The 56991-nt window shown below is 71.4% G+C and carries 53 protein-coding genes (1 of these 53 only partly in view); 14 read left to right on the forward strand and 39 right to left on the reverse strand.

Features of this window, described 5'->3' with window-relative positions; all coding sequences use genetic code 11:
• From ACWC0C_RS34805 to ACWC0C_RS34835, 7 genes are all read right to left on the reverse strand, one after another.
• A partial coding sequence (locus tag ACWC0C_RS34805; RefSeq protein ID WP_450868173.1) for a histidine kinase occupies positions 1-539 on the reverse strand: 539 nt, incomplete at its 3' end.
• A gap of 1 nt (position 540) precedes the next feature.
• The gene (locus ACWC0C_RS34810; RefSeq protein ID WP_449199418.1) at positions 541-1224 is read right to left on the reverse strand and encodes a response regulator; all 684 of its coding nucleotides are present in this window, start codon (positions 1222-1224) and stop codon (positions 541-543) included.
• Between the two features lie 79 nt (positions 1225-1303).
• Positions 1304-1936: a potassium-transporting ATPase subunit C gene (locus tag ACWC0C_RS34815; protein WP_450868175.1), complete on the reverse strand. Its 633-nt coding sequence runs from the start codon at positions 1934-1936 to the stop codon at positions 1304-1306.
• A 5-nt stretch (positions 1937-1941) separates the two neighbouring features.
• On the reverse strand, positions 1942-4059 hold the full coding sequence (gene kdpB / locus ACWC0C_RS34820) for a potassium-transporting ATPase subunit KdpB (protein WP_450868176.1): 2118 nt from the start codon (positions 4057-4059) through the stop codon (positions 1942-1944).
• A complete protein-coding gene (gene kdpA / locus ACWC0C_RS34825; protein WP_450868178.1) occupies positions 4059-5720 on the reverse strand; it encodes a potassium-transporting ATPase subunit KdpA in 1662 nt (553 codons plus the stop codon). The genes kdpB and kdpA overlap by 1 nt, the downstream gene beginning before the upstream one ends.
• A gap of 8 nt (positions 5721-5728) precedes the next feature.
• Positions 5729-5818 carry a K(+)-transporting ATPase subunit F gene (kdpF, locus tag ACWC0C_RS34830; RefSeq protein ID WP_009326374.1) on the reverse strand — a complete coding sequence of 30 codons (90 nt, stop codon included), beginning with the start codon at positions 5816-5818 and terminating at the stop codon, positions 5729-5731.
• Positions 5819-6096: 278 nt separating this feature from the next.
• Entirely contained in the window at positions 6097-7941 is a 1845-nt protein-coding gene (locus ACWC0C_RS34835; RefSeq protein WP_450868180.1) for an APC family permease, read from the reverse strand.
• Between the two features lie 289 nt (positions 7942-8230).
• Here ACWC0C_RS34835 and ACWC0C_RS34840 point away from each other — a divergent pair, with 289 nt between their 5' ends.
• Entirely contained in the window at positions 8231-9805 is a 1575-nt protein-coding gene (locus ACWC0C_RS34840; RefSeq protein ID WP_450868182.1) for a Na+/H+ antiporter, read from the forward strand.
• Between the two features lie 22 nt (positions 9806-9827).
• On the opposite strand, the gene ACWC0C_RS34845 is transcribed toward ACWC0C_RS34840, so the two are convergent.
• Positions 9828-10106 (reverse strand): ribosomal protein L7/L12, encoded by a 279-nt coding sequence (locus ACWC0C_RS34845; RefSeq protein WP_449199424.1) that lies wholly within the window; start codon positions 10104-10106, stop codon positions 9828-9830.
• Positions 10107-10279: 173 nt separating this feature from the next.
• Between ACWC0C_RS34845 and ACWC0C_RS34850 the strand changes: the two genes are divergently transcribed.
• A complete protein-coding gene (locus ACWC0C_RS34850; protein WP_450868184.1) occupies positions 10280-12322 on the forward strand; it encodes an NAD(+) synthase in 2043 nt (680 codons plus the stop codon).
• Here the strand turns inward: ACWC0C_RS34850 and ACWC0C_RS34855 are convergent.
• From ACWC0C_RS34855 to ACWC0C_RS34865, 3 genes are all read right to left on the reverse strand, one after another.
• On the reverse strand, positions 12319-13368 hold the full coding sequence (locus ACWC0C_RS34855) for a hypothetical protein (protein WP_450868185.1): 1050 nt from the start codon (positions 13366-13368) through the stop codon (positions 12319-12321). The genes ACWC0C_RS34850 and ACWC0C_RS34855 overlap by 4 nt on opposite strands.
• A 96-nt stretch (positions 13369-13464) precedes the next feature.
• The gene (locus ACWC0C_RS34860) at positions 13465-14178 is read right to left on the reverse strand and encodes a TIGR03943 family putative permease subunit (RefSeq protein ID WP_450868187.1); all 714 of its coding nucleotides are present in this window, start codon (positions 14176-14178) and stop codon (positions 13465-13467) included.
• The gene (locus ACWC0C_RS34865; protein ID WP_450868189.1) at positions 14175-15185 is read right to left on the reverse strand and encodes a permease; all 1011 of its coding nucleotides are present in this window, start codon (positions 15183-15185) and stop codon (positions 14175-14177) included. Before ACWC0C_RS34865 ends, ACWC0C_RS34860 begins: the two co-directional genes overlap by 4 nt.
• Before the next feature lie 163 nt (positions 15186-15348).
• Here ACWC0C_RS34865 and ACWC0C_RS34870 point away from each other — a divergent pair, with 163 nt between their 5' ends.
• Complete coding sequence (locus ACWC0C_RS34870) at positions 15349-17181, forward strand: NAD-binding protein (RefSeq protein WP_450868190.1); 1833 nt, start codon at positions 15349-15351, stop codon at positions 17179-17181.
• A gap of 44 nt (positions 17182-17225) precedes the next feature.
• Here ACWC0C_RS34870 and ACWC0C_RS34875 read toward each other — a convergent pair whose 3' ends face one another.
• The gene (locus tag ACWC0C_RS34875) at positions 17226-19040 is read right to left on the reverse strand and encodes a prolyl oligopeptidase family serine peptidase (protein ID WP_450868192.1); all 1815 of its coding nucleotides are present in this window, start codon (positions 19038-19040) and stop codon (positions 17226-17228) included.
• A 172-nt stretch (positions 19041-19212) separates the two neighbouring features.
• Here ACWC0C_RS34875 and ACWC0C_RS34880 point away from each other — a divergent pair, with 172 nt between their 5' ends.
• A complete protein-coding gene (locus ACWC0C_RS34880) occupies positions 19213-20004 on the forward strand; it encodes an SURF1 family protein (protein WP_450868194.1) in 792 nt (263 codons plus the stop codon).
• A gap of 91 nt (positions 20005-20095) precedes the next feature.
• Here ACWC0C_RS34880 and ACWC0C_RS34885 read toward each other — a convergent pair whose 3' ends face one another.
• From ACWC0C_RS34885 to ACWC0C_RS34925, 9 genes are all read right to left on the reverse strand, one after another.
• Positions 20096-21169, reverse strand: a complete 1074-nt coding sequence (locus ACWC0C_RS34885; RefSeq protein WP_450868196.1) for a hypothetical protein — start codon at positions 21167-21169, stop codon at positions 20096-20098.
• A gap of 128 nt (positions 21170-21297) precedes the next feature.
• Positions 21298-21981: a SigE family RNA polymerase sigma factor gene (locus ACWC0C_RS34890; protein ID WP_449199432.1), complete on the reverse strand. Its 684-nt coding sequence runs from the start codon at positions 21979-21981 to the stop codon at positions 21298-21300.
• A gap of 364 nt (positions 21982-22345) precedes the next feature.
• Positions 22346-23398 (reverse strand): aspartate-semialdehyde dehydrogenase, encoded by a 1053-nt coding sequence (locus ACWC0C_RS34895; protein ID WP_450868198.1) that lies wholly within the window; start codon positions 23396-23398, stop codon positions 22346-22348.
• Positions 23399-23435: 37 nt separating this feature from the next.
• Entirely contained in the window at positions 23436-24707 is a 1272-nt protein-coding gene (locus ACWC0C_RS34900; protein ID WP_449199434.1) for an aspartate kinase, read from the reverse strand.
• Positions 24708-24885: 178 nt separating this feature from the next.
• Entirely contained in the window at positions 24886-25125 is a 240-nt protein-coding gene (locus ACWC0C_RS34905; protein ID WP_450868200.1) for a DUF397 domain-containing protein, read from the reverse strand.
• Entirely contained in the window at positions 25118-25930 is an 813-nt protein-coding gene (locus ACWC0C_RS34910; protein WP_450868202.1) for a helix-turn-helix domain-containing protein, read from the reverse strand. The genes ACWC0C_RS34905 and ACWC0C_RS34910 overlap by 8 nt, the downstream gene beginning before the upstream one ends.
• 92 nt (positions 25931-26022) lie before the next feature.
• Positions 26023-26685 (reverse strand): DUF5063 domain-containing protein, encoded by a 663-nt coding sequence (locus tag ACWC0C_RS34915; protein WP_449199437.1) that lies wholly within the window; start codon positions 26683-26685, stop codon positions 26023-26025.
• Positions 26678-27277, reverse strand: coding sequence for a recombination mediator RecR (recR, locus tag ACWC0C_RS34920; RefSeq protein WP_031164801.1), 600 nt, complete (start codon positions 27275-27277; stop codon positions 26678-26680). The genes ACWC0C_RS34915 and recR overlap by 8 nt, the downstream gene beginning before the upstream one ends.
• A gap of 51 nt (positions 27278-27328) precedes the next feature.
• Entirely contained in the window at positions 27329-27673 is a 345-nt protein-coding gene (locus ACWC0C_RS34925) for a YbaB/EbfC family nucleoid-associated protein (RefSeq protein WP_055705749.1), read from the reverse strand.
• 267 nt (positions 27674-27940) lie between these two features.
• On the opposite strand from ACWC0C_RS34925, the gene ACWC0C_RS34930 reads away from it, so the two are divergent.
• Positions 27941-28690: an SLATT domain-containing protein gene (locus ACWC0C_RS34930; protein WP_449199438.1), complete on the forward strand. Its 750-nt coding sequence runs from the start codon at positions 27941-27943 to the stop codon at positions 28688-28690.
• Between the two features lie 266 nt (positions 28691-28956).
• Here ACWC0C_RS34930 and ACWC0C_RS34935 read toward each other — a convergent pair whose 3' ends face one another.
• The 3 genes from ACWC0C_RS34935 to ACWC0C_RS34945 all read right to left on the reverse strand — a co-directional run bounded on the left by ACWC0C_RS34935 (position 28957) and on the right by ACWC0C_RS34945 (position 32066).
• On the reverse strand, positions 28957-30915 hold the full coding sequence (locus ACWC0C_RS34935) for a protein kinase domain-containing protein (RefSeq protein ID WP_450868204.1): 1959 nt from the start codon (positions 30913-30915) through the stop codon (positions 28957-28959).
• Between the two features lie 78 nt (positions 30916-30993).
• Positions 30994-31452: a MarR family winged helix-turn-helix transcriptional regulator gene (locus ACWC0C_RS34940; RefSeq protein ID WP_449199440.1), complete on the reverse strand. Its 459-nt coding sequence runs from the start codon at positions 31450-31452 to the stop codon at positions 30994-30996.
• Complete coding sequence (locus tag ACWC0C_RS34945; RefSeq protein ID WP_449199441.1) at positions 31449-32066, reverse strand: type 1 glutamine amidotransferase family protein; 618 nt, start codon at positions 32064-32066, stop codon at positions 31449-31451. The genes ACWC0C_RS34940 and ACWC0C_RS34945 overlap by 4 nt, the downstream gene beginning before the upstream one ends.
• Positions 32067-32198: 132 nt before the next feature.
• Here ACWC0C_RS34945 and ACWC0C_RS34950 point away from each other — a divergent pair, with 132 nt between their 5' ends.
• The 5 genes from ACWC0C_RS34950 to ACWC0C_RS34970 all read left to right on the forward strand — a co-directional run bounded on the left by ACWC0C_RS34950 (position 32199) and on the right by ACWC0C_RS34970 (position 35567).
• Entirely contained in the window at positions 32199-33554 is a 1356-nt protein-coding gene (locus tag ACWC0C_RS34950; protein ID WP_450868206.1) for an aminotransferase class III-fold pyridoxal phosphate-dependent enzyme, read from the forward strand.
• Between the two features lie 117 nt (positions 33555-33671).
• Positions 33672-34367, forward strand: a complete 696-nt coding sequence (locus tag ACWC0C_RS34955) for a GntR family transcriptional regulator (RefSeq protein WP_450868207.1) — start codon at positions 33672-33674, stop codon at positions 34365-34367.
• Positions 34368-34415: 48 nt separating this feature from the next.
• The gene (locus ACWC0C_RS34960; protein WP_450868208.1) at positions 34416-35066 is read left to right on the forward strand and encodes a hypothetical protein; all 651 of its coding nucleotides are present in this window, start codon (positions 34416-34418) and stop codon (positions 35064-35066) included.
• Positions 35067-35152: 86 nt separating this feature from the next.
• Complete coding sequence (locus tag ACWC0C_RS34965) at positions 35153-35392, forward strand: DUF6400 family protein (protein WP_449199445.1); 240 nt, start codon at positions 35153-35155, stop codon at positions 35390-35392.
• Entirely contained in the window at positions 35379-35567 is a 189-nt protein-coding gene (locus tag ACWC0C_RS34970) for a hypothetical protein (RefSeq protein ID WP_449199446.1), read from the forward strand. Before ACWC0C_RS34965 ends, ACWC0C_RS34970 begins: the two co-directional genes overlap by 14 nt.
• Positions 35568-35570: 3 nt before the next feature.
• Here ACWC0C_RS34970 and ACWC0C_RS34975 read toward each other — a convergent pair whose 3' ends face one another.
• Together ACWC0C_RS34975 and ACWC0C_RS34980 are read right to left on the reverse strand one after the other, a co-directional pair.
• Positions 35571-37385, reverse strand: a complete 1815-nt coding sequence (locus ACWC0C_RS34975) for a bifunctional metallophosphatase/5'-nucleotidase (protein ID WP_450868210.1) — start codon at positions 37383-37385, stop codon at positions 35571-35573.
• A 149-nt stretch (positions 37386-37534) separates the two neighbouring features.
• Entirely contained in the window at positions 37535-38818 is a 1284-nt protein-coding gene (locus tag ACWC0C_RS34980; RefSeq protein ID WP_449199448.1) for an adenylosuccinate synthase, read from the reverse strand.
• A 212-nt stretch (positions 38819-39030) separates the two neighbouring features.
• Between ACWC0C_RS34980 and ACWC0C_RS34985 the strand changes: the two genes are divergently transcribed.
• Positions 39031-39858: a diacylglycerol kinase gene (locus tag ACWC0C_RS34985; RefSeq protein ID WP_450868212.1), complete on the forward strand. Its 828-nt coding sequence runs from the start codon at positions 39031-39033 to the stop codon at positions 39856-39858.
• Between the two features lies 1 nt (position 39859).
• On the opposite strand, the gene ACWC0C_RS34990 is transcribed toward ACWC0C_RS34985, so the two are convergent.
• The gene (locus tag ACWC0C_RS34990; protein ID WP_450868214.1) at positions 39860-40474 is read right to left on the reverse strand and encodes a Uma2 family endonuclease; all 615 of its coding nucleotides are present in this window, start codon (positions 40472-40474) and stop codon (positions 39860-39862) included.
• Between the two features lie 211 nt (positions 40475-40685).
• Here ACWC0C_RS34990 and ACWC0C_RS34995 point away from each other — a divergent pair, with 211 nt between their 5' ends.
• The gene (locus ACWC0C_RS34995) at positions 40686-42197 is read left to right on the forward strand and encodes an APC family permease (RefSeq protein ID WP_450868215.1); all 1512 of its coding nucleotides are present in this window, start codon (positions 40686-40688) and stop codon (positions 42195-42197) included.
• Positions 42198-42203: 6 nt separating this feature from the next.
• Here the strand turns inward: ACWC0C_RS34995 and ACWC0C_RS35000 are convergent, their stop codons facing one another.
• On the reverse strand, positions 42204-42734 hold the full coding sequence (locus tag ACWC0C_RS35000; RefSeq protein ID WP_450868217.1) for a GbsR/MarR family transcriptional regulator: 531 nt from the start codon (positions 42732-42734) through the stop codon (positions 42204-42206).
• A 74-nt stretch (positions 42735-42808) separates the two neighbouring features.
• On the opposite strand from ACWC0C_RS35000, the gene ACWC0C_RS35005 reads away from it, so the two are divergent.
• Both ACWC0C_RS35005 and ACWC0C_RS35010 read left to right on the forward strand, forming a co-directional pair.
• Complete coding sequence (locus ACWC0C_RS35005) at positions 42809-43711, forward strand: ABC transporter ATP-binding protein (RefSeq protein WP_450868219.1); 903 nt, start codon at positions 42809-42811, stop codon at positions 43709-43711.
• On the forward strand, positions 43708-45279 hold the full coding sequence (locus ACWC0C_RS35010) for an ABC transporter permease (RefSeq protein ID WP_450868221.1): 1572 nt from the start codon (positions 43708-43710) through the stop codon (positions 45277-45279). Before ACWC0C_RS35005 ends, ACWC0C_RS35010 begins: the two co-directional genes overlap by 4 nt.
• Before the next feature lie 19 nt (positions 45280-45298).
• Here ACWC0C_RS35010 and ACWC0C_RS35015 read toward each other — a convergent pair whose 3' ends face one another.
• From ACWC0C_RS35015 to ACWC0C_RS35065, 11 genes are all read right to left on the reverse strand, one after another.
• The gene (locus ACWC0C_RS35015) at positions 45299-46522 is read right to left on the reverse strand and encodes a cytochrome P450 (protein WP_450868223.1); all 1224 of its coding nucleotides are present in this window, start codon (positions 46520-46522) and stop codon (positions 45299-45301) included.
• A 97-nt stretch (positions 46523-46619) separates the two neighbouring features.
• Entirely contained in the window at positions 46620-47288 is a 669-nt protein-coding gene (locus tag ACWC0C_RS35020; protein ID WP_449199455.1) for a response regulator, read from the reverse strand.
• Positions 47285-48634, reverse strand: a complete 1350-nt coding sequence (locus ACWC0C_RS35025; RefSeq protein WP_450868225.1) for a sensor histidine kinase — start codon at positions 48632-48634, stop codon at positions 47285-47287. Before ACWC0C_RS35025 ends, ACWC0C_RS35020 begins: the two co-directional genes overlap by 4 nt.
• Before the next feature lie 111 nt (positions 48635-48745).
• Positions 48746-49426: a response regulator gene (locus ACWC0C_RS35030; protein WP_449199457.1), complete on the reverse strand. Its 681-nt coding sequence runs from the start codon at positions 49424-49426 to the stop codon at positions 48746-48748.
• The gene (locus ACWC0C_RS35035) at positions 49423-50916 is read right to left on the reverse strand and encodes a sensor histidine kinase (RefSeq protein ID WP_450868226.1); all 1494 of its coding nucleotides are present in this window, start codon (positions 50914-50916) and stop codon (positions 49423-49425) included. The genes ACWC0C_RS35030 and ACWC0C_RS35035 overlap by 4 nt, the downstream gene beginning before the upstream one ends.
• 10 nt (positions 50917-50926) lie before the next feature.
• Complete coding sequence (locus ACWC0C_RS35040; RefSeq protein WP_450868227.1) at positions 50927-52201, reverse strand: acyltransferase family protein; 1275 nt, start codon at positions 52199-52201, stop codon at positions 50927-50929.
• Entirely contained in the window at positions 52194-53216 is a 1023-nt protein-coding gene (locus ACWC0C_RS35045) for an alpha/beta hydrolase (protein ID WP_450868296.1), read from the reverse strand. The genes ACWC0C_RS35040 and ACWC0C_RS35045 overlap by 8 nt, the downstream gene beginning before the upstream one ends.
• Positions 53217-53598: 382 nt before the next feature.
• Entirely contained in the window at positions 53599-54495 is an 897-nt protein-coding gene (locus ACWC0C_RS35050) for an alpha/beta hydrolase (protein WP_450868228.1), read from the reverse strand.
• A gap of 187 nt (positions 54496-54682) precedes the next feature.
• Positions 54683-55867 (reverse strand): kynureninase, encoded by a 1185-nt coding sequence (gene kynU, locus ACWC0C_RS35055; protein ID WP_450868230.1) that lies wholly within the window; start codon positions 55865-55867, stop codon positions 54683-54685.
• The gene (locus ACWC0C_RS35060; RefSeq protein WP_449199462.1) at positions 55860-56708 is read right to left on the reverse strand and encodes a tryptophan 2,3-dioxygenase family protein; all 849 of its coding nucleotides are present in this window, start codon (positions 56706-56708) and stop codon (positions 55860-55862) included. Before ACWC0C_RS35060 ends, kynU begins: the two co-directional genes overlap by 8 nt.
• A 165-nt stretch (positions 56709-56873) precedes the next feature.
• Positions 56874-56991, reverse strand: the 3' end of a protein-coding gene (locus ACWC0C_RS35065; RefSeq protein ID WP_449199463.1) for a DUF3151 domain-containing protein. Its footprint extends 296 nt past the window's final position; the window shows 118 of its 414 coding nt (coding positions 297-414); its start codon lies off the right edge, out of view; the stop codon is at positions 56874-56876.

Below are 56991 nucleotides of genomic sequence, written 5' to 3' on the forward strand. Positions count from 1 at the left end.
GGCTGGTAGATGTTGCCGTGCGCCATCCGGCGGCGCAGCGCCTCCGGGGACATGTCGACCAGCTCGATCTGGTCGGCCCGCCGTACGACCTCGTCCGGGACGGTCTCCCGCTGCCGCACCCCGGTGATCGACTCGACCACGTCCCCCAGGGACTCCAGGTGCTGGATGTTGACGGTCGAGACCACGTCGATCCCGGCGGCGAGCAGCTCCGCCACGTCCTGCCAGCGCTTGGCGTTGCGCGACCCGGGGACGTTCGTGTGGGCGAGCTCGTCGACCAGGGCGACCGCGGGGGCACGCCGCAGCACGGCGTCCACGTCCATCTCGGTGAAGACGCCGCCCCGGTAGGCGAGTTCCCTGCGCGGCACCTGTTCCAGGCCGTGCAGCATCACCTGGGTGCGGGGCCGGTGATGGTGTTCGACGAAGGCCACGACGCAGTCGGTGCCCCGCTCGATCCGGCGGTGCGCCTCCGACAGCATCGCGTACGTCTTGCCGACGCCGGGTGCCGCGCCGAGGTAGATCCGGAGCCTGCCGCGTGCCATGTCATCCCTCGAAGCGGTAGCCCATACCGGGCTCGGTGATCAGATAGCGGGGCTGGGAGGGGTCCGACTCCAGCTTCCGGCGGAGTTGGGCCATGTAGACCCGCAGATAGTTGGTCTTGTTGCGCTGCGAGACCCCCCAGACGTCCTGGAGCAGCTGTTTCTGGGTGATCAGCCGGCCGGGGTTGGTCACCAGGATCTCCAGCAGGTGCCACTCGGTCGGGGTCAGCCGTACGTCCCGCCCGTCGCGTACGGCCTTCTTGGCCAGCAGGTCGAGGGTGAAGTGCGCCGTCTCGACCAGCGTCGTCTCGGGGAGCGGTGGGGTGTCCTCGGTACGGCGGACGGCGGCGCGCAGCCGGGCCAGCAGCTCGTCCATGCTGAACGGCTTGGTGATGTAGTCGTCGGCGCCCGCGTCGAGCGCGGCCACCTTCTCGTCGGAGGCCTGCCGGGCGGAGAGGACCATGATCGGTACGCGGCTCCGGCCCCGCAGGCCCTTGATCACGTCGACGCCGTCCATGTCGGGCAGACCGAGGTCCAGCAGCACCACGTCGGGCTGACGCGCGGCGGCGAGCCGGAGGGCCGTGGCACCGTCGGGGGCGGCGTCCACGCCGTAGTGACGTGCCTGCAAGTTGATGACGAGGGCCCGAACCAGCTGCGGGTCGTCCTCCACCACGAGCACCCTGGTCATGGGTGTGTGCCTCTCCTGTCATGCCTGCGGGAGTCGGCACACCGAGGTGCCGGCTCCCGCTGCGAATCGCGTAAGGCGGTCACTTCTTCGCCACGAGGTCCTTGAGGGCGATGTTGAGTTCGAGGACGTTCACCCGCGGCTCGCCGATGAAGCCGAGCGTGCGGCCGGTGGTGTGGTCCTTGACCAGCTTCTCGACCTGGTCGACCGTCAGGCCGTTCTTCGCGGCGACCCGGTGGACCTGGAGTTCGGCGTACTGCGGGGAGATGGCCGGGTCCAGTCCGGAGCCGGAGGAGGTGACGGCGTCGGCGGGTACGTCGGACGGCTCGACCGTGTAGCCGGGGACCGAGTTGTCCTTGACCACCTTGGCCTTGGCGTCCTCGACCTGTTTGAGGAGCACCTTGCTGTCCGCGGACAGGTTGGTGGCGCCCGACAGGATCAGCTTGTACCGCGTGTTGACGCTGTTCGTGCCGAGGCCGCCTGCCGGGCGGGGCTGGAAGTAGTCGAGGCCGTAGCCCTGTTGGCCGATCAGGGACGAGCCGACGACCTTGCCGTCCGCCTTGATCTCGGAGCCGTTGGCCTTGTCGTGGAACAGCGCCTGGGCCACCCCCGTGACCGCCAGCGGATAGATGACGCCGGTGAGCACGGTCAGCACCAGCAGCGCCCTCAGACCCGCGCCGAGCAACCGGGCCGTGTTCACAAAGGAGTTGTTCATGTCCTTCACCCGATCCCGGGGATCAGAGAGATGAGCAGGTCGATGATCTTGATGCCGATGAAGGGCGCGACCAGGCCGCCGAGGCCGTAGATACCGAGGTTGCGCCGCAGCATCCTGTCCGCGCTCATCGGCCGGTAGCGCACGCCCTTCAGGGACAGCGGCACCAGCGCGATGATGATCAGCGCGTTGAAGACGACGGCCGACAGGATCGCGGAGTCCGGCGAGGACAGGTGCATGATGTTCAGCTTGTCCAGGCCCGGGTAGACCGCCGCGAACAGCGCCGGGATGATCGCGAAGTACTTCGCGACGTCGTTGGCGATCGAGAACGTGGTCAGCGCACCGCGCGTGATCAGCAGCTGCTTGCCGATCTCGACGATCTCGATGAGTTTCGTCGGGTTGGAGTCGAGGTCGACCATGTTGCCGGCCTCCTTGGCGGCCGACGTACCGGTGTTCATCGCCACGCCGACGTCCGCCTGGGCGAGCGCGGGCGCGTCGTTGGTGCCGTCACCGGTCATCGCGACCAGCTTGCCGCCCGCCTGCTCCCGCTTGATGAGGGCCATCTTGTCCTCGGGGGTCGCCTCCGCGAGGAAGTCGTCGACGCCCGCCTCCTCGGCGATCGCCTTGGCGGTCAGCGGGTTGTCACCCGTGATCATGACCGTCTTGATGCCCATGCGGCGCAGCTCCTCGAACCGCTCCCGCATGCCGTCCTTGACGACGTCCTTGAGATGGATGACACCCAGCACGCGGGCGCCCTGGTCGTCGTGGACGGCGACCAGCAGCGGGGTGCCGCCCGCCTCGGAGATCCGGTTCGCGATGCCGTCCGCGTCCTTCGCGACCGTGCCGCCCTGCTCCTCGACCCAGGCGATGACGGAGGCGGTGGCGCCCTTGCGGACCTTGCGGCCGTCGACGTCCACGCCCGACATACGGGTCTGGGCGGTGAACTCGATCCACTCGGCGTGCGCCAGCTCGCCCTGGTGGCGCTCGCGCAGCCCGTACCCCTCCTTCGCCAGGACGACGACCGAGCGGCCCTCGGGGGTCTCGTCGGCCAGCGAGGACAGCTGGGCCGCGTCGGCCACCTCCGGCTCGGTGGTGCCCTTCACCGGGACGAACTCGGCGGCCTGCCGGTTGCCGAGCGTGATCGTGCCGGTCTTGTCCAGCAGCAGCGTGGAGACGTCACCGGCGGCCTCCACCGCGCGGCCCGACATGGCCAGCACGTTGCGCTGCACCAGCCGGTCCATGCCCGCGATGCCGATCGCGGAGAGCAGGGCGCCGATCGTGGTCGGGATCAGGCAGACCAGCAGGGCCACCAGTACGACCATGGTCAGGTGTGTGCCCGCGTACGTGGCGAACGGCGGGAGGGTGGCCACCGCCAGCAGGAAGACGATGGTCAGCGAGGCCAGCAGGATGTTCAGCGCGATCTCGTTGGGCGTCTTCTGCCGGGCCGCGCCCTCGACCAGGTTGATCATCCGGTCGATGAAGGTCTCGCCGGGCTTCGTCGTGATCTCGATGACGATCCGGTCGGAGAGCACCTTCGTACCACCCGTGACGGCCGAGCGGTCACCGCCGGACTCGCGGATGACCGGCGCGGACTCGCCCGTGATCGCCGACTCGTCCACGGACGCGACACCCTCGACGACGTCACCGTCACCGGGGATGACGTCACCGGCCTCGCAGACCACCAGGTCACCGATCTTCAGCTCGGTGCCGGCGACCACGGTCCCGTCGACCTTGCGTGCCACGGTGTCGGTCTTGGCCTTGCGCAGGGTGTCGGCCTGCGCCTTGCCGCGGCCCTCGGCGACCGCCTCCGCCAGGTTGGCGAAGACCACGGTCAGCCACAGCCAGGCGCTGATGGTCCAGCCGAACCAGTCGGTCGGGTCCTTGAGGGAGAAGACCGTGGTCAGCACGGACCCGATCCACACCACGAACATCACGGGCGACTTGACCATCACCCGCGGATCGAGCTTGCGGAACGCGTCCGGCAGCGACTTGACCAGTGCCTTGGGGTCGAAGAGGCCCGCTCCGACACGGCCCTCGGCGGGCTTGTGCCCGGTCGGCGCGTCCTGGTGGGGCGCAAGGGTGGGAGTGGACATGGAGTCCTCGTGGTTCTTCGTGTCGGTGGTCATCACGCCAGCCCTTCCGCGAGCGGGCCCAGCGCGAGGGCCGGGAAGTACGTGAGACCGGTGATGATCAGGATCGCGCCCACCAGCAGACCGGTGAACAGCGGTTTCTCGGTGCGCAGGGTGCCCGCGGTGACCGGTACCGGCGTCTGCTCGGCGAGCGAGCCGGCCAGCGCCAGGACGAAGACCATGGGCAGGAAGCGGCCGAGCAGCATCGCGAGCCCGGTCATGGTGTCGAACCAGTCGGTGTTCGCGTTCAGGCCGGCGAAGGCCGAGCCGTTGTTGTTCGACGCCGAGGTGAACGCGTACAGGACTTCGGAGAACCCGTGCGCGCCGGAGTTGAGCATCGAGTGCGGCGGGGTCGGCAGGGCCATGGAGGCCGCGGTGAAGACGAGCACCAGCGCCGGGGTGACGAGGATGTAGCAGGCGGCGAGCTTCATCTCGCGGCCGCCGATCTTCTTGCCCAGGTACTCGGGCGTACGGCCCACCATCAGACCGGAGATGAACACCGCGATGACGGCCATGATCAGCATGCCGTAGAGGCCGGAGCCGGTGCCGCCGGGCGCGATCTCGCCCAGCATCATGCCGAGCATGGTGATGCCGCCGCCGAGGCCGGTGAAGGAGGAGTGGAAGGAGTCCACCGCACCGGTCGAGGTCAGCGTCGTCGAGGTCGCGAAGATCGACGAGGAGCCGACGCCGAAGCGGACCTCCTTGCCCTCCATCGCACCGCCCGCGGCCTGCAGCGCCGCGCCGTGGTGGGCGAACTCGGTCCACATCATCAAGGCGGTGAAGCCCAGCCAGATGGTGAACATGGTGGCGAGGATCGCGTAACCCTGCTTCACATTGCCGACCATCACGCCGAAGGTGCGGGTCAGCGAGAACGGGATCACCAGGATCAGGAAGATCTCGAAGAGGTTGGTGAAGGGGGTCGGGTTCTCGAAGGGGTGGGCGGAGTTGGCGTTGAAGTAGCCGCCGCCGTTGGTGCCCAGCTCCTTGATCGCCTCCTGGGAGGCGACCGCGCCGCCGTTCCACTGCTGCGAGCCGCCCATGAACTGGCCGACCTCGTGGATGCCGGAGAAGTTCTGGATGGCGCCGCAGGCGACCAGGACGACCGCCGCGACGGCCGCGACCGGCACCAGGATGCGCAGCGTGCCGCGCACCAAGTCGCTCCAGAAGTTGCCCAGTTCACCCGTGCGCGAGCGCGCGAAACCACGGACGAGCGCCACGGCGACGGCGATGCCCACGGCCGCCGAGACGAAGTTCTGCACGGCGAGCCCGGCGGTCTGCACGAGGTGACCCATGGTCTGCTCGCCGTAGTACGACTGCCAGTTGGTGTTGGTCACGAACGAGACGGCCGTGTTGAACGACTGCGCCGGGTTGACCGAGGAGAAGCCGAGCGAGCCGGGCAGGACGCCCTGCAGCCGCTGCAGCAGGTAGAGGAAGAGGACGCCGACCGCCGAGAAGGCGAGGACCGCGCGCAGATACGCGGGCCAGGTCATCTCGGCGTCGGGGTCGGCACCGATGCCCTTGTAGATCCACTTCTCCACCCGCAGGTGCTTCTTGGAGGAGTAGACCCGGGCCATGTAGGTGCCGAGGGGGACGTAGACGAGCGCCAGTGCGCCTATCAGGGCGAGCAGTTGGAGCACGCCTGCCAGTACGGGACCCATGTCTGCTCTCAGAACCTCTCCGGGAAGATCAGGGCGAGGACGAGATAGCCCAGCAGGGCGACGGCCACGACCAGGCCGACGACGTTCTCGGCGGTCACAGCTTCGTCACCCCCTTGGCGACGAGTGCCACCAGCGCGAAACCCGCGAGCACGGTGACGACGAAGGCCAGATCGGCCATCGCGAACTCCTGGAGTGAGGTTCGGTGGAAACGGACGTGTACGAGGAAAGCGCCTGTCTGGCCGGATCCGGTCGCCCGTTGACGACCCTCTTACGGCCGCGCTCACGGCTTTGACGGGTCTCTTACGGCGGCTTGCGGATCTCTCGTACGAAGGCTCGCGGGATCCCGTACGAAGGCTCGCGGATCTCGTACGAAGGCCTACGGCAGCCGGAACCGCAGCCGGCAGATCACCGCGTCCGTCTCCCGCCGCACGGCGTGCGCGACGATCGCACCCCGCTGGTTCTGCAGCAGCCGCTGCCACAGCCGCTCCGGCTCGGCCTCCGGGATCAGCACCGTGACCCGGGTACCGGGCTCGGCGGCGGCCACCTCACGGACGTACGCGGCGATGGGACGGCCCAGGCTGCGCCGCGCGCAGGACAGCCGGATCAGCGGCACCCCGGGGTTCCATTGCGCCCAGGCGCGCTCCAGCGCGTGCAGCTGGGCGCGGTCCTCGGGGTCCGGGTAGCAGACGGTCACCGCGCGGACCTCGTCGCCGAGGGAGCCGGCCGCGCTGAGGGCCTCCGACGTCAGCCGGGACAGGGTCGACACGGGTACGACGACCAGCGAGCGCTCGCGGTGCGGGGCCTGCGGGATGCGGCCGAGCCCGAGCCGCTCACCGATCCGGCCGTAGGCGCGGTGCACGGCGACGAAGGCGGCCACCAGCAGGGGCAGTGCGATGACGATCAGCCAGGCCCCCTCGGTGAACTTGCTCGCCGTGACGACGACGGCGGCGATGCCGGTGAGGACGGCGCCGAAGCCGTTGAGCAGCGCCTTCCCGCGCCATCCCGGGGTCCGCTCCAGCCGCCAGTGCCGCACCATCCCCACCTGGGCGATCGTGAAGCCGACGAAGACACCGACGGCGAACATCGGCACCAGGGTGTTGGTGTCCCCGCCGGAGAAGACCAGCAGCGCGGCCGAGACGGCGGCGAGGGCCAGGACGCCGTGCCGGTGGACCTGGCGGTCGGCCTTCAACGCGAACACGTGCGGCGCGTAGTTGTCCCGGGCGAGCAGCTTCAGCAGCACCGGCAGCCCGCCGAAGGAGGTGTTCGCGGAGAGCGCCAGCAGGATCATCGTCGCGAACTGGATGACGTAGAAGGCCCAGTTGTGGCCGAGGGAGGCGTCCGCGAGCTGGGCGAGGACCGTGACGCCCGCGACCGGCTGGAGGTGGAAGCGGCCGATCAGCACCGACAGGCCGATCAGCATCAGGCCCAGTACGGCGCCCAGGGCGACCTCCGCGCGCTGGGCCCGGCGGACCCGCGGCACCCGGAAGGACGGGACGGCGTTGGCGATGGCCTCGACCCCCGTCAGTGCGGCACAGCCGGAAGCGAAGGCTTTGAGCAGAAGCAGCGCGCCCACGCTGGAGGCGTTGTCCGCGACGACGGAAGCGTGCCCGGCCGCGGTGGCCGTGCTCACGGGGTGGGAGCGGAACAGCCCGACGGCGATGATGGCGAAGACCGAGCCGACGAACACGACCGTCGGCACGATGAACGCCTTCGCCGACTCCACGATCCCGCGCAGGTTCACGCCCGTGATCAGCGCGAGCACCGCAAGGCACAGCCACAGCCGGTCGTCGTAGAGGGCCGGGAAGGCGGAGGTCAGGGCCGCCACGCCGGCCGTGACCGCGACGGCGACGTTGAGTACGTAGTCCAGCACCAGCGAGGCGGCGGCCACCAGGCTGGTCCGCGCGCCCAGATGCGTCTTGGCCACGGCGTAGGAGCCGCCGCCGTCCGGGAAGGCGGCGATCACCTGCCGGTAGGAGGCCACGAGTACCGCCAGCAGGGCGGCGATGGCCAGCGTGACGGGCAGCGTGAAGCCCAGCCCGTGAGCACCCGCGGCGGCGAGGACGAGGACGATGGCCTCCGGGCCGTACGCCACCGACGCCATGGCGTCCAGCGACAGGGCGGCCAGCCCCGTGACGGCGGTCAGCCGGTGCCGCTCGCCGGTATCAGGCGGTTCCTCGCCGGCGGGGGCGGCATCCGGCTGGTCGGTGGTCAGGACGGACATGGGCGGGTGCTCCTTCTTCCTTCAGCCGCGCACGGGTCGAGGTATGCGCGGGCGCACCCAGGTTCTGACCGTTTCCGACCGTGTCCGACCACTCCTTGCGGCATCTTCGCGCCCAACCGGCCACCCTTGACGCGATCTTGACGGCTTGCCCCCGCGGGCTTTACCGGGACCTTGGCACTGTCTTGACGTGACCTGGCCCGATAGGGTGAGCCCAGGTGTGCCGGGAAGTCTGGTCGGCCGGGAGCCGGAGCGGCTTCCGCAATCCCCTTCCGCGTTTCCAGGGAACGGCATGCGCAGCGTCGGTACGGTTCTCGCCCTCGTGGTCCTCGCCACGGTGGTCGCCACCTTCGCGCGCCGCTGGCGTATTCCCGCCCCCTCCCTGCTGGTCGTCGCCGGTCTCGCGGTGGCCCTGGTGCCGGGCACTCCCGAGATCCGGATCAGCCCGCAGGTCATCGCCCTGGTCGTCCTGCCCCCGCTGCTGTACGCGAGCGCCGAGGACATGCCCTGGCGGGAGCTGCGCGCGGTGTGGAAGCCGGTCGGGATCCTGGCGATCGGGCTCGTGCTGGCGTCGGCGGCCGCCGTCGCCGCCGTGGCCGCCCTGCTCACCCCCCTGTCCTGGCAGATGACGTTCGTCCTGGGCGCGGTGCTGGCCAGCACCGACCCGGTGGCGGTGACCGCGCTCGGGCGCCGGCTCGCCCTGCCGCCCCGGGTCCAGGTCCTCGTCCAGGCGGAGAGCCTCTTCAACGACGCGACCTCCCTGGTGCTGGTCCGGGTGGCGGCGGGCATCGCCATCGCCTCGGCCGCCGCGGACTGGGGCACGGCGAGCGGCGAGTTCTTCCTGCTCGCCGGCGGCGGCACGGTGATCGGGACGGCGGTGGCCGGTGTGGTGGCGCTGATCCGGCGGCGCACCGAGGACCCGGTCCTGGAGACGGTGATCGCCCTGGTCACCCCGTACGCCGCCTATCTGCTCGCGGAGGTCGCGCACACCTCCGGGGTGACGTCCTGCGTGGTCGCCGGGGTGGTGCTGGGCGGCCGGGGCGACCGGCTCACCAACGCCCGCATACGGCTCCAGTTGCACGCCGTGTACGGCACGGTGGTGTTCCTGCTGGAGAGCGTGGTCTTCAGCCTCATAGGGCTGGCCCTCCCCTCCCAGGTACGGGCCCTGGCGGACGGCGACCGTTCCTGGCCCCTGTACGCCCTGGCGGTCGCCGCCACGCTCGTCGCCGTACGCATGCTGTGGCTGGCGCCGCTGTCGGCGGTGGTGCAGCGCGAGGGCGGCGTCGGCCGGCCGAACTGGCGGGTGCCGATGGTGCTGACCTGGGCCGGGACCCGCGGGGTGATGCCGCTGGCCGCCGCGCTGTCCATCCCGGAGGTCGCGAAGAACGGCGCCCCGCTCACCGACCGCCCCCTCGTCCTGGTCCTGACCACCTCGGTCGTGGTCGTCACCCTCGTCGTACAGGGCTTCACCCTCGCCCCCGTCGTCCGCGCCTCCGGCATCGCCCTGGAGCCCGCGCACACCGCCCGCGAGGAGGCCGAGGCCCGCGCCCGCCTCGCCCACGCCGGCCTCGCCCGCCTGGAGGAGCTGGCGGAACTGGAGGTCGTGTCCGAGGTCGTCCTGGACCGCCTCCGCCGGGGCCTGAACGCCCGCCTCGACGACGCCCGCGACCGGCTCGCCGACGGCAGCGGCGGTGGCGCCGCCACCGAGTCCGCCGAACGGGTCTACCGCCAGCTGCGGCGCGATCTGATCGCCGTCGAGACCGGGGAGCTGCAGCGGCTCTACGACGCCCATGCCATAAGCGACACCACCAGGCGCAGACTGCAGCGTTCGCTGGACCTGGAAGAGGCGCGGCTGACGGACATCTGACGCCGGATCCCAGGGCCCGTTCCTAGCCGAGGCGGTCGACGGCGTCCTTGGCCTCTTTCAGGCCGGCGCCCGTGCTCTCCCGGTACAGCTTGATCGCGTGGATCTTCTTCCCCTCGCGTACGAGCGCGGCCACCTCGTCCATCCGCGGATGCTCCTCACGCAGGTCCAGGTGCTCCATGATCAGGTCGAGCTTGCGTTCGACCCGCGCGAGGCGCCGGTCGGCCCGTGCGAGCCGGCTCTCGACGTTGACGGCGCAGCCGAGCACGGCCAGGGCGAGAGCCAGAAAACCCACTGTGTCCATGACCCTGATCCTAAGAGCGCCCGTGACCTGGTCGCCGATGACCGCGGTCGGCCCGGCCGGGCCGGCACATCGACGGCGAGGCGGCGTGGGCGGTGCTTCGGGTGTCGGGACCGTCGTGACGGCCGACCTTTAGGCTTCCTCTTGTGGGAAAGTCGTTTCGGAAAGAGGTCCCGTTGAGCTTCTGGTCGATCTACCAGCACGGCTTCGCGCGCGTCGCCGCGTGCACGGGCCACACCGTCATCGCCGACCCGCCCGCCAACGCCGAGGCGGTCCTGCGGCACGCGCGCCGCTGCGCCGAGGAGGGCGTCGCCGTCGCCGTGTTCTCCGAGATGTGCCTGTCCGGGTACGCGATCGACGACCTGCTGCTGCAGGACGCCATGCTCGACGACGTCGAGACCGCGCTCGCCACGATCGTGGCCGAGTCGGCGGACCTGCTGCCGGTGCTGGTCGTCGGCGCCCCGCTGCGCCACCGCGACCGGATCTTCAACTGCGCGGTACTCGTGCACCGCGGCCGGATCCTCGGCGTCGTACCGAAGTCGTACCCCCCGAACTACCGGGAGTTCTACGAGCGCCGGCAGATCGCCGGGGGCGACGACGAGCGCGGCGGAACGATCCGGCTCGGCGGCACGGACGTGCCGTTCGGTGTGGACCTGCTCTTCGCCGCGGCCGACGTGCCCGGACTCGTGCTGCACGCGGAGATCTGCGAGGACATGTGGGTCCCGGTGCCGCCGAGCGCGGAGGCGGCGCTGGCCGGCGCGACCGTCCTCGTCAACCTCTCGGGCAGCCCGATCACGGTCGGCCGGGCCGAGGACCGCAAGCTGTTGTGCCGCTCGGCCTCCTCCCGCTGCCTGGCCGCCTACGTCTACGCGGCGGCCGGCCTCGGCGAGTCGACCACCGACCTGTCCTGGGACGGCCAGACCCTGATCTACGAGCACGGCGTGCTGCTGGCCGAGAGCGAGCGGTTCCCGCTGGGCGAGCAGTACGCGGTGGCCGACATCGACCTGGACCTGCTGCGGCAGGAACGGCAGCGCACGGGCACGTTCGGCGAGAACGGCCGTACCCACGCCGCGCGCACCCGCGACTTCCGCACCGTCTCCTTCGAACTCGCCCCGCCGGCCACCACCGACCTCGGCCTGCGCCGGCGCGTCGAACGCTTCCCGTTCGTGCCCGCCGACGCCGAACGCCTCGCCCTGGACTGCTACGAGGCGTACAACATCCAGGTCGCGGGGCTCCAGCAGCGCCTCGCCTCGATCGGCGGCCCCAAGGTGGTCATCGGTGTCTCCGGCGGCCTCGACTCCACGCACGCGCTGATCGTCGCCGCCCGGGCGATGGACCGCGCCGGCCGCCCGCGCAGCGACATCCTGGCCTTCACCCTGCCCGGCTTCGCCACCAGCGACCACACCAAGGACAACGCCCACCGGCTGATGCGGTCCCTCGGCGTCACCTCGGCCGAGCTGGACATCACGCCGACCGCACGGCTGATGCTGAAGGAGATCGGCCACCCCTTCGCCTCCGGCGAGCCGGTGTACGACGTCACCTTCGAGAACGTCCAGGCGGGCCTGCGCACCGACTACCTGTTCCGGCTGGCCAACCAGCGCGGCGGCATCGTGCTCGGCACCGGCGACCTCTCCGAGCTGGCGCTCGGCTGGTCGACGTACGGCGTCGGTGACCACATGAGCCACTACAACGTCAACTCCGGCGTGCCCAAGACGCTCATCCAGCACCTGATCCGCTGGGTCATCAGCAGCGAGCAGTTCGACGAGGAGACCGGCAAGATCCTGGCCGCGATCCTCGACACCGAGATCAGCCCCGAACTCGTACCCGGCGAGGAACTGCAGTCCACCGAGTCGAAGATCGGCCCGTACGCGCTGCACGACTTCACGCTCTTCCACGTGCTGCGCTACGGCTTCAGGCCCTCGAAGATCGCCTTCCTCGCCTGGCACGCCTGGCACGACCGGGAGAACGGCGCCTGGCCGCCCGGCTTCCCCGAGGCCGAGCGCGGGGCGTACGACCTTGCGGAGATCCGGCACTGGATGGAGGTCTTCATCCGCCGCTTCTTCGCGTTCTCCCAGTTCAAGCGCTCGGCCGTGCCGAACGGCCCCAAGGTCTCGGCAGGCGGCTCCCTCTCCCCGCGCGGCGACTGGCGCGCCCCGTCGGACGGCACGGCCCAGGCTTGGCTCCGGGACCTGGAGCGCGTCGGCACCGCGGCTCCCTAAGTCCGCGCAGACGACAGCGTGCGCAGGACGAGGGCGAGGGCGTCGGGGTCGGCCGCGAGGCGGACCACGGTGCCCGCGTCGTCGAGTTCGGCGATGTGCCAGCTGTGCGGGACGAGGTCACCCTCCTCGCCCCGCGCCCGCCGCACCGTCCGGAGGGTGAGCCGCTCGACGGGTATCGCCTTCGCCGCGAACCGGCCCGGCCCGGGGTGGGGCGTCACCGCGGGCCCGTCGGCGCCGAGGACGATGTGGGTGCCGAAGTGGTGCGGGTTGTAGTCGGTGTGCTCCAGGAAGCGGGCGGACAGGAACACGTCCTGCCCGTCCGGGAGTTCACCGGCGGCGCGCACCGCCACGGCGGTCTCCTCAGGCATGCGGATACGGGTCGCGTCCCAGGCCCAGCCGAACAGGCCCAGGCTGACCGCCCCGCCGGCCGCCCACCAGGCGATCGCCTCCGTGGAACCGAACAGGGACGTGGGATGCCGGTAGCACAGCGGCAGCAGCCACCCCGCGGTGACCACGAGCGGGGCCAGGAACGGCAGCGGTGACGGCAGCACCTCGTCCACCGGCCGCCGGCGCCCACGCAGCCGCACCACCAGTCGCGCCCCCGGATACCCGGCGCCCAGCGCGAGCCCGGCGGCGACGACGGCCATGCTGCCGCCGGTGATCACGTGCTCGTGCCAGACGTAGTGCCTCCCGGCGACCTTCATCACCTGGCCCCGCCAGTACGTCAGCTCGACCCGGTCCCCGGACTCGAAGGCCTCCGCGGCCTCACGCGACACCCCCACCCGATGCGGCCCGCCGGCGAAGTGCAGCCAGCTGGTCTGCCTGACCTCGCGCAGGTCGATGCGCTCGATCACGGCCGGGACGGTGCTCAGGCAGTCGTACCCGCGCTCCGCGACCGCGCAGGGCCGGGCCGCCTGCCAGGCCCGCTCGTGCGCGGTGGCGCCGGCCACGTAGTAACCGGACACGCACGCGAGCAGCAGCAACAGCACACAGACGGCCAGCGGCCCGGCCCAGCCGCCCCGCGCCGCGCCTTCCCCGGTTTTCATGAGCGGCATTTTCACGCCACCCGCATCCGGTCCACATGTACGGCTCCCGGCAATCCGACCGGGCCTGCGGCTGCCGGAAGCCCGACATCGGCGCGCTCAGTTGTTCCAGGTCTCGTCGTACGGGTCGTGCGGCACCGGGACCGGCCTCGCCGAGGTGACCTTCAGGTAGGGGACGGGACCGTTGTTGACGGGGTCCCGCGTGAGCCTGGGCGTGTACGTGCCGGTCACCTCCAGCCAGGCGTCCGGGCGCAGGACCGGGGGCAGCTCGCCGGTCAGGGCGATCTTGACCGGCTGGGCGTCCGCGGCACAGCAGTTGAGGGCCATGCGGACCAGGTACGGCGCGCCCGAGTGGTCCAGGGCGAGGAAGCCGGTGACACGGACGGCACGGCCGTGCAGGGAGCGGCCGTGGTCGTAGGCCGCGCGGGAGGCGTAGTCGATCACGGAGAGCGGGGCCGGATCGGCGGCGGGCAGCCTGCCGTAGGTGTACGGCTTCTGCAGGGCCGTACCGGAGCGCAGGGCGCTGTAGGAGCCGAGGGCGGGCGGGGCGATGAGGATGAGCGCGAGCAGGGGGAGCAGCAGGAGCCAGGAGATCCCCGGTTCGGGGTGCTCATGGGTGTGCCCCCGGCGGCGGTTGCTCCGGCGCTCGTACCAGACGGTCGCCAGCGCCGCCGCGATCAGGACCGCGCCGGAGGCCAGCAGCAGGGGCTGCAGGCCGGCCTTGACGTATCGCAGGTAGAGGTCGGTGCTGCCCGCGTGCAGCAGGGCCGCGCCGAGCAGGAACATGACGGCGGCCTGGGTCTGGCGGTTCACAGGAGCACCGTCCCGGTAACCAGCGCGCCGACGACGGCCAGCACGAAGGTGGCGGGGGCGAAGCGGAGGGCGAAGGTACGGCCGAAGGTGCCGGCCTGCATCGCGAACAGCTTGAGGTCGATCATCGGGCCCACCACCAGGAACACCAGCTTGGCCGTCAGGGAGAACTGGGTGAGGGAGGCCGCGACGAACGCGTCCGCCTCCGAGCAGATGGACAGGAGGACGGCCAGGACGGCGAGGGCGAGCACGGAGAAGGCGGGGTTTCCGGCCGCCGTGCGCAGCCAGTCGGCCGGGGTCGCCGCCTTCAGCGTGGCCGCAGCCATCGCGCCGAGTACCAGGAAGCCGCCCGCGTGCATGGTGTCGTGCCGCACCGAGTGCCAGAACGCCTCCCCCTTCGTCGCGCCCTCGTGCACGCCATGGGCCGGCGGACGCAGCCAGTCGGTGCGGCCGAGGCGCTGCCACAGCCAGCCCATCGCACACGCCACCAGCAGACTCGCCAGGAACCGGCCCAGCACCATCTCCGGGTCGCGCGGGAAGGCGACGGCGGTGGCCGTCAGCACGATCGGATTGATCGCCGGGGCGGAGAGGAGGAAGGCGAGGGCGGCGGCCGGGGTGACTCCCCTGCGGACGAGGGCGCCGGCCACCGGGACCGACGCGCACTCGCAGCCCGGCAGGATCGCCCCCGCGACCCCGGCGACGGGCACGGCCAGGGCGGGGCGGCGCGGGAGGGCGCGGGCGAAGAAGGAGGGCGGCACGAACACCGCGATCGCCGCCGACAGCAGCACACCCAGCACCAGGAACGGCAGCGCCTGCACGGTCACCGCGACGAACACCGTCATCCAGCTCTGCATCAGCGGGGTGCCGAGAAGCCCGCGGATGGGGGACTGCGCGAGCACCGCGAGGAGCAGAGTCAGCGTCAGTACGAGGGGGGAGCTGAGCCTTCGGCCCTCGGGACCGGGTGCGGGGCCGGCCTCCGTGCCGGGCGGGGCGTCTTCGGTGATGGCCACGTGCGGTTTACCTCCGGCTGGCTGTCCTGGTGCGCTCCCTCCCCCTCGGTACGCGAGTCGTCCCCACGGTGTTCACCCCGTTGCTGGAACCACTCCTCTCCTTGGGGCAGTCTTTTCCCTCGTGGCGAGCGTTCCGTATCAAAGAGGCCCCAGCGCACCGCACATGGTGGTGTGCGGTGACGACGGGCTCGCGCACCGGCTGGCCGCCGAGTTGCGCGGAGTCTACGGCGAGCGGGTCACCCTCGTGGTACCGCCGAACGAGCGCACCGCCAGTTCTCCGGTGGTCGGCCGGGCCCGGGCCGCGTCGGCGGCGCTGTTCGACCGTATGGTGAGCGCCGCGGTCGGCCGCGCGGGCACCGGATCCGGGGCGGGATCCGGCTCCGGCGCCGGAGCCGGATCCGCCGCGACGGCCACGAGCACCGGCGGCGGCACCAACGGCGGTGACACCGAGCGGGTGTTGGAGGCCGTCGAGATCACCGAGGCCGTGCTCGCCGACGCCGGGGTCGAACGGGCCGCCGCACTCGCCCTCGTCTTCGACGACGACGAGACCAACATCCGGGCCGCGCTGACCGCCCGTCGGCTCAACCCGCGGCTGCGGCTCGTCCTGCGGCTCTACAACCGGCGGTTGGGCCAGCACATCGAGGAACTCCTCGACCAGGCCGCCGCGTTGGCCGCGGGCAACGGTGAGGGCGGCTCGGACGCGTCCACCACCGTGCTGTCCGACGCCGACACCGCCGCGCCCGCGCTGGCCGCCACCGCCGTCGCCGGCACCAGCAAGGTCGTCCAGACCGAGGGGTTGCTGCTGCGGGCCGTCGAACGCCCGGCGGCCGGAACCGGGCTGTGCACCCTCGCCCTGCTCTCCCCCGCCGGCCCGGATCCCGAGGGCGGCGGGGAGCAGGAGCCGCGGCTGCTGCCGGACGACGAGGAGGTACGGCAGGGCGCCGGGCGGGCGGCCGTGGTGCTGGAGCAGGTGTCGTCGGCGGGCGGCGGGGAGTCGGCCGCGCCCGGCCGCGGTGTGGTGCCGCCGCTGGCCTCGCTGTTCTCCCGGCGGCTGCGGTGGTCGCTGGCGGGCATGGTGGCGTGCGTGGTCGCGCTCGCCGTCGCGCTGTGGGTGGTCACGCCGGGGATCCATCCGCTGCGCGCCTTCTACTACACGCTCCTCGACCTGTTCGCGATCGACAACCCCGCCATCGGGGCGCCACTGGGCCGGCAAATCCTCCAACTCCTCTCCGGACTGGTCGGGTTGCTGCTGCTTCCGGTGCTGCTGGCGGCCGTGCTGGAGGCGCTGGGCACCTTCCGCACGGCCTCCGCCCTGCGAAAGCCGCCGCGCGGCCTCGGCGGGCATGTGGTGCTGCTGGGGCTCGGCAAGATCGGCACCCGGGTGCTGACCCGGCTGCGCGAGCTGAACATCCCCGTCGTGTGCGTCGAGTCCGATCCGGAGGCGCGGGGGCTCGCGACCGCCCGGCGGCTGCGGGTGCCGGTGGTGCTCGGGGACGTCACCCAGGAAGGGGTGCTGGAGGCCGCCAAGATCCACCGGGCGTACGCGCTGCTCGCGGTGACCAGCGCGGACACCACGAACCTGGAGGCCGTGCTGTACGCGCGAAGCGTGCGGCCCGATCTGCGCGTGGTGCTACGGCTGTACGACGACGACTTCGCCACCGCGGTGTACCGGACCCTGCGGGCCGCGTACCCGCAGGCCCTCACCCGGAGCCGGAGCGTCACGCATCTGGCCGCGCCCGCGTTCGCCGGGGCGATGCTCGGGCGGCAGGTGCTGGGCGCTGTCGCGGTGGAGCGCAGAGTGCTGCTGTTCGCGGCGGTCGACGTCGCCGGGCACGCCCAGCTGGAGGGGCGGACCGTACGGGACGCCTTCCGTGCCGGGTCCTGGAGGGTACTGGCACTGGAGGGCCGCGCCGACACGGCACCGGACCATGTGCTGGACAAGGGGGACCGGGTGGTGGTCGCCGCCACCCGCAGGGGCCTCGCGGAACTGCGCTGACCCCCCGGGGGCTCGGCCGGCCGAGAAGGCTCTCCACCTGCTCTCTACTTGCCCAAGTGCCGCTCCGCGAAGTCCATTTCGAGTCTCACCTGCTTGATCCGCTCGTCCACCACCAGTGAGCCGTGCCCGGCGTCGTAGCGGTAGACCTCGTGGGTCGCGCCTCTCGCCTCCAGGCGCTTGACGTAGTTGTCGATCTGGCGGATCGGGCAGCGGGGGTCGTTGACGCCGGCCGAGATGTAGACCGGGGCCTTGACCTGGTCGACGTAGGTGAGCGGGGACGAGGCCTCGAAGCGCTCGGGGACCTCCTCGGGGGTGCCGCCCAGCAGGGTGCGGTCCATGGCCTTCAGTGCCTCCATCTCGTCGTGGTACGCGGTGACGTAGTCCGCGACGGGCACGACCGCGATACCCACCGCCCACGCCTCGGGCTGGGTGCCGAGGCCGAGCAGGGTGAGATAGCCGCCCCAGGAGGCGCCGGTGAGGACCAGGCGGGCGGGGTCGGCGAGGCCCGAGGAGACCGCCCAGTCGCGCACCGCGGCCACGTCCTCCAGCTCGATCAGACCGACCCGGTGCTTCAGGGCGTCGGTCCAGGCGCGGCCGTAGCCGGTGGAGCCGCGGTAGTTGACGCGGATCACCGCGTACCCCTGGTCGACCCAGGCGGCCGGGCCCGCGGCGAAGGAGTCGCTGTCGTGCCAGGTCGGGCCGCCGTGCAGGTCGAAGACCGTGGGGAGGGGGCCACTCGCGCCCGCCGGCTTCTGGATCAGGGCGTGGATGCGGCCGCCGGGGCCCTCCACCCACGCGTCCTCCACCGACACCGACGGGGGGCACACCATGCCGGGCGGGTCCAGGACCACGCCGCCGGAGGCCGAGCGCACCGCCGGCGGCTCGGCCGCCGACGACCACAGGTACTCCACGCTGCCGTCGGGGCGGGCCGTGGCGCCGGAGACCGTGCCGGGCGGGGTGGGGATGCGGGTCAGCTCGCGGCTCGCCAGGTCGAAGCGGAACAGCTCGCTGCGGGCCTCGAAGCCATGGGCGATGAGGAGGGCCGAGCCGTCCGGGAACCACTCGGCGCTGACATCGCCCGGCAGCTCCAGGGCGAGGTCGGTCTCCTCACCCGTGGCCACGTCCCACACCATCGGCTCCCAGCGGCCGCGGCGCTGATGCCCGATGAGCAGCCGGGTGTCGCCGTCGACCGGCGCGAAGCCCAGCACCTCCAGACCCAGCTCCTCGGTGCCGCCCTTGGTGTCGTCCAGCTCGGCGACCGGCGTGCCGTCCGGGCGCAGCACGCGCAGCGCCGCGTGCATGGCGTCGCCGTGCTCGGTGTGTTCGACGGCGATCAGGGAGCCGTCGTACGAGAGGTCGCCGACGCCCGCCGACTCGCGGTGCCGGTAGATCTCGACCGGGTCCTCGCCCTGGCGCGCGAGGTGGATCGTCGTACCGTCCTCGTCCGTGGAGCGGCCGACGACCGCCGTGCGCCCGTCGCGGGCCAGAGCGAGCCCGGCCGGGTAGGAGGGGTGGAGGCCCGGGACGGCGGGCTCGGCCTCCCCGCCGCCGAAGGGCTGGCGGCGCCAGATGCCGAACTCGTCGCCGTCCTTGTCGTCGAACCACCAGATCCAGGCGCCGTCCGGGGAGAGCACGCCGTCCGTCGTGCCGTTCGGCCGGTCCGTGGCCTGGCGCTGCTCGCCCGTCGCACGGTCCCAGGCGTACAGCTCGTACGTACCCGTCGCGTTCGACACGAACAGGGAGCGGTCCGGCGCGTCCTCCGCCCAGTCGGGCAGCGACACCCGTGGCGCCCGGAAGCGCCTCTCCCAGTCCGGCATGCCGACCGCGTCCCGCGCGCCCGGCTCCTTGCTCTCACTCATGGCCCCAGTCATGCGCCCATACTGCCTGGCCGCGCCGACAATTGGGTGGCGGGTGTGCGCAGCCTGTGGATAACTTCCCCGGCCTGAGCACACAGACGTCGTCCGCGTCCGACCCCTCGAACCGGCCGACCCGCGGGCAGGGCCCCGCCGGCCGCGCCGTACCGTGGAAGGCGTGTACCGGTTTCTGCTGACACCCCGCTGGTGGGGCATCAACGTCTTCGTGCTGCTCGCCATCCCGTTCTGCGTCTTCATGGGGTCGTGGCAGCTGAGCCGGTTCGAGGGGCGGGTGCAGGAGCACCGGACCGCGACCGAGCAGGCCGCCTCCGACCAGCACGAGACCGCGCGGCCGCTGGCCTCGATGCTGCCGGTCGACAAGGCCACCTCGGGCCGCCGGGCCACCGCGCGCGGGCAGTACGGCAAGCAGTTGCTGGTGCCGGGCCGGCAGCTCGACGGCAAGAACGGCTTCTACGTCCTCACCCTGCTGCGCACCGACTCCGGCAAGGCGCTGCCGGTGGTACGGGGCTGGCTGCCAGGCAAGGCGGACGCGGCGAAGGCCCCGGCCCCGCCGAGCGGCGAGGTCACCGTCACCGGGGCGCTGCAGGCGTCGGAGACGCCCGGGGACAGCGGGGTCAGCGCGCAGGGCGGGCTGCCGGCCGGGCAGACGGCGGCGATCAGCTCGGCGTCGCTGGTGAACCTGGTGCCGTACCGGGTGTACGACGCCTGGGTGACCCTCGACAAGGCCGACGCCGGGATGAAGGCCGTGCCCGCGACGGCGCCGGACGGCACCGGGCTGGACCTGAAGGCGTTCCAGAACCTCGGATACACCGGGGAGTGGTTCGTCTTCGCCGGGTTCGTGGTGTTCATGTGGTTCCGGCTGCTGCGACGGGAGGCCGAGGCGGCGCGGGACGCCGCGCTGGGCCTGGTGCCGGAGGAGCCGACCCAGGAGCCGGTGGTCAGCGGCTGACCGGTGCCCGTGCGGAACGTCTTCGGCTGCGGGTCCGTTGTGGCTGGTCGCGCAGTTCCCCGCGCCCCTTCGGGGCGCGGCCGGGGCGCCTCTACGACCCCGCCAGCACCCCGGTGTAGTAGACCGTCCCCGCGCACTCCCCCGGCACGGTCGTCGAGACCGCCGGTGAGCCACCCTGCGCGGTGTGGGTGACCTGCACGCTGCCCTCGGCCGCGCCGTCCTCCGTCGCGAGCTGGGTGGTCGTCCCCGCCGAGCCCGAACCGTCGGCCGGATCGCCGGAGGCACTCGGCGTCGGGTCCGGCGAGGCCCCGCCCGTGTCCGAGCCGCCGGTGGTGCTGCCGCCGCCGGTGGTGGGGCAGGTCTCGGAGGGCACGAAGGCGAACTTCTCCTCGTAGGCCGCGCCCGGCTGCAGGACCAGCCCGGAGACCTCCTGCGAGGGGTCGGGCAGGTTGGTCGCCGCGTCCCCGGCCGCATGCCGCACCGCGCTGATCTTGGTCTGGTCGGCCGCGCCCACCGCGGTCGGGGTGACCGTGCCCGCGCCGGCGACGGTACAGGCGGCGGAGGAGACGTTGACGACGCGGAACACGCCGTAGACCACGCCCGTGGAGTCGGGGGCGGCGGCGGTGCCGGTGGCGGAGCCCAGCTGGGCCGCCGCGCACTGCGGGACGCCGCCCGCCGAGAGGGTGGCGGACGGGTTGGCGCCGCCGGTGGAGCCGGTGGAGCCGCCGGAGGGCCTGCCCTTCCCGCCGGGCCTGCCGGGCTCCTTGCCGGGCGCGACGGTCGTACCGCCCGTGTCCTTCCTGCCGGTCGTGGCGCCGCCCTTGTCCTTGCCCTGCCCGGTGCCGCCCTGGGCCTGGGAGGACTGGCCGGCCATCGCGGTGTTGGGGTCGGAGCCGCCGGAGTCCGAGACGTGCACGAGGGCCGGGATCGCGGTGCCGAAGAACAGCGCCGCGGCGGCCATACCTACGGCTGCCTGCCGCTTGCGGGCCCGCCGGGCGGGAACGGCCCGGCGCAGGTGGTCCAGCGTGCCGGTGCGCGGCTCGATGCCGTCGACCGCGGAGTGCAGCATCCGCCGCAGGTCCAGCTCGTCGGCACCGAGCCCGTCGAGACCGGGTCCGGATGCGTCGAGGGCCTCGGGACCCTTCTCGTCGGGGCCGTGGTTCACAGTTGCGTTCCCAGCGTGCGATTGCGTGTGCTCTTGCTCGTCCCGCCTCGTCGGCTCGTGCCAGGCGAAGGGCTCGTGACGTTCGTGGGAAGGGCGTTCGTCGGAATCGCCCCCTTCGGCTCGCGCGCTCATGCCGGTGTCCCCATGGAAACCCGCAGCGCGGCGATGCCCCGCGAGCCGTACGCCTTCACCGAGCCCAGGGAGATCCCGAGGGTCGCGGCGACCTGGGCCTCGGTCATGTCCGCGAAGTAGCGCAGGACCAGGACCTCGCGCTGGCGGCGCTGCAGGCCCTTCATGGCCTTGATGAGGTCGCGGCGCTCCAGCTGGTCGTAGGCGCCCTCCTCCGCGCTCGCCATGTCCGGCATCGGCTTGGAGAGCAGCTTCAGGCCGAGGATGCGGCGGCGCAGGGTCGAGCGGGAGAGGTTGACGACCGTCTGCCTGAGGTAGGCGAGGGTCTTCTCGGGGTCGCGGACGCGCTTGCGGGCGGAGTGCACGCGGATGAAGGCCTCCTGGACGACGTCCTCGCAGGAGGCGGTGTCGTCGAGGAGCAGCGCGGCGAGGCCGAGCAGCGAGCGGTAGTGCGCCCGGTAGGTCTCGGTGAGGTGGTCGACGGTCGTACCGGCGGCCGTGGTCGCCTCGGTCGCCGTGGTCTCGTCGGAACCGTCACGCTGACTGGGTATGCGGGCGGGCCGCGCTGCGGGCATGGGCGCGATCACCGGCATGCCGCCGGGCGTGCGGGGCCGGAGCGCCGCACGGGGCGGCCGCAGGGCCGTCGCACCGCGGGCCGCGCTGAGTTCGAGTACCTCTGCCACGCCAGTTGGACACGTCTACCCCCGCCAGGGTTGTACGTGCCGGGCGTCACATGTGCGACGACCGGCGGTGCCTCGAGTGCCGTCATGCGTCCCGCTCTTCCCCTATGTCCTGTTTGAACGGGCGTCCCCACGCCCGGATCACGGCGTCCCCACGCCAGGATCCTTACCTCCGCAGCCCGTAAGGGTGACCGCAAAGACGCTCCCCGCCCTGCAAGCGGTTGCGCGGGGCGGGGAGGAGATCCTGGCTTGATCTTCTGCTGCCGCACGGCCCGGATCAAGTGGTCCGGACCATGCCGCTGGACACATTTCTTACTCAGATCCTACAAATGGGCGCCGGATGGTAAGGGCATTCCGGCGGGAACGCTCAGGGGAAGTCCGCCGCCACCAGTTCCGCGATCTGCGCGGTGTTCAGCGCGGCGCCCTTGCGGAGGTTGTCGCCGCACACGAAGAGCTCCAGCGCGGTCGGGTCGTCCAGGGCCCGCCGCACCCGGCCCACCCAGGTCGGATCGGTGCCGACGACGTCCGCGGGGGTGGGGAACTCGCCTGCGGCCGGGTCGTCGCACAGCACCACGCCGGGCGCCGTGGCGAGGATCTCCCGGGCGCCGTCGACCGTCACCTCGCCCTGGAAACGGGCGTGCACGGTCAGCGAGTGGGTGGTGATCACCGGGACGCGTACGCAGGTCACGGCGACCGGCAGCTGCGGCAGCCCGAGGATCTTGCGGGACTCGTCGCGGACCTTCATCTCCTCCGACGTCCAGCCGTCCTCCCCGAGCGACCCGGCGCAGGGGACGACGTTCAGCACGACCGGCTCGGGGAACGGCCCGGTGTCCTCCCCGACGGCCCGCCGTACGTCACCCGGCTTGGTGCCCAGCTCGGTCCCGGCGACCAGGGACAGCTGGGCCCGCAGCGTCTCCACGCCGGCCCGCCCGGCCCCGCTCACCGCCTGGTACGACGACACCACCAGCTCGCGCAGCCCGAACTCGGCGTGCAGCGCGCCCAGGGCGACGATCATCGTCAGGGTCGTGCAGTTGGGGTTGGCGACGATCCCGCGCGGGCGGGTCCGTACGGCGTGCGGGTTGACCTCGGGCACCACGAGCGGCACCTCGGGGTCCAGCCGGAAGGCGGCGGAGTTGTCGACGACGACCGCGCCGCACGCGACGGCGATCGGTGCCCACTGCGCGGCGACCTCGTCGGGGACGTCGAACATCGCGACGTCGACGCCGTCGAAGGCCTCCTCGCTCAGGGCCACCACCTCGACCTCCTCCCCGCGCACGGCCAGCTTGCGGCCGGCCGAGCGCGGGGAGGCGATCAGACGGATCTCGCCCCAGATGTCCGCGCGCTGGGACAGGATCTGGAGCATGACCGCGCCGACGGCCCCGGTCGCTCCCACGACCGCGAGCGTCGGCTTGCCGGTCATCGTCGGACGCCTCCGTACGTGCAGACCGTGGAGACGGTCATCGGCCGGTGCCGCCGTAGACGACGGCCTCGTCGGTGTCGGAGTCGAGCCCGAAGGCGGTGTGCACGGCGCGCACGGCCTCCGGCACGTCGTCGGCGCGGGTGACGACCGAGATGCGGATCTCGGAGGTGGAGATCAGCTCGATGTTCACGCCCGCGTCGCTCAGCGCCTCGAAGAAGGAGGCGGTGACCCCCGGGTTGGTCTTCATACCGGCGCCGACCAGCGAGATCTTGCCGATCTGGTCGTCGTAGCGCAGCGAGTCGAAACCGATGCCCGACCGGTTCTTCTCCAGCGCGTCGATGGCCTTGCGGCCCTCGGTCTTCGGCAGCGTGAAGGAGATGTCCGTCAGGCCGGTGGCGGCGGCGGACACGTTCTGCACGACCATGTCGATGTTGATCTCGGCATCGGCGATGGTCCGGAAGATCGCGGCGGCCTCACCCGGCTTGTCCGGCACGCCGACGACCGTGATCTTGGCCTCGGAGGTGTCGTGCGCGACACCGGAGATGATGGCCTGCTCCACCTGCTTGTCCCCAATCGGCTCACTGCTGACCCAGGTGCCCTGCAGTCCGCTGAAGCTGGACCGGACGTGGATCGGGATGTTGTAACGGCGGGCGTACTCCACACAGCGGTGGAGCAGCACCTTGGAGCCGGAGGCCGCGAGCTCCAGCATGTCCTCGAAGGAGATCCAGTCGATCTTCTTCGCCTTCTTCACCACGCGCGGGTCGGCGGTGAACACGCCGTCGACGTCGGTGTAGATCTCGCAGACCTCGGCGTCGAGCGCGGCGGCGAGCGCCACGGCGGTCGTGTCGGACCCACCGCGCCCCAGCGTGGTGATGTCCTTCTTGTCCTGGCTGACGCCCTGGAACCCGGCGACGATCGCGATGTTGCCCTTGTCGAGCGACTCCCGGATCCGGCCCGGGGTGACGTCGATGATCCGGGCTTTGTTGTGGACCGAGTCGGTGATGACGCCTGCCTGGCTGCCGGTGAAGGACTGGGCCTCGTGGCCCAGGTTTTTGATCGCCATCGCCAGCAGGGCCATGGAGATCCGCTCTCCGGCGGTCAGCAGCATGTCGAATTCGCGCCCTGCAGGCATCGGAGAAACCTGCTCGGCGAGATCGATCAGCTCGTCCGTCGTGTCGCCCATCGCGGAAACGACGACGACAACCTGGTTGCCGTTCTTCTTCGCTTCCACGATCCGCTTGGCGACGCGCTTGATGCCTTCGGCATCGGCTACGGAGGAGCCTCCGTACTTCTGCACGACAAGGCCCACGTGCGCTCCTCGCTCGGTTCGTTTGTGTCGGCTCAGTCTAACGAGCGCCCGAATTCCACCACCCTGCTCCCGCATGGTGAGACATCGGCCGTCCGCGTCCGGCACCTGCCCAGCCTCTGGAGTACCACGCGGGAAAGTGCCCGGCGTCACAGTCGCCGCTCCAGGACAGGTTGGGTTTTCAACCAGCCCGGAGCTCGGAGACGAACGCCGCCCAGGCGACGGCGGCGACCCGGAGTTCGGGGCCCGCGGGGACCTTGGAGTCACGGACGTGGACGGCGGCGGAGAGGGCTACTTCGACGCAGGCGCCGCCCTCGTTGTCGCTGTAACTCGACTTGAACCAGTCGAGGGCCACCTCGACGCAGTTGCCGCCCTCGTCATCGCTGTAGCTCGATTTGAACCACTTCAACCGGTCACTCACGACTGCCCACCATCCGCTCGATGAACCGGGCCGACTCTTCGGGCCCGAGAGCCTGCGTGCGGATCATGCTAAGCCGCTCAGTCACCCGGCTGACAACCCCTGGATCGGCCGAAAGCTCGCTGGCGAACTGGCCCTCCATGAAGGCGAACCGCTCATGGTCATGGGTCTCCAGCAGCACCATGGACCCCAGGAGTGCAGCAGGGATGGCCCGTTCGAAAGGGAGCACCTGAAGCACGACGTTTCGCAGCGCCGCCGCCTCCAGCAGCCGCTGCAGTTGCTCGGCGTCCACCTGCGGAGCGCGCAGCACCGCCTCGTAGAGCACGAAGCTCAGCCCCACCGGTGGTTTCCGCTCGGTGAGGATGGACTGCCGCTCCATGCGAGCCGCGACACGCTCCTCCACCGTCTCCTCGTCCAACGGCGGGATACGGTTGTCGATGAGGGCACGGGCGTACCCCGTCGTCTGCAACAGCCCCGGCACGAGCGAGTTTTCGTACGACCAGATACTGGTCGCCTCCTGCTCCCGCTCCATGAAATCCTGCGCCCGCGCAGAGAACCGCTCCCGCTTCAGGAACGGCTTCGCCGCGCTCAACATCCCCTGCGCACCGCACAGTTCGTCCGCCACATCCAGTACGCGCGGCGTCGGCCTGCGCACCCCGCGCTCCATCGACTCGATGGTGGCCGGGGAGTAGTTGGCGGCGGAGGCGAGTTTCTCCCGGCTGACATCCGCCTTCGCGCGCCAGCGCTTGAGCTGGTCGCCGCCGTACCGCCAAGCAACAGGCGGCTGATTGTCGTTCGCGTCAGACACAGAACCCCACCTCCGACCGGCCCGCCCGGCACGCCCCGTCCGGGCAATCACCGAGCGTAGCGCTGCGGGTGGGGTTCTGTGACGGCGTCGGCCTACTTCCCCCGCCGGAGCCCCAGCGGCGCGCCGATCTCCTCCGCCATGACCCGGCCCGCCTCGAACTCCAGGGTCTCGTCGCCCATCGTGGCCTGGTCGGTGTCGAGGCCGTCGAGTTCTTCCAGGGGCTGGTTGAGGCGGACGTGGATGAGGACCGACTGGAGGGCGCGCAGGACGGCGGAGGCCGTGGGGCCCCAGTTGGAGAAGTAGGAGAACTGCCACCACCACAGGGCCTCGGTGGTGCGGCCGGCGCGGTAGTGGGCCATGCCGTGGCGGAGGTCGGTGATGACGTCGGCCAGGTCGTCGGAGATGCGGGCCGGTACGGGTGCCTTCCGGGGCTCGTACGGGTCGAAGACCTCGGAGTAGACGTCGACCGGCTCCAGGAGGCGGGCCAGGTTCTCGCGCAGCTCGTCCACGTCCGGCTCCGGGCCCAGGTCGGGCTCGTAGCGCTCCTCGGGGACGATGTCCTCGTGGGCACCCAGGCGGCCGCCGGCCAGCAGGAGCTGGGAGACCTCCAGGAGGAGGAAGGGGACCGTCGAGCCGGGCTCGTCGCCCCTCGCCACCTCCGTGACGGCCACCAGGAAACTCTCGACCTGGTCCGCGATCTGGACCACGAAGTCGTCCGGGTTCTGAGCGGTCGCGTGCAGTGTGGCGTCAGACATCTAGGAGTCGTCTCCCCTCGAAGGCGCGGCCGAGAGTGACCTCGTCCGCGTATTCCAGGTCGCCACCCACCGGGAGGCCGCTGGCCAGGCGGGTGACCTTCAGGCCCATGGGTTTGATCATGCGAGCGAGGTACGTCGCCGTCGCCTCGCCCTCCAGATTCGGGTCCGTGGCCAGGATCAGTTCCGTGACCGTCCCGTCGGCCAACCGCGCGAGAAGTTCTCGTATACGCAGGTCGTCGGGACCGACACCCTCGATCGGGCTGATGGCGCCGCCCAGGACGTGGTAGCGGCCCCGGAACTCACGGGTGCGCTCGATGGCCACCACGTCCTTCGGCTCCTCCACGACACAGATGACCGAGGGGTCGCGGCGCGGGTCGCGGCAGATGTTGCACAGCTCCTCCTGCGCGACGTTCCCGCACGTCGCGCAGAAGCGGACCTTCGCCTTCACTTCCAGGAGAGCCTGGGCGAGGCGCTTCACGTCCGTCGGCTCGGCCTGCAGGATGTGGAAGGCGATCCGCTGCGCGCTCTTGGGACCGACGCCGGGCAGCCGCCCCAACTCGTCGATGAGGTCCTGGACCACGCCTTCGTACACCGGACTGCCCTTCCTTAAGACCTTTCGGTACGTACCGTAGTTGGCCCGGTCTCAGAACGGCAGACCGGGGATGCCGGTGCCGCCGCCGAGCCCCTGGGCCAGCGGGCCGAGCTTTTGCTGCTGGAGAGTCTGCGCGTTCTCGTTGGCCGCCTGTACGGCCGCCACGATCAGGTCGGCGAGCGTCTCGGTGTCCTCCGGGTCGACCGCCTTCGGGTCGATCTTCAGCGCGCGCAGCTCACCGGCGCCGGTCACCGTGGCCCTCACCAGACCGCCACCGGCCTGCCCGTCGACCTCCGTGTTCGCCAGTTCCTCCTGCGCCCGCTGGAGATCCTGCTGCATCTTCTGGGCCTGCTGGAGCAACTGCTGCATATTGGGCTGGCCACCACCGGGGATCACGATCAGCTCCTCTACGTTCTTCTCCTTGAGCATGAGCCTACGTGGTCCACGCGCCCGTCGCCCCGCCACTCTTTCGAGTGACAAGGACGGCAGGCCTATACCTGATCAAGGCCCCCTTCCGAGCGGAAAAGCCGGGAAAGAGCCCTCTTCGCCACCCATTGGGCGGTAGGAAGGGTGCCGCGCGTCGGCATGGAATCGGCATGGGATCGGCGTGGTATGTCACGCAGCGTGACCGGTCGTGTTCAGTGACTCAGTAGGGAGTGCCGGGTGGGTCAGCCGGAGATGCAGCCCGAGGGTCCACCACAGGACGGGCGGGGCGAGGATGCGGCCGGGCTGCGGCCGGGCGATCTGACCGGGCGGGCCTTTCCGCTCGGGGACTGGGGGGAGCCCGCCGAGCGGCTCGACGAGCTGTACCGGTGGGTGGAGCGCGGCGCGTTGCAGACGGCGTCCTGGTATCTGCGGGACCGGATGTGGAAGCGGCGCGGCGCCCGGGTCCTGCGGTCGGGCGCGGCGGCGGGCGCGGTGACCGGTGCCGCGCTGCCACTGCTGGACCTGGCGGGAGCGGCCGAAGGGATCGCGCCCTGGGGCTGTCTGGCGCTGCTGATCGCGGTCGCCTGCGTCGGCATCGACCGGTACTTCGGCGTGACGTCCGGCTGGATGCGGGACGTGGCCACCGCACAGGCCGTGCAGCGGCGGCTGCAGGTGCTGCAGTTCGACTGGGCCTCCGAGAGCATCCGGGAGGTGCTGGGCCCGGCGGAGGGCACGGCGGGCGAGGCGGCCGAGCGGTGCCTGGGGGTGCTGCGGCGCTTCACGGAGGACGTGACGGAGCTGGTGCGCACGGAGACGACGGACTGGATGGTCGAGTTCCGCACCGGGGCGGCGCCGCTGGGGATCCAGGCGGCGGTGACGTATGTGCCACGGCAGGAGGGTGGGGGCTCGGCCGGCCGCTTCCCACTGCCCCCGGCCAACGGGACCCGGCCGAACATGCCCCGGCAGCGACCGCCGGAGCCACGCTAGGGCCTGTCCGGCGGATCAGGTCGCAGGAAAGTGACGGTGCTTCATCAGCGCAGGTGAGCGGGGGCTGGTGCGTCCAGCTGCAAGGCGGAGGAGGGCGTCGACGCGATGGGGGTCCCCCATCGCGAGCGAAGCCGAGCGTGGGGGAGTTGGCAACCGACGACAACGCCGCTGGGGGTGCCCCCACGCCCTTAAGGCAGTGGGGGAGGGCGTGCCAGCCCCCGCGTCTCCGGCATGATCCGCCGGACAGGCCCTAGCCAGGCACCGCCTCACTGCTTGGTGTACGTCAGGCTCTCCTCGCCGCTCGCCTTCGCCCGCTTCAGCTTGCCGTCCGGCAGCAGGGTGATCTCGGTGGCCTCGCCCGGAGAACAGGAGGAGGCGGGCTCGCCGCTGGTGACGGTGGACGGACCCATCTCCAACGGGCCTTCTCCGCCCGGCTGTTGGGTGATCGCGGCCTCGAAGACACAGTGGTAGGTCCCACCGCCTTCCGTGGGCCCGTCCGCGACCAGCGTCAGTACGCTGTCGCCCACCTTGCCCTGCCGGATGGTCAGTTGGCGGGTGTTGGTGCCGTTGGCGTTGTCGATCGTCGTCCCCCAGGTGCCGAGGTAGGCATCCGGTACGACCCCGTCCGCGGACGCGGAGGCGGAGGCGGAGTCGGATGGCGTCGACTCGCCGGGGCTGGGCGCGCCCGACGTCCCGGAGCCCGCGGTCGGCGCGGGGCCGGCGCTCCCGCCGCCCTTATCGCCGGTCCCGCCGCCGTTCCTCATCAGCGCGTACACCGAGCCGCCCGCGCCCAGCGCCACCACCAGCGCGATCACGACGAGCAGCGCGGTGGACCGCCCACTGCGCCGCTCCGGTTCCTGCGGCCCGAGGGCGGGCGACGGCCCGTACGGCGGCGTGGACGCGGGCCCACCCCCATAGGGGTTGTACGACCCCTGGCCCCCGCCCCACCCCGAGGCCCCGGCCTGCTGCGGATACCCGTAGGCACCGCCCGACTGCGGATAGGCCTGGGGCTGAGGATGCTGCTGGGCATACCCGTACGCCCCCGGCGCCCCGAACCCGGGGGCAGCGGGCGGCACCCCCGGCGCCGGAGTCCGCCCCGCCACGACGGTCGGCAGATGGCCGACGCCACCGGCGGCACCGCCCGCCCCGGGCCCTTCGGGCGACGGCACAGCCACTTCATCGCAAGCGGCGGCATGCTCCGGCGACCCACCGTCACCGCCGTCCGCGGCGAAGCCCCCCGCACCCGCCGACGGCGCATCCGCCCCGCCGGGGCCACCCGCACCCGACGACGAGGACGCTCCCTCCGGATCCTCGACCTCCAGCAACTGCACGGCATGTCGGCCGAGTTGGGCGACCAGCGCCCCCGGCAGCCAGGGATCCCGGGACCGCCCCCCGGTCACGGTGTCCTCCGCCCCCGTCCGCTCCAGCAGCGCGTCCAGCGAAGGCCGGGCCGCGGGATCCTTGCGCAAGCAGTCCCGCACCAGGTCGGCGATCCCCTCCGGCACCCCCGTCAGATCCGGCTCCTCCTGGGCGATCCGGAACATCAGCGCATGCACACCGCTGTTGGCGGAGCCGAACGGCAGCGCCCCGGTCGCGGCATAGGCCAGCACCGACCCCAGGCAGAACACGTCGCACGCCGGCGTGATCCGGTCCCCCCGCACCTGCTCGGGCGCCATGAACCCCGGCGACCCGACCAGCGACCCGGTCCGGGTCAGCTCCGCCCCGCCCAGGGTCGCCTCCAGCGCCCGCGCGATGCCGAAGTCGATCACCCGCGGCCCGTCGATCGTCACGAGCACGTTCGACGGCTTGAGATCCCGGTGCACGATCCCGGCCGCGTGGATGTCCTTGAGCGCATGCGCGAGCCCCGCCGCGAGGATCCGTACCGACCTCTCCGGCAGCGCGCCGTGATCACGGCCGACCACCTGCTGCAGGCTCGGCCCGGCCACATACCCCGTGGCCACCCACGGCACCGCCGCCTCGGTGTCCGCGTCCAGCACGGGCGCGGTCCAGTAGCCGCCGACCCGTTGTGCGGCCTGCACCTCCTGCCGGAACCGCGCCCGGAACTCCTCCTGCGCGGCGAGTTCCTCGCGGACCAGCTTCACGGCGACGGTACGGCCCCGGTCCGACCGGGCCAGATACACCTGCCCCATGCCGCCCGCGCCCAGCCGCGCCAGCAGCCGATAGCCGCCGATTTGCTGCGGATCCCCCGATCCCAGCTTCTCCATGACCCGCCCCGCCTCCCCCCCCGATACACGACGGACCGAGAATAATCCGGCCCTACCGGGAGTCGCTCGGCCCACGGCCTACGGTTCAGTAACGGGCTTCCCCAGCTCGTCCAGGACCGCCGACAGCCGCTCCAGCAGCCGTACCGCCTCGGCGAGATCGGTCTCCCCCATCGCCTGCGCCAGCCGGTCGGCGAAGGCCGCGTGCCCGGGGCCGATCCGGGCCACGGCCGCCCGCCCCTCCCCCGTCGGCGCGAGCAGTTTGGCGCGCCGGTGCGCCGGATTCGGCCGGTACTCGGCCAGCCCCCGCTCGACCAGCAGATCGGCGATGCGCTGCACGCTCTGCCGGGTGATGCCCATGGCCCGCGCGATGCCCGCCACCGGCAGCGGCTCGGGCAGCACGGCCCCGAGCACCTGCCACCAGGCGGCGGTGAGCCCGGCCGGACGGGACAGTTCCTCGGCGACGGCCAGGAACTGTCCGTTGAGCCGGAAGACCCCGAGGGCGCTGCGGCTGAGCAGCTCCTGGCGCGCACGGCTCACTCCGCGGCCGCCTTCTGCAGGACGAAGTAAGCCTCGGCGTCGGAGTCGTGGTACAGCCGGTACCAGGCGTCCAGCACCTCACCCTCGTACACCCCGAGGAGCCGGAAGACCTCGCGGGCGAACGCGACGGGTTCGGTGGGACCGGCGGTGATCAGGTTGCCGTCGGTGACCGCGTCGGCCTCGACGTACCGGTCGGCGCCGGCGTAGTCGGTGGCCGCCGCCAGGTAGTACGGGCTGGCGCTGGTGTGGGAACGGCCGTCGAGCAGGCCCTCGCGGGCGAGTCCCGCGGTGGCGCCGCAGATGGCGGCGACGGGGACACCGGCGTCGAGGAAGGCGCGGGCGGTGCGGGCGAAGGGGGCCAGGTCGTCGGTCGCGTCCCAGAGCTCGGCGCCCGGGAGGATCAGCAGGGAGCTGTCCCGCGGGCTCACGTCGTCCAGGGCCAGGTCCGGCTGGATCCGCAGTCCGCCGATGCTGACGACCGGCTCCCGGCTCGGCCCCACGGTCACGATCTCGTACCCGGCGCGGGCGAGGTAGGCGGTCGTGTGCCCCGTCTCCCAGTCGGCGAGGCTGTCGTACAGCGCCAGGTGCACGGGCTTGCGGGATACATCACTCATGACAGCATGCTGTCACTTCGACAGGATGCTGTCCACTGTTTCAGGGTGTCGACAACCTGTCGTGGAAACCCCCCGTCCAGGGAACAAGACGCCGATGTCGCTTCCGCATCGCGGACATTTACCCTCACCCGCATGACCCCTCAGCCCAACCCCGACGCCGGCGCCGCAGTGAAGGCCGCGGACCGCGCACACGTCTTCCACTCCTGGTCCGCCCAGGACCTCATCGACCCGCTCGCCGTCGCCGGCGCCGAGGGGTCGTACTTCTGGGACTACGACGGCAAGCGATACCTGGACTTCACCAGCGGGCTGGTCTACACGAACATCGGCTACCAGCACCCGAAGGTCGTCGCGGCCATCCAGGAGCAGGCGGCGAGGATGACGACCTTCGCGCCCGCGTTCGCGATCGAGGCGCGCTCGGAGGCGGCCCGGCTGATCGCCGAACGGACCCCCGGCGACCTGGACAAGATCTTCTTCACCAACGCCGGCGCGGACGCCGTGGAGCACGCGGTGCGCATGGCCCGGCTGCACACGGGCCGCCCCAAGGTGCTCTCGGCGTACCGCTCGTACCACGGCGGCACCCAGCAGGCGATCAACCTCACCGGCGACCCGCGCCGCTGGGCGAACGACAGCGCCACGAACGGCGTGGTCCGCTTCTGGGCGCCGTTCCTCTACCGCTCCCGCTTCTACGCCGAGACCGAGGAGCAGGAGACCGCGCGCGCCCTGGAGCACCTGGAGACGACGATCGCCTTCGAGGGGCCGGGCACGGTCGCGGCGATCATCCTGGAGACCATCCCGGGCACGGCCGGGATCATGGTCCCACCGCCCGGCTATCTGGCCGGGGTCCGGGAGATCTGCGACCGCCACGGCATCGTCTTCATCCTGGACGAGGTCATGGCGGGCTTCGGGCGGACCGGTGAGTGGTTCGCCACCGACCTCTTCGGTGTCGTACCCGACCTGATGACCTTCGCCAAGGGCGTGAACTCGGGTTACGTCCCCCTCGGCGGTGTCGCGATCTCGCAGCGGATCGCCGAGACCTTCGGCAAGCGGCCCTACCCGGGCGGTCTGACCTACTCCGGGCACCCGCTGGCCTGCGCCGCCGCCGTCGCCACGATCAACGTGATGGCGCAGGAGGGCGTTGTCGAGAACGCCAAGCGGCTCGGCGAGACGGTCGTCGGCCCCGCCCTGGCCGACCTGGCCGAGCGGCACCCGAGCGTCGGCGAGGTGCGCGGTGTCGGCATGTTCTGGGCGCTGGACCTCGTGAAGAACCGCGAGACCCGCGAGCCGCTGGTGCCGTACAACGCCGCCGGCGAGGCGAACGCCCCCATGGCCGCCTTCGCGGCCGCCGCCAAGCAGCACGGCGTGTGGCCCTTCGTGAACATGAACCGCACCCACGTGGTCCCGCCGTGCAACGTCACGGAGGCCGAGCTGAAGGAGGGCCTCGCCGCCCTGGACGCCGCGCTGGGCGTGGCCGACGAGTACACGGCATGACCGAACACAGGCCGTGACCGAACCACGGCTGCCGCCGGGGACACTCGAGCGCGTAAGGTGACGTGCTCGTAAGAGACGGACGAGTACGTCACCTGACGCCTGAGGAGAGGCCCCGACATGCCCGGCACCGGCGCCGTGACGCGCAGTACCCTGCGCCAGCAGGTCGCCGACGCGCTCCGTGACGAGGTGCTGGCGGGGCGGCTGCAACCGGGCCGGGCGTTCACGGTCAAGGAGATCGCCGACCAGTACGGCGTCTCCGCCACCCCGGTGCGCGAGGCCCTGGTCGACCTGTCCGCGCAGGGCATCCTGGAGGCCGACCAGCACCGGGGCTTCAGGGTGCCGGAGTACTCCGTCACCGACTACCGGAACATGATCGAGGCCCGCAGCCTGGTCACCGACGGGATGTTCCAGGCCCTCAGCACCGGCCACCCCGCCTTCCGCACCCCGCCGGAGGACCCGCGTACGACGGCGGCCCTGGCCACCGTGCGCCGCCGGGGCGAGGAGGCCCAGCGTGCGGCGGCGGCCGGCGACCTGACCGTCCTCATCGGCTACGACCTCCGCTTCTGGCGCGAGCTCAGCGCGCTCTTCGGCAACCCCTACCTCGGCGACTTCCTCAACCGTCTGCGCGTGCAGTCCTGGGTCTGCGCGGTGCAGCACCTGCTCCGCCTCCCCGACCTGCGCGGCCACCTGTGGGCCGGGCACACGCACCTGGTCGACGCGCTGGCCCGCCGCGAGGCCGACACCGCCCGCTCGATCGTCGCCGCCTCCAACGCCCACTCACTGGCGCTACTGGAACACCTGACCAACGGGTAAGTGACCGGTACTCTTCCCTGACCACCTTCTGTGTGCGAGGAGCCCTCTTTGGCCTGTGACCTGTGGCTGGTACCGCTCGTGGACGTGTTGTGCCACACCCCGGACAACCCGTTCGCCGAGGAACTCGCTCAGTACAACGAGGCACTGACCCAGGCCGGGCTCCCACCGGTTCCGGTGTACCAGTACATGCCGGGCCTGTCCGGCGAGGTAGCCCCGGTGGCCGGCTTCGACTACGACGCGCTCCACTTCCTGCGCCGGGCGTACCTGTTGCAGGTGTGCGGGCTGCCGGTGACCCCGGTCGACGAACTGGGCGGCGACTACGAGCAGTTGCTGGAGATGTTCGAGTCCACGGCCCAGCAGTCCCACCTGGTCTGGCACTACGACCACGCGGGCGCGTACGTCCCGGTCGACTTCCCGCAGCCGCTGTCGAACGACGAACTGCTCGCGGGCGGCGGCCCGTTGGGAAGTTCTCAGGCGCTGTTGCGCGAACTGGAGTACGTCGCCGGGTCGATCGGCATCGACCCGGCCAACCCCCCGGCCGCCCCGACCCCGCCCGCGGCCCCCACGGAACTGGAGGAACCGGCCGTCCCGGCGCCGTACGACCCGAGCCCCTTCGCCCGCGAACGGCACGTCTGGCTGGGGTTGCACGCGGCGGCGACCCGCTCCCTGGCACAGGGCTCGATGATCGTGTTCAGCTGAGCGCCACGTCGGCCGGGAGAGCCGGGTTGTGTGATTTCACCCACCTCTTCTTGCCGTGGGGGAAATGCCTGCCTACGTTCGGTGGCATGTCCCCCCACGGCCCCGCCTTCGACTTCAGCGTCGACCTGAGCGCGCACGAGATGCTCCGGCGTACCCACGTCATGGCCGCCCTCGGCCCCGACTGGGACCCCGCTGCGGCGCTCCGTGGCGAGGAGGAGGCGCGTGCGCTGCTGTACTCCGGCCTGGACGCCGAGCAGCAGCGCATCTACGACGAGCTGGTGGCGGCCGGTGTGCTCCCGGCAGGGCCGGGCGATGCTGCCGCTTGATCCGCAGGCCGACATGGGACGGCGCGCCTGGGTGGCGTGCCCGAACTGTGACGACCGGGGCGGGTGGCGCTACCTGCTGTCCAACACCGGCAGTCTGCTGCACCTGCAGTGTCCCTCGTGCCACCACCTCTGGTCGCACGAGACATACTTCGGCGCCACCCGCTCCACGCCCTGACGGTCAGAAGACCGGCGTGCCGGCCTGCGTCAGCTTCCAGTTGGTGACGGCGAAGTCCGCCGGGTCGAGGGTCTTCTTCGCGGTCACGTAGTCGATCATCAGCTGGCGGATCTCGTTCGTCGAGCTGTAGGCGTTCGGGGCGGCGGCGATGTGCGGGTAGCCGGAGCCGCCGTTCGCGCGGTAGTTGTTCACCGCCACGACGAAGACCTGGTCGTCGGCGATCGGCGCGCCGTTGTAGCTCAGGTTCTTGATCCGGGAGCCCTCCGGCTGGGCGATGTCGATCTCGTAGTCGACGCCCGCCGCCGTGTCGTACATGTAGTCCCAGAAGTTGTTGGCGTTGGTGAGGGTCGCCGTGTCGACCTTCGTGCCGGCCGGGACCTGGTGGTAGTACTTCGCCCCGTACTCCAGGTAGTCCTTGAGCTGGGCGCCCGTCAGCTTCTTGCCGTACAGGGTGTTGTCGTAGATGTAGAGCCCGGCGATGTCCTTGATGGTGACGTTGCCCTGGGGGATGTCGGCCGTGCGGGAGAAGGGGGCCGCCACCGAAATCAGCGGGAGCGCGGCGTCCGATGCCGACAGGCCCGCCTTCACGCTCTCCATCTGGACCTTGTGGATGAAGTCCATGATCGGCACGTCCTTCCAGCAGGACTCCGCCGCCGAGAGGTCCTGCGTGCAGGTGCCGACCGCCGTGTTGACGTACTTGACCACCAGCTCGTGGTCCGCCTCCAGGAGCTGCTTGATCTCCGGGTCCTCGTCCACGTCCTTGGGGTTGAGGGTCTGCGCCGTCTTGCTCGTCACCTTCCACTGGCCGTGGTGGAGTTCGAGCTCGAAGTCGAAGACGCTGAGGCGGTAGCCCCAGCAGTACGGCTCGGAGAGCAGGACTTCCTCACCGGTCTCGGCGTTCTTGACCGTGTAGGAGGGGACCTCCACGTGCGTGTGCCCGACGAGGATCGCGTCGATGCCCGGCACCTGCTCGGCCACCAGGTTCGACGCGTTCTCGACGTACGGAAGCGAGTCGCCGTAAGAGGACGAGCCGTCCATACCCGAGTGGTCCGTCAGGAAGACGACGTCACAGCCCAGCGCGCGCAGCCGCGGCACGTACTTCTTCGCCTGCTCCACCAGGCCCGGGAACACCATCTTCCCGCTGACGTTGTCCTTGTCCCACAGCGCGATGCCGGGGTTGGTCAGGCCGAGGATGCCGACCTTGATGTCCGGGGCGCCGGGGACGCGGATCCGCTTGACGGTGTACGGGTGGAAGGCGGGCCGGAGCGTCTTCGCGTCCAGCGCGTTCGCGCCGAGCAGCGGGAAGTGGCACTGGCTCTCGAACTTGCGCAGGGTGTCGATGCCGTAGTTGAACTCGTGGTTGCCGAGGGCGGCGGCGTCGTAGCGCATGTGGTTCATGGCCACGGCCATCGGGTGCTTGGGGCCCCGCTTGCCGTCGGTGCCGGTGATCGGGTCGACGCGTGCGAAGTAGTAGGCCAGGGAGGTGCCCTGGATGATGTCGCCGGCGTCGACGAGCAGGACGTGGTCCTCGCCCTTCGCCTCGCGCTGCTGCTTGATGAGGGTGGCCACGCGCGCCACGCCGACCGAGTTGCCCGCCTTGTCGGTGTAGGCGGCGTCCTTGTAGTAGTCCCAGTCGAAGACGTGGCTGTGCAGGTCGGTCGTGCCGAGGATGGAGAACGACCAGGTGCGGGGGTGACAGTCCCGCTTCTGCTCGGCGGCCTGGGCCGGGGCGGCGGCCGTACCGGCGACCGCGACGGCCGCACCGGTGACGGCCGACTTCTTCACGAACTCCCGGCGGTTCATGGGACTGCGGGGCATAGGGGGCTCCTGGAGCGAGGAAGAGGGAGGAACACAGGCAACTACCCGCGTAGATGCTTGCCTCGGCCCCTTCCGCGCGGAACCACGAACAACCCAAGGGCCGGTCAAGGATTTTCATGTCCATGACCGGCCCGTGAAGCAGAGTTGAACTACAGGAACGAGTTGATCTCGATCGTCTCGTCCCGGCCCGGGCCCACGCCGATCGCGGAGATCGGGGCGCCGGACATCTCCTCCAGCGCCTTGACGTAGTTCTGGGCGTTCTTCGGCAGGTCGGAGAAGGACTTCGCCTTGGTGATGTCCTCGTTCCAGCCGGGCAGGGTCTCGTAGACCGGCTTCGCGTGGTGGAAGTCGGTCTGGGAGTACGGAAGCTCCTCGACCCGCTTGCCGTCGACCTCGTACGCCACGCAGACCGGGATCTGCTCCCAGCCGGTCAGCACGTCCAGCTTGGTGAGGAAGAAGTCGGTCAGGCCGTTGACGCGGGTGGCGTAGCGGGCGATGACGGCGTCGAACCAGCCGCAGCGCCGGTCACGGCCCGTCGTCACACCCCGCTCGCCGCCGATCCGGCGCAGCGCCTCGCCGTCCTCGTCGAACAGCTCGGTCGGGAAGGGGCCGGCGCCGACGCGGGTCGTGTAGGCCTTGAGGATGCCGATGACCCGGCTGATCTTCGTCGGGCCCACGCCGGCGCCGGTGCAGGCACCGCCCGCGGTCGGGTTCGAGGAGGTCACGAAGGGGTACGTGCCGTGGTCGATGTCGAGGAGGGTGCCCTGACCGCCCTCGAACAGGACGACCTTGTCGTCCTCCAGCGCCTGGTTGAGGACCAGCACGGTGTCGGCGACGTACGGCTTGATCTGCTCGGCGTAGCCCAGCAGCTCCCCGACCACCTGGTCCACGGCGATCGCGCGCCGGTTGTACAGCTTGGTGAGGATCTGGTTCTTGACGTCGAGGGCCGCCTCGACCTTCTGGGTCAGGATCGACTCGTCGTACAGGTCCTGGACCCGGATGCCGACGCGGTTGATCTTGTCGGCGTAGGTCGGGCCGATGCCGCGCCCCGTCGTCCCGATCTTCCGCTTGCCGAGGAAGCGTTCCGTCACCTTGTCGACGGTCACGTTGTACGGCGTGATGATGTGCGCGTTACCGCTGATCAGGAGCTTGGACGTGTCGACGCCACGCTCGTTCAGACCGCTCAGCTCGGAGAGCAGGACCGACGGGTCGACGACGACGCCGTTGCCGATGACCGGGACACAAGTAGGCGAGAGGATTCCGGAAGGGAGGAGGTGGAGCGCGTACTTCTGGTCGCCGACGACGACCGTGTGGCCGGCGTTGTTGCCGCCCTGGTAGCGCACTACATAGTCCACCGAGCCACCGAGCAGGTCGGTCGCCTTTCCCTTGCCTTCGTCACCCCACTGAGCACCGAGCAGCACAAGTGCGGGCACGCGCGTACACCCCTTCCGGGCGGGGCATGTCCAAGGTCGGGGGCGTGGGCGTAAGGTTCACCGCCGCGTGCCACAGCGACCGCCGTTGGTCGCACAACCGTCGGACCGGATGCCCCGGAATAGACGAAGCCCCTGGCGCAATAGCGCAAGGGGCTCTTGCACAAAGATGCTACCCGAGGAAGCGAGGCAGGACCGAGGTGGCGACTTTCGCGATGTCCGAACAGCTGCTGGTGATCATCGATCCGGCGGCACGGCAGACGGACGGGGAGTCCGTACGGATCGCGAAAGACGTGCTCAGCGCGGGTGCGGCGGCCAAGGTGTGTCTCCCGGACGGGCCGGAGGAATTCGCCCGCGCGCTGGGCCGACGGGGGTCGCGGCGGCCGGTCGTGGTGGGCGACGGTCACGCTCTGGTACGGGCCGTGACGCTGCTGCACCGGGCACGCGAGCTGTCCGGATGTGCGCTGTCGGTGGTCCCGGTCGGTGACACCCGCCTCGCAGAGTCGCTGGGCGTACCCGGCGGCGCGGTGGCGGCGGCGCGGGCCGTGCTGGACGGGTCCGAGCGGCGCCTCGACCTGCTGGTCGACGACAGCGACGGGGTCGTCCTGAGCGGGCTGGGTATCCCGCCGGAGCCGGTGCGGCCCCCCGCCGCGGTGCCGGTCCCCGTCGTCCCCGGGCGCCCCTGGTACCGCTCCCTGGTCCGCACCCTCGCCCCCCGCCCGCCCCGGCTCGCCGCCGTACCGGCCCCGGGCCCCTCCCGGCTGCGCGTCGAGGTCGACGGGGAGACGGTGGTGGACCTGGGCCAGCCCGTGGAGGCCGTATCGGTGACGCCGGGCACGGGCGGGCTCGCGGAGGTCGAGGTACGCCCGCTGTCGGTGGGCGCGGAGGCGACGCCGGTACGGACGTCCGGGCGGACGGTGACGGTGACCGGCGCGGATTTCCGGTACCGGGCGGACGCGGGGGTGACGGGACCGGTGCGAAGGCGGACGTGGCGGGTGAGGGAGGGGGCTTGGGGGCTGGTGCTGCCGGGGTCGGCGGGGTGAGTCAGCCCTCGTCGTCATCCTCCTGCGGCGCCTGGAAGCCGTCGGTGTCGAGCGTGCAGCCGATGGGGTCGGGGATGTAGAGCTTCTCGCCGAACGACTTGGTGAGGCGCCCCTGGTAACCGTTGGGCGTCGGCTCCCAGAAGACGGTGGCCTGTTCCTCCTGCATGTCGAGGAGAAGGTAAACGGGCACGCCGACCTTGCTGTAGACGTCGAGTTTGTCCGTGCGATCTTCGTCTCGTGTGGCCGGAGAGGTCAGCTCGGCGACGAACGAGAGAGCCTGACCGTCGAGGCGGTTACTGGTGGTGCGTCGTGCACGTCGGTGAGCCGCGTGGATATCGGGGCCGTAGGCGCGCTCGACGCCCGGGAACACGTACAGAAACGGACTCGAACTGATGCGGTGTTCCTCGGGCAGATGAGGACGCAGCTGGTCGCAGACCATGTCCAGCACGTCCGCGTAGTACGCCTTCGACCACGGCGACACGACGATGCTCCCCCTGATGATCTCGGCCTTGTAGCCGTCGGGCACGTTCAGCTCGTCGAGGAGGTCCAGGAGCTCCTCGAAGCCGCCGCGGGGTTCGGCGTCGTTTGTCACCGGTCGCTCTGCCATCAAGGTCATGATGCCCCCTCCCTCCGACGCGAACCAGTAACCACTTAGCGTAGTCGATCAGCTACACAGTCGGGGCGCGATCGCCAAAGTCGACCCTTTCAATGGTCTAGTGACAAATATTTAACCGCGCCGACCCCTTCCCGCACCCCTCCCCCGTCCACCATCCTGCTTCATCAGGACCCACCAGGGCTCATGGACCGGACACGGAAGGGGCCACCCGATGGCAGTGGACGAGGGCGTTGCCCCGGCGGCGGGCACGATGGAAGAGGAAACGGTTCACCGGCTGAAACCCAACGCCGTAGGGCTGCTCGGCGTGGTGTTCATGGCGGTGGCGACCGCCGCGCCGATCACCGCGATGACCGGCAACGTGCCCTTCATGGTGTCGTCCGGCAATGGCATCGGGGCGCCTGCGAGCTATCTCGTGGCAATGGTCGTCCTGGCAATCTTTTCCGTGGGTTTCACGTCGATGGCGAAGCACATCACGTCGACCGGCGCCTTCTACGGGTTTATTTCCTACGGGCTCGGACGGACCGCCGGTCTCGCCTCCGGGCTGCTCGCCACCTTCGCGTACGTCGTCTTCGAGCCCGCCCTGATCGGCATCTTCTCCACCTTCGCGACGACCACGCTGAAGGACCAGACAGGGCTCCACGTGCCCTGGTGGGCCTTCGCGATCCTGATGCTCGCGATCAACGCGACCGGCACCTGGTTCGGGGTCAGCGTCGCCGAGAAACTGCTGGTGGCGCTGTTGGCCACCGAGGTGACCGTGCTGGCGGCCATGGCCGTGTCCGTGGCGTTCCACGGGGGCGGGCCGCACGGGTTCAGCCTCGCGCCGGTCAACCCGGTCAACGCCTTCAAGGGCACGTCCGCCGGGCTCGGGCTCTTCTTCGCCTTCTGGTCCTGGGTCGGCTTCGAGTCGACCGCGATGTACGGCGAGGAGTCCCGCGACCCGAAGCGGATCATCCCCAAGGCCACGATGATCAGCGTCCTGGGCGTCGGCGTCTTCTACGTCTTCGTGTCCTGGATGGCCATCACCGGCAACGGCGAGGCCGAGGCCGTGAAGGCCGCCTCCTCCGCCAACCCGCTCGCGATGTTCTTCAACCCCACCGAGCGCTACGTCGGCCACTGGGCCGTCGACGTCATGCAGTGGCTGATGATCACCGGCTCGCTGGCCTGCGGCATGGCCTTCCACAACTGCGCCGCCCGCTATCTGTACGCCCTCGGGCGGGAGGGCGTGCTGCCCTCGCTGAAGAACACCATCGGCCGCACCCACGCCCGGCACGGCTCCCCGCACATCGCCGGCCTGGTGCAGACCGGCGTGAGCGCCGTACTGATCGCCGCGTTCTGGATCGCGGGCAAGGACCCGTACAACGCGCTCTACGTCCTGCTCGCCATCCTCGGCACGATGGCGATCCTGATCGTGCAGGCCGTCTGCTCCTTCGCGGTCCTCGTCTACTTCCGCCGGAACCACTCCGAGAGCCGCCACTGGTTCCGCACCTTCACCGCGCCGCTCGTCGGAGGCGTCGCGATGCTCGCCGTCGTCGTGCTGCTGGTGTCCAACATGGGCGTGGCGGCCGGGCCGGAGTCCGGCTCGCTCGTGCTGAAGGCGACGCCGTGGGTGGTGGCGCTGGTGGCGGGGACGGGCATCGGTTACGCGCAGTACCTCAAGCGGCGGGCGCCTGAGCGGTATGCGCTGCTGGGGCGGACGGTGCTGGAGGAGACCAAGGAACGCTGAGCGGGCTCAGCCCCCGTACTTCTGCTCCCGGTACACCCGCCAGCGCTCCATCATCTCCGCCACGTCCCGCTCGATGAACTCGAAGAACTCCAGCGTCTCGGCGAGCCGGCGCCCCGCGGGGGTGCCGGCTCCGAGGCTGGTGACGCCCTCGCGCAGGGCGTCCTCCCAGCGCTTGATGATCGCCTCGCGGTTGGTGAGCGCCTCGTACCACTGGTCGCTGTGCACCCGGTACCGCTCCCGGCGCGAACCGGGCTCCCGTTCCCGCGACACCATGTGGACCTGAGCGAGGTAACGCACGGCGCCGGAGACGGCGGCGGGGCTGATCCGCAGCTGTTCGCCCAGTTCGGCCGAGGTCAGGGTGCCGGTGTCGGAGGCGAGGAGGGCGGCGAAGACGCGGGAGGGCATGCGTGCCATCCCCGCCTCGACCAGCTGCGCCGCGAAGTGCTCCACGAACCGTGACACCGACTCGGGGTCCCGCTCGGGCGTTTCCGTCCCCGGCGTTTGTGTCCTCGGCGTTTCCGCCCTCGACTCCGTCATGCCCTCACCCTATCCGAGGGTTCATGTACTTCCTTAACTTCACAAATTTCTGAAAGCAGCGTACGTTCGGAGCCATGACGAAGGCAATCACGGTCTCCGGACTCCACAAGTCCTTCGGCCGTACGCACGCGCTCACCGGCCTCGACCTGGACGTCGAGGCCGGTGAGGTGCACGGATTCCTCGGCCCCAACGGCGCCGGCAAGTCGACCACGATCCGGGTGCTGCTCGGGCTGCTGCGCGCCGACGCGGGCGCCGCACAGGTGCTGGGCCGGGACCCGTGGCGGGACGCGGTGGAAGTGCACCGCCGGATCGCCTATGTGCCCGGTGACGTGACCCTGTGGCGCAATCTCTCCGGCGGCGAGGTCATCGACCTCTACGGCCGGCTGCGCGGAGGGCTCGACACCCGGCGCCGCGCCGAGCTGATCGACCGCTTCGAGCTGGACCCGACCAAGAAGGGCCGCACCTACTCCAAGGGCAACCGGCAGAAGGTCGCCCTGGTCGCCGCCTTCGCCTCGGACGTGGACCTGCTGATCCTGGACGAGCCGACGTCGGGCCTGGATCCGCTGATGGAGGAGGTCTTCCAGACCTGCGTCGAGGAGGAGCGCGAGCGCGGCCGTACGGTCCTGCTGTCGTCGCACATCCTGAGCGAGGTCGAGGAGCTCTGCGACCGGGTCAGCATCATCCGCAGGGGGCGGACCGTGGAGAGCGGATCGCTGGCGGACCTGCGGCACCTGACCCGCACGAGTGTGAGCGCCGAACTCGCCGGGCCGCCCAACGGGCTGGCCCGCCTGCCCGGCGTCCACGACCTCGACGTCCAGGGACACCGGGTCCGGCTCCAGGTGGACACCGACCACCTCGACGCCGTCCTGCGCTCGTTGACCGCCTCCGGGGTGCGCTCGCTGACCTCGACGCCGCCGACGCTGGAGGAGCTGTTCCTGCGGCACTACCAGGAAGACGACGCCGAGGTGGCCGTATGACCTCCCAACTGGCGGGCACGGGAACCCTGCTGAGGTTCGCCCTGCGCCGCGACCGCACGCTGATCCCACTCTGGGTCACGGTGAACGCGCTGATGGTCCTCTCCATGCCGAACACCCTGAAGACCCTGTACGGCACCGCTGCCGGGCGCGCCGATCTGCGGCACCAGATGGCCACCAACACCTCCCTGCGCGCCATGGTCGGCCCGGTCTTCGACGACTCCCTGGGCGCGCTGACGGCCTGGCGGATCGGGGTGTACGCGGGCGCGCTCGCCGCCGTGATGAGCCTGCTCGTCGTCGTACGGCACACCCGGGACGAGGAGGAGAGCGGGCGGCAGGAGCTGGTGTCCTCCGGGATGGTGGGGCGCCGGGCCCCGCTCACGGCGGCACTGCTGGCGGCGGCGGTGGCGAACGCGGCCCTGTGCGCGCTGATCGTGGCGGGCCTGGCCGGCCAGGGCGTCTCGGGTGCCGTGGCCTTCGGGCTGGGCGTGGCGGGCGTGGGCATGGTCTTCGCCACCACGGCGGCGATCGCCGCCCAGCTGACGGAGAGCGCCCGGCCGGCCCGTGGTCTGACGGCGGCGGTACTGGGTGCGGCGTTCGTCCTGCGCGCGGCGGGCGACTCGGCGAAGGACGGCGGTTCGTCGCCGCTGACCTGGCTGTCCCCGCTGGGCTGGCTGGAGAACGTACGGCCCTACGCCGCCGAACGCTGGTGGGTGCTGCTGCTGTTCGCGGCGGCCGTCACCCTGCAGGCTGTCGCGGCCTACGAGTTGGCCGGTCGGCGGGACATCGGCATGAGCTTCCTGCCGACCCGGCCGGGACCGGCGGGCGGACGTCTCGGCACGGCGGGCGCGCTGGCGTGGCGGCTGCAGCGCGGCAGCGTGCTCGGCTGGTCGATCGGCTTCTTCCTCGCCGGGGTCGTCTACGGCGGGATGACGGACGGTGCGGCACGGCTCGTCGGCGACAACGCCAAGGCGCGGGAGATCTTCCAGCGGATGGGCGGCCAGCCGGGGCTGACGGACGCCTTCCTCGCCGCGATGACCGGCATGCTCGGCCTGATCGCCGCCCTGTACGTCGTGTCCTCGGTGCTCCGGCTGAGCGGCGAGGAGACCTCCGGCCGCGCCGAGCCGGTGCTGGCGGCGGCCGTGGGCCGACTGCGCTGGGCCTGCGGCCACCTGCTGATCTCCTTCGGCGGCGCGGCCCTGATCATGCTGCTGGCCGGTCTGGGCTTCGCCGTCGGCTACGGCCGGCAGATCGGGCCGGTACTGGGCGCGTGCCTGCTCCAGGTCGCCGCGGTGTGGGTGGTCGGCGGTATCGCCGTCCTGCTGCTCGGCATCCTGCCGCGGGCGGCGACGGCGGCCTGGGGCGTGGCCGGCGCGGCCCTGCTGATCGGCTGGATCGGGCCCGCGCTGAACGTGCCCCGGGCGGTACTGGACCTGTCCCCGTTCGGTCATCTGCCCAAGCTGCCGGGCGGGGGGATGGAGTGGGGGCCGGTGCTGGTCCTGCTGGGGCTGGCCGTGGTGCTGGTGACCGGCGGCCTTGCGGGGCTGCGGCGGAGGGACCTGGCTGCCTGAGGGGGCCGGGGGCTGGAGCTCACCGCACCTCGACGCTTAGCCCCTCCAACCCCCTGATGACGAAGTTCGGCTTTCGCCGCGGCTCTGCCATGAGAGCCAGCGTCGGGGCCCGCTGCAGGAGGGCCGTCATCGAGGCTGCCAGCTCGATACGGGCCAGGGGCGCACCGATGCAGTAGTGGATGCCCGCGCTGAAGGAGATGTGCGGGTTCTCCCCGCGGGTCAGGTCCAGCCGCTCGGGGCGGTCGAAGACCTCGGGGTCGTGGTTGGCGGAACCGAAGAGCATGGCGATCTCCGAGCCCCTCGGAATCGTCGTGCCGTCGATCTCGATGTCGTCCAGGACCCAGCGTTCGAAGAGCTGGAGCGGCGTGTCGTAGCGCATCAGCTCCTCGATCGCGGAGGGGATCAGGGAGTGGTCGGCGCGCAGGGCCGCCAGCTGGGCGGGGTTGCGGAACAGCGCCCACCAGCCGTTGACCGTCGCGTTCACCGTCGCCTCGTGGCCCGCGTTGAGCAGCAGGACCGCCGTCGAGATCATCTCCTGCTCGGTCAGCCGGTCGTCGTTCTCGTCGTGCGCCGCGATCAGACCGGAGACGAGATCCTCGCCGGGCTCCTTGCGGCGGGCGGCGATCAGTTCCCGCAGATACTCCGAGAACTCCATCGAGGCCCGGACCGCCTTCGCCGCCGTCTCCTCGGACGGGTTCAGCTCATACATCCCGCAGATGTCCGCCGACCAGGGGCGAAGCTGCCCCCGGTCCCCCTCCGGGATGCCGAGCATCTCGGCGATCACCGCGACCGGCAACGGCTCGGCGACGTCCGTCAGCAGATCACCGCCGCCGTTGTGGACCAGCCCGGCCACCAGTTCGTCCGCCAGTGCCCGCACATACGGCTGCAGCCGCTCCACCGTGCGCGGTGTGAACGCCTTCGACACCAGGCGCCGGATCCGGGGGTGGTCCGGCGGCTCCAGGTCCAGCATCCCGTGATCGTTGAGGATGTGGAACGGCTCGTGCTCCGGCGGGGGTGGCGTCCGTCCGAACTCCTCGTGCGTGAACCGGTGCTGGTAGGTGCGGCCGAGGCGGCGGTCACGGAGCAGCGCCGCGACATCCGCGTGCCGCGGCACCAGCCACTGGTCGGTCGGCTCGTACCGGATCACCCGGCCGCGTGCGCGCAGCTCGGCATAGGCCGGGTACGGGTCGGCGACGAAAGCCGGGTCCCAGGGATCGAAACCGAGGTCGCGGAAGCCTGCCATGCGGCGACGCTAACGCGCCGACCCGACGCCTGACCAGGGTGTCACCCCTGACGTGGGTGTGCCGACCACGTCGTCCCCGTCGAGCCTGTGCCTTCCGTCAGCCCGGTGTCACCAATCTTGCCTCGTAGGCGAACACCGCTGCCTGGGTGCGGTCTCTGAGGCCCAGTTTGACCAGGATGCGGCTCACATGGGTCTTGATCGTCGACTCTGCCACGACCAGCCGCTCGGCGATCTCCGCGTTGGACAGGCCCTGGGCGATCAGGACCAGGACCTCCGTCTCGCGTTCCGTGAGTTCGCCGTAGGCCGCCTGGGACGCCGACGGGATCAGGCGTGGGGGCTCCGAGAGGCGGGAGAACTCCGTGATCAGGCGTTTGGTGACCGAAGGGGCGAGGAGGGCCTCGCCTGCGGCCACCACCCTTACGCCGTCCGCCAGTTGGCGTGCCGAGGCGTCCTTGAGGAGGAAGCCGGAGGCTCCCGCTCGCAGGGCCTGGTACACATACTCGTCCAGGTCGAAGGTCGTCAGGACCAGCACCTTCGCCGCCGCGTCCGCCGCCACGATCTCCCGGGTCGCCTCGATGCCGTTCAGCTCGGGCATGCGGATGTCCATCAGGACGACGTCCGGGGCGAGTTCACGGACCCGGCCCACCGCCTCCCTTCCGTTGACGGCCTCGCCGACCACCTCGATGTCCGGCATCGCGTTCAGCAGGACCGAGAAGCCTTCGCGGACCATCATCTGGTCGTCCGCGATCAGTACGCGGATGGTCATGCGTCCCCTTCGTTCACGGTGGCCGCCGGCACCGGCAGGAATACCGTCACCTCATAACCCCCGTCGGGCGACGGGCCCGCCGTCATCTCGCCGTTCAGCATCGTCACGCGCTCCCGCATGCCCGTGATGCCGTGCCCGGCGCCCGGTGAGGGCTTGACGAGGTGGGGGGCGGGCGGCGGGGTGTTGACTATGCGCAGGCCGAGACCGCCGAGGACATAGCCGATCTCCACGCGGGCGCTCGCTCCCGGTGCGTGCCGCAGGGTGTTGCTGAGTGCCTCCTGGACTATTCGGTACGCCGACAGCTCCACGCCCTGCGGCAGTTCGCGAACCGCTCCGGTCACCGCCTTCTCCACCGTGAGGCCCGCTTCGTGGACGTTGGAGAGCAGGCCGTCCAGGTCGGCCAGGGTCGGCTGGGGGGCGTCCGGGGCCTCGTAGTCCTCGGCGCGGACCACGCCGAGGACGCGGCGGAGTTCGGTCAGGGCCGCCACCGCGTTCTCCCGGATGGTGGCGAACGCCTTCGCCAGCTCCTCCGGCGGGTTCTCCACCCGGTAGGGCGCGGCCTCCGCCTGGATGGCGACCACCGACATGTGGTGGGCGACCACGTCGTGCAGCTCGCGGGCGATCGTCGTGCGCTCCTCCAGGAGGGTGCGGCGGGAGCGCTCGTGCGCGGTGACCGTCTGCTGGGCGGTCACCTCCTGCTGGGCCTGGCGGCGAACGTGCCGGACCGTGACGGCCAGCAGGATGAACGCGGAGAGGACCAGCATCTGCGGCACATCGGTCTGGTAATGCCCCCAGCCGAAGGCCCAGTCGGCCCAGAAGCCGTATATCGCGGTCAGCGCCCACATCCAGGCCGCCGTGCGCGGGCGGGTGCGGATCGCCACGACCGTGAGCACCACCAGGTGGGAGATGAAGCTGCTGGGCAGCCACGGCCAGCTGTCCCAGTCGCCGCTGGTGATCGCCGCGGCCGTGGTCGCCGCGAGCGACAGCCAGAACGCCCCTGCCGGACGCGCCAGGGTCAGCAGCACCGGGACCAGCGCCAGCACCGCGCGGAGCAGGGCGCTCAGCCCCGACTCGTTGTCCGCCAGGCCGACGAGCGCCGCGAGCCCGCCCGCGGCCGCCACCGTCGCGTGCGGGGCCCAGATCCCGTACTCCTTCAGGCGGCCCGGCAGCCTGCGGGCGAGCGGGCCGGCCTCGGGCATGGGCGGCAGCGGGCGGTAGGCGAAGGCGTCGTGGAACAGGTCCTGCCACAGGCCGCGCAGGGCGTCCGCGGCAAGCCGGAACTCCGGGCTGCGCGGCCGGCCGGCCGGGCCCGGCGGGGTCGTCTGCGTGTGCGTCGTCTGGGTCACGTACGAAACGGTAGGCGGGCGGCGGGGTCCTGGTCGTCACCATGGAGAGGGGTTCTTGGGAGTCCCTCTCAGGTACTACGGGTCGTCCGGCGAGGGCGGGCCACCGAGGGGTCAGCGCCCGCCGGGGCGTACCAGTCCGGACTCGTAGGCGAAGACCGCCGCCTGGGTACGGTCGCGCAGGCCCAGCTTCACCAGGATCCGGCCCACATGTGTCTTCACCGTCTGCTCGGCCACGACCAGCCGCTCGGCGATCTCCGCGTTCGACAGGCCCTGCGCGATCAGCGCCAGCACCTCCGTCTCCCGTTCGGTGAGGTCGCCGACGCGCTTCTTGAGCGGGGCGCGGCGGCTGCCGTCCAGGCGGGAGAACTCGGCGATGAGGCGGCGGGTGATGCCGGGCGCGAGCAGGGCGTCGCCCGCGGCCACGACCCGTACCGCCTCGGCCAGCTTCTCCGCGGAGGCGTCCTTGAGCAGGAAGCCGGAGGCCCCGGCCCGCAGCGCCTCGTACACGTACTCGTCCAGGTCGAACGTGGTCAGCACCAGCACTCTGATGGCCGGATGCTCGGCGGTGATCAGGCGGGTCGCCTCGATGCCGCCGAGTTCGGGCATCCGGATGTCCATCAGCACCACGTCCGGGGACAGCTCGGCGGTCTGCGCGATCGCGTCCAGACCGTCCACCGCCTGCCCGACCACCTCGATACCGGGCTGGGTGCCGAGCAGCACGCTGAAACCCTGCCGGACCATCTGCTGGTCGTCGACGATGAGTACGCGGATGGGGCCGGCGCCGCTCGTCATGGGTCCTGATCTCCTGTCGGGGGCTCGGGGCGGTACGGGTCTGGGGTGGAGTCGGATGGCGGCCGGTGCCCGAACGCGTCGGGCGGGCCGGGGTCGGCCGGCGCCGGGGTGCCGTCGCGCGGGAGGAACGCCGTCACCCGGAAGCCGCCCTCCCGCTCCCCCTCCGCGCTGACATGTCCGCCCAGCATCGCCGCGCGCTCCCGCATGCCGAGCAGACCGTGACCGCTGCCCGGGGACGGCGGGGCCGGGCGGCTGGGGCGGGAGTTGGTTATGTCCAGGCATATGCCGTTGCGTTGGTGGGAGACCTCCACGGTGACCTTCGCGCCCGGGGCGTGCCGCAGGACGTTGCTCAGGGCCTCCTGGACGATCCGGTACGCCGACAGCTCCACGCCGGGCGGATAGCCGCGCGGCTCGCCCTCCGTCGTCATGGCGACCTCCACACCGGCCGCCCGGGTGTTCTCGATCAGGGCGTCCAGCCGGGCGAGGTTCGGCTGCGGGGCGTCGGGGGCCGGGCCGGTGCCGGGCGCGGAGAGCCGGTGGGTGTCGTCGGCGCCCCCGGGCTCGTCCGGGCCCTCCGAACGCAGCACACCGAGGACGCGGCGCAGCTCGGTCAGGGCCTCCAGGGCGTTGTTGCGGATGCCGGCGAGGTTCTCCTGCAGTTCCTCGGAGGGGTTCTCCACCAGGTGGGGGGCGACCTGGGCCTGGATGGAGATCACCGACATGTGGTGGGCGACCACGTCGTGCAGCTCACGGGCGATACGGCTGCGCTCCTCCAGCAGGGCGCGGCGGGCCCGCTCCTCCGCGGTGATCGTCGTCTGCCGGGCCAGCTGCGTACGCGCCTCGCTGCGGCTGCGCAGGGCGGTGCCGATGACGACCGCGACGGCGAACAGGGCGATGGCCATCACGCCGGTGGGCGAGTAGCTCCGGGCGCCGATCACGCCCTGCAGCACATACGTCACCAGGGCGCTCGCACCCAGTGCGCCGAGCGTGCCGCGCAGACGGGTACGGAGGGCCAGGAGCAGCAGCACCAGCATGTGAGCCAGCAGCGCGGCGGGCGGCCAGGGCCAGTTGGTGTCGCCGGACACGCTCGTCTCCAGGGCCGGACGGGCGAGGAGGGCGATGAGAGCGGCATCGGCGAGCGACAGCGCCCAGGCGGGCGCGGGGCGCCAGATCGCCAGGACGACGGCGGCGCCCTGGACGAGGCCGAGGAGCAGGCCGATGGCGAGGGTGAATCCGTACTCCCCGGCCAGCTGTTCCCCGCCGCCGAGGCCGATGCCCAGGGCGGTGTAGGCGACGAGCAGGTAAGTGAGCAGGCGGAGCCAGCGGTGCCGGGCGAAGGGGGGCGACTGGGGGGAGGGGTTCTCGCCGAGCCAGGTACGGAGGCGGCGGCGGGTGGTCCTGGGGGAGGGTGCGCTGTCCGCGGCGGGTGCGTGGTGGGGTGCGGGTGGCTGCTGTCGGTCGTTCTCGCCGTCGGCGGCCGGGGGCTTCACGAGGTCAACATTAGGCATTGCGGGTCGTCTTTGCTGCGGGCAGGTGGCGGCGGACCACGTGGGACCTGCGGTTTCGGGGGCGGCGGGGGCCCTGTTCGTGGTGGCGGAAGGCCGTCCGGAACAGGGCCAGGGCCAGGGCGAAGACGGGCAGCCAGGCCAGGCGGTACGCCACCCAGGTCAGGGAGTCGGGTGAGGTGTGCAGGCCGGGCAGCCGGCCGGCCAGGAGGCCCGTGGCCGTCGTGGCCATCATCGCCGTCTGGTGCCAGAGGTAGATCGTCATCGCGGAGAGGTTGACGAGGGCCACCGCCGCCCAGAGCAGCGGGCGGGCCATCGCACGGCGCAGGCGGTCGCGGAGCATCAGGGCCAGGCCGCACTGGGCCAGGCCGAAGGTGACGGCCGCCAGGGTCGGGGGATTGAGGTTGGAGATCGTCGCGCCGGGGACGCCGACCATGGACGCCGGGTATCCGGCGCAGGCTATGAGCACGGCCGTGGCCGCCGTACCGCCCAGGAACAGGACCCGGGCCGCGCGGCGGCTGTCCAGCTCGCCCCGCGTCCAGGCGGCTCCCAGGGTGTACGGGACCAGCCAGCCCGCCGCCACGTTCAGCCAGCCGAGCCAGGACGGGCCGAGGTGCAGACCGAAGCGGAGGACGTCCACGTGCAGGACGACGGCCAGGGGCCAGAGGGGGTTGAGGCGGGTGAGGAGCGGGGTGGCGGCCGTCAGGCCGGCGAAGACCAGGAGGAACCACAGGGGGGACACGGCCAGTTTGAGCAGCGCCTCGATCGTGGCGAGCGGGGTGCCGGTGAGGAGGAGGACCGTGGCAGCCACCACCCAGAAGCAGAGGAGTGCGGCCGCCGGGCGCAGGAGTCGGGTCAGGCGGGCGCGCAGCCAGGAGCCGTAGGTCTCGCCCCGGCCGCGGGCCGTGGCGAGGCTCCGGGTCGCCACATGGCCGCCGACCAGGAAGAACACGGCCAGGGTCTGGAACAGCCAGGAGATCGGGGCCAGCCAGGGCAGGTGCTGCAGGGGGCTGGTCGTGTGCAGGCCGCCGTCTTTGGACACCAGTGCTGTGACCAGCCAGTGGCCCAGTACGACGCCGAGGATCGCGAAGGCGCGCAGGGCGTCCACGGCTCGGTCCCGGGTTGAGGGGGTCGCGGTGTCCAGGTGGTGGGCGGCTTGGCGTAGGGCGTGCAGGGCGGATGCGGATGCCTTTGGCGGCTGCGGGGGCGTGGAGGGGGTGGTGGTGCCGTGGGGGGTGGTTCGGGGGGTGCTTGTGGTGGGGTCAGGCACGGGGCACCTCCGGGGTGTCGCCGAGGGTGATGCGGGCCAGGTTGGCGAGGGAGGCCGAGCCCGGGGTGAAGTAGCCGCTGTGGTCGGCGGCGGCCGCGTCGAAGACCCGCGCGCCGAAGGAGCGCGAGACCGGGTCCGTGCCGAAGCCGACGGTGGTGCCGAAGAGGTCGACGCTGACGTGCGGGACGTGCCGCACCCAGTCGTCGCTGCCGCGGGCCGCCCAGATCCGGGCATTGGTGTGCAGTGCCTTGACGGAGTCCGCGCCGGTGCCGGGGCTGCCGACGAGGGCGATGTCGTCGGCGTCCAGGCCGGGGGCGGCTCGGCCGCACACGACCGAGCCGTAGGAGTGGCAGAGCAGTGAGATGTGCGTCCGGGGCGGGGTCGCGGCGCGCAGATCGCGTGCGAAAGCACGCAGGTCGGGAGCCGCTTCGTCGGCGCGGGTCGTCGTGGTCACCGTGGTGCTGACGGTGGCCGGTGTCTCGTAGCCGAGCCAGGCGATGACCGCGGTGTGGGTGCCTCGGGGGGCGCGGTGGGCGACCTCTGCGTACAGGGCCGCGGCCGCCTTGTGGAAGCGGGCGTAGGTGTCCAGGGAGGTGTCCGAACCGGGGACCAGGACCGCTATGTGGTCGGCGTGGGCGAGGTCGCCGAGGACCTCCGTGGCCTGGCCTGCGCCTCGGCCGTCGAAGGTGAGGAGGTGGCGGGTGGGGGCGGCCAGGGTGCGGTCGGCGGCGGCGCGGTGGGTGTCGCCGTGCGCGGCTGCCATGTGGGCGGCGCGGGTGGCGTTGGCTCGGTTGGCGGCGTAGGTCTTCTGGAGGGTTGTCCGGAGGGGTGTCGCCGTGATCGGGGGGAGGTTGGCGGGGGCGGGGGCCGGGATCTGGGGGCGGGTGGTCGCGGCGGAGAGGGGGGTGGTGAGGGCTGCGGTGAGGAGGGTGGCGAGGAGGGTGCGGCGCCATTTTCCGGTGCGGGTGCGGGGTGCCTTTGGCGGGGTGGGGGGCGGCTTCTCCGTCGGCGGGATCGGGTGCGGGTGCGGGTGCGTTGGGGGGCACCCGGCCTGCGGCCGGGTTTGGGTTCCCACCCGCGCCACCCGTGACCCTTTCGTCGTCGAGTGCGGGTGGCCCTCGTGGGGCGCACTCGCCATCGGCGGCTGCGAGGCCGTGGGCCGGGAATCCGGAGCCGTCGGCGGCTGCGAGGCCGTGGGTAGAGGAGTGGTGTCGTGGGTGTGTTGCCCCATGGTCGGGCTTCCTTTCAGATGGCCCGGCCATCGGGCTTTTCTGACAAGGAAGTTATGGATCGGGGCGTGTCGTCGGCGTCCCGCCAGGGAGCTGTCTTGCGGGGTAGCTCTCAGGTATTACAGGTATTACGGGGACGCCTTCGTCATCTCTTCCGTCATCCCTTCGTCACCAGGCCAGTTGGGCGATCTCCTCCGCCACCACCGCGCACGCGTCCGCAGCAGGGTCGATCAGCGGGAAGTGGCCCACGTCCTCCAGCAGCGTCAGGCCCACCACCTCCCCCGCCTTCGCCGCCGCGTCCGCGTACGACTCGGCCACCGTGTGCGGCACCACCAGGTCCGTGCGCCCCTGGACGAGCGTCGTCGCGATGCCCGTCGGGAGGAGCAGGACGGGGTCGGCGTAGGGGCGGCGCTCGGCGAAGGAGTCCGGGCCGCCGAGGAGTTGCAGGCTCGCGTTGCCGCACACGTCCAGCTTCTCCGCCACCTCGAAGTCCGCGATCGGGGCGAGGGCCACGACACCGCGCAGGGGGGCCGGGCTGCCGGTGCGCCAGGGGGTGTCCGGGGGGAGGACATGGCGGGCCGCCGCCCACAGTGCCAGGTGGCCGCCTGCCGAGTGGCCGGTGAGGACCATGCGGCGCGGGTCGGCCTGCGGGAGGGCCTCGCGGACGAGCGCGGGCAGCGCGTCCAGAGCCGCCGCGATGTCGTCGAAGGTGTCGGGCCAGCGGCCGGCCGGAGGGGTGGTTTCGCCGTCGCGCGCGTGCTGCCCGGGGATCAGGGGATCGCCGCCGCGCCGGTACTCGACGTTGGCCACCGCGAAGCCTCTGCGGGCCAGGTAGTCCGCGAAGGGTGTGATGTGGCGGCGGTCGTAGCGGGCGCGCCAGGCGCCGCCGTGCAGGACCACCACCAGGGGGGCGGGGGAGTCAAGGGTGTCCCGGGGGGCGTAGAAGTCGATCACCTGGTCGGGATGGCTGCCGTACGCGGAGGTGACATCGGGGTCGACCGGGGGGTGTGAGAAGGCCGACTCCTCTTCGGCGGCGGCGCGGGCTGCGGCGGCGTCGTCCGGCATGCTCCAACCTCTCAGCGATGGAACCTGTTTGGCGTTCCGGCGGACCAGGTGGGGGAATTCGCGTTCGCCGTTGGCGGGACGGTATCAGGCCGGTGACGTGGGGGGACATGGGGATGTGACGGAGGGTGAGGATAAACGGTTCTGTAGGGAATGGCCTGGGAGAGAGTGCCTCTCCCAGGCCTCCCCCTTACGCCAGCTCCTCCCCCAGGATCCGGGCCGCTCGCTCGGTCTCGCCGAAGGTGACGTACAGCGGGGTGAAGCCGAAGCGGAGGATGTCGGGGTGCCGGAAGTCTCCGACGACACCCCGGCTGATCAGGCGCTTCATCACCTCGCCGGCGTCCGGGCAGCGCAGGGCGACCTGGCTGCCGCGTTCCTCGTGGCGTTCCGGGGTCACGCACTCGACACTCCCCGGCTCGGTGTACTCCCCTACGCAGCGCAGGAAGAAGTCCGTCAGCGCGAGGGACTTGGCGCGGACGGCGGGGACGGACACGTCGTCCCAGACGTCCAGGGCCGCCTCCAGGGCCAGCATGGAGAGGATGTCCGGGGTGCCCACGCGGCCGCGCAGGGCGCCCGGTGCGGGGGTGTAGGACGTGCTCATGCCGAAGGGGTCGGTGTGCGAGTTCCAGCCGGGCAGCGGGGAGTCGAAGCGGGGCTGGAGCTCCTTACGGACGTACAGGTACGCCGGTGAACCCGGGCCGCCGTTCAGGTACTTGTAGGTGCAGCCGACCGCCAGGTCGACCCCGTGCTCGTCCAGGCCCACCTCCAGCGCGCCCGCGCTGTGGCACAGGTCCCAGACCGCGAGGGCGCCGGCGGCGTGGATCGCCGACGTGAGGGACGGCAGGTCGTGCCGGCGGCCGGTGCGGTAGTCGACGTGGTTCAGCAGCACCGCCGCCGTGCGGCCGCTCAGGGCCGCGGGGACCTCGGACGGGGTCAGCGCGCGCAGGGTGCGGCCGGTCAGCCGGGCCGCGGACTCGGCGATGTAGCCGTCCGTGGGGAAGGTGGTGGCGTCGACGAGGATCTCGGTGCGGTCCTCGCCCGCCATCCGTACCGCCGCCACCAGTGCCTTGAAGACATTGACACTTGTGGAGTCGCCCACGACGATCTGCCCGGCCGCCGCGCCGACCAGCGGGGCGATGCGGTCGCCGATCCGCTCGGGCGCGGTCCACCAGCCGCTCTCGTCCCAGGAGCGGATGCGCAGTTCGCCCCACTGGCGGCGGACCACGTCGGCCACGCGGTCGGGCACGTTCGCGGGGAGCGCGCCGAGCGAGTTGCCGTCCAGGTAGACCACGTCATCGAGGACGAACCGGGAACGCAGCGGGGCGAGCTCGTCCGCCGCGTCCAGCTTCTCTGCCTGCAGCGCCAGTTCAGACATGGGACCTCGCCGTCCACAGCTCCGGGAACACGTTCTTGCGGGCGCGCTTCTCCAGCCAGGCCACGCCGGCCGAGCCGCCCGTGCCGGGCTTGGCGCCCATCGCGCGACGGGTGGCGACCAGGTGGTCGTTGCGCCAGCGCCAGACCAGTTCGGCCACGTCGGTCAACGCCTCGCCCAGACGGGCGAGCTCGGTGTCCCCGTCGCCGGAGTAGATCTCCGCCCAGGCCTGTTCGACCACGCCGGAGGGCTCGTAGCGCTGGGACACGTCCCGGTGGAGGACGGAGTCCGGGACGTGGTGGCCCCGGTGGGCCAGCAGCCGCAGCACCTCGTCGTACAGGCTCGGCTCGTGCAGCGCCTTCTCCAGTTCCGCGTGGACGCGGGGGGCGCCGCGGTGCGGTACGAGCATGGACGCGGACTTCTCGCCGAGCAGGAACTCCATGCGGCGGTACATCGCCGACTGGAAGCCGGAGCCCTCGCCGAGGGCACTGCGGTAGGAGTTGAACTGCGCGGGGGTCAGCTGGCCGAGGGGCTTCCAGGAGGCGTTGAGGGCCTCCAGTTCCCGCACGGAACGCTTCAGCGCGGCGATCGCGGTCGGTACGTCGTCGCTGCGTAGAGCGGCCGCCGCGGTCTCCCACTCATGGACGATGACGGTGAACCACAGCTCCATGACCTGGGTCGTGACCAGGAAGACCATCTCTCCGGGATCGTCGGAGAGGGTGTGCTGGAGGTGGGTGAGCACGTCCGCCTTGACGTAGTCCTCGTACGGCGTCGTGCCCGCGAAGTCGAGATGCGGAGTCTCGGGCTCCTGAGTCTCCAAGGACTGCTGAGCCTGTTGGGACATCGCTGTCTCCTGTTATTGCTCCGGGTAGCGGTCCGCCCCTGCCGATTCCGGCACGGGGGCCCCGGTCCCCATCGGCATCCTCCGCAATGGACCCCGGATACGGCAAGGCCCGCCTGTTGCCAGACGGGCCACACCGTGACGGCCGGCAGCCGGCCGACCGGTCGGCTAGCCGAGTGTCTGGGCCGCCGTCGGGGAGGAGTCCTTCAGGAACTGGGTGCAGCGCTCGTACTCCTCCTGCTCGCCGATCGCCTGTGCGGCGCGGGCGAGGCCGTGCAGGGCGCGC

It is taken from the genome of Streptomyces sp. NPDC001709, from assembly GCF_053596375.1.

What these genes read in the sequence shown, in the direction of transcription:
- ACWC0C_RS35005 (WP_450868219.1), top strand. Translation starts at nt 42,809, where the DNA reads ATGACGAAGGCAATCACGGTCTCCGGACTCCACAAGTCCTTCGGCCGT.
- kynU (WP_450868230.1), bottom strand. Translation starts at nt 55,867, where the DNA reads ATGTCTGAACTGGCGCTGCAGGCAGAGAAGCTGGACGCGGCGGACGAG.
- ACWC0C_RS34995 (WP_450868215.1), top strand. Translation starts at nt 40,686, where the DNA reads ATGGCAGTGGACGAGGGCGTTGCCCCGGCGGCGGGCACGATGGAAGAG.
- kdpA (WP_450868178.1), bottom strand. Translation starts at nt 5,720, where the DNA reads ATGGGTCCCGTACTGGCAGGCGTGCTCCAACTGCTCGCCCTGATAGGC.
- ACWC0C_RS34945 (WP_449199441.1), bottom strand. Translation starts at nt 32,066, where the DNA reads ATGAGTGATGTATCCCGCAAGCCCGTGCACCTGGCGCTGTACGACAGC.
- ACWC0C_RS34815 (WP_450868175.1), bottom strand. Translation starts at nt 1,936, where the DNA reads ATGAACAACTCCTTTGTGAACACGGCCCGGTTGCTCGGCGCGGGTCTG.
- ACWC0C_RS35000 (WP_450868217.1), bottom strand. Translation starts at nt 42,734, where the DNA reads ATGACGGAGTCGAGGGCGGAAACGCCGAGGACACAAACGCCGGGGACG.
- ACWC0C_RS34875 (WP_450868192.1), bottom strand. Translation starts at nt 19,040, where the DNA reads ATGAGTGAGAGCAAGGAGCCGGGCGCGCGGGACGCGGTCGGCATGCCG.
- ACWC0C_RS34975 (WP_450868210.1), bottom strand. Translation starts at nt 37,385, where the DNA reads ATGCCCCGCAGTCCCATGAACCGCCGGGAGTTCGTGAAGAAGTCGGCC.
- ACWC0C_RS34915 (WP_449199437.1), bottom strand. Translation starts at nt 26,685, where the DNA reads ATGTCTGACGCCACACTGCACGCGACCGCTCAGAACCCGGACGACTTC.
- kdpB (WP_450868176.1), bottom strand. Translation starts at nt 4,059, where the DNA reads ATGACCACCGACACGAAGAACCACGAGGACTCCATGTCCACTCCCACC.
- ACWC0C_RS35060 (WP_449199462.1), bottom strand. Translation starts at nt 56,708, where the DNA reads ATGTCCCAACAGGCTCAGCAGTCCTTGGAGACTCAGGAGCCCGAGACT.
- ACWC0C_RS34810 (WP_449199418.1), bottom strand. Translation starts at nt 1,224, where the DNA reads ATGACCAGGGTGCTCGTGGTGGAGGACGACCCGCAGCTGGTTCGGGCC.
- ACWC0C_RS35050 (WP_450868228.1), bottom strand. Translation starts at nt 54,495, where the DNA reads ATGCCGGACGACGCCGCCGCAGCCCGCGCCGCCGCCGAAGAGGAGTCG.
- ACWC0C_RS34970 (WP_449199446.1), top strand. Translation starts at nt 35,379, where the DNA reads ATGCTGCCGCTTGATCCGCAGGCCGACATGGGACGGCGCGCCTGGGTG.
- ACWC0C_RS34855 (WP_450868185.1), bottom strand. Translation starts at nt 13,368, where the DNA reads ATGAAAACCGGGGAAGGCGCGGCGCGGGGCGGCTGGGCCGGGCCGCTG.
- ACWC0C_RS34950 (WP_450868206.1), top strand. Translation starts at nt 32,199, where the DNA reads ATGACCCCTCAGCCCAACCCCGACGCCGGCGCCGCAGTGAAGGCCGCG.
- ACWC0C_RS34990 (WP_450868214.1), bottom strand. Translation starts at nt 40,474, where the DNA reads ATGACCTTGATGGCAGAGCGACCGGTGACAAACGACGCCGAACCCCGC.
- ACWC0C_RS34955 (WP_450868207.1), top strand. Translation starts at nt 33,672, where the DNA reads ATGCCCGGCACCGGCGCCGTGACGCGCAGTACCCTGCGCCAGCAGGTC.
- ACWC0C_RS34845 (WP_449199424.1), bottom strand. Translation starts at nt 10,106, where the DNA reads ATGGACACAGTGGGTTTTCTGGCTCTCGCCCTGGCCGTGCTCGGCTGC.
- ACWC0C_RS35030 (WP_449199457.1), bottom strand. Translation starts at nt 49,426, where the DNA reads ATGACGAGCGGCGCCGGCCCCATCCGCGTACTCATCGTCGACGACCAG.
- ACWC0C_RS34840 (WP_450868182.1), top strand. Translation starts at nt 8,231, where the DNA reads ATGCGCAGCGTCGGTACGGTTCTCGCCCTCGTGGTCCTCGCCACGGTG.
- ACWC0C_RS34870 (WP_450868190.1), top strand. Translation starts at nt 15,349, where the DNA reads ATGGTGGTGTGCGGTGACGACGGGCTCGCGCACCGGCTGGCCGCCGAG.
- ACWC0C_RS34835 (WP_450868180.1), bottom strand. Translation starts at nt 7,941, where the DNA reads ATGTCCGTCCTGACCACCGACCAGCCGGATGCCGCCCCCGCCGGCGAG.
- ACWC0C_RS34935 (WP_450868204.1), bottom strand. Translation starts at nt 30,915, where the DNA reads ATGGAGAAGCTGGGATCGGGGGATCCGCAGCAAATCGGCGGCTATCGG.
- ACWC0C_RS35015 (WP_450868223.1), bottom strand. Translation starts at nt 46,522, where the DNA reads ATGGCAGGCTTCCGCGACCTCGGTTTCGATCCCTGGGACCCGGCTTTC.
- ACWC0C_RS34895 (WP_450868198.1), bottom strand. Translation starts at nt 23,398, where the DNA reads ATGACCGGCAAGCCGACGCTCGCGGTCGTGGGAGCGACCGGGGCCGTC.
- ACWC0C_RS34965 (WP_449199445.1), top strand. Translation starts at nt 35,153, where the DNA reads ATGTCCCCCCACGGCCCCGCCTTCGACTTCAGCGTCGACCTGAGCGCG.
- ACWC0C_RS34985 (WP_450868212.1), top strand. Translation starts at nt 39,031, where the DNA reads ATGTCCGAACAGCTGCTGGTGATCATCGATCCGGCGGCACGGCAGACG.
- ACWC0C_RS35020 (WP_449199455.1), bottom strand. Translation starts at nt 47,288, where the DNA reads ATGACCATCCGCGTACTGATCGCGGACGACCAGATGATGGTCCGCGAA.
- ACWC0C_RS35010 (WP_450868221.1), top strand. Translation starts at nt 43,708, where the DNA reads ATGACCTCCCAACTGGCGGGCACGGGAACCCTGCTGAGGTTCGCCCTG.